General features: G+C 35.1%; 54 protein-coding genes, 1 rRNA gene and 1 other annotated feature (1 of these 56 running past the window's edge). Of the genes, 14 read left to right on the top strand and 41 right to left on the bottom strand.

The window, feature by feature from the left end:
* From JOC48_RS16580 to JOC48_RS16570, 3 genes are all read right to left on the bottom strand, one after another.
* Positions 1–428: the 5' portion of a DUF4247 domain-containing protein gene (locus JOC48_RS16580; protein ID WP_204501534.1), read on the bottom strand. 205 nt of this gene lie to the left of the window's left edge; the window shows 428 of its 633 coding nt (coding positions 1–428); it begins with the start codon at positions 426–428; its stop codon lies beyond the left edge, outside the window.
* Positions 429–591: 163 nt separating this feature from the next.
* Complete coding sequence (locus tag JOC48_RS16575) at positions 592–1,260, bottom strand: PspA/IM30 family protein (RefSeq protein WP_204501533.1); 669 nt, start codon at positions 1,258–1,260, stop codon at positions 592–594.
* A gap of 14 nt (positions 1,261–1,274) precedes the next feature.
* Complete coding sequence (locus JOC48_RS16570) at positions 1,275–1,787, bottom strand: DUF4178 domain-containing protein (protein ID WP_204501532.1); 513 nt, start codon at positions 1,785–1,787, stop codon at positions 1,275–1,277.
* Positions 1,788–2,017: 230 nt separating this feature from the next.
* Here JOC48_RS16570 and JOC48_RS16565 point away from each other — a divergent pair, with 230 nt between their 5' ends.
* Positions 2,018–3,112, top strand: coding sequence for a M24 family metallopeptidase (locus JOC48_RS16565; protein ID WP_204501557.1), 1,095 nt, complete (start codon positions 2,018–2,020; stop codon positions 3,110–3,112).
* Between the two features lie 41 nt (positions 3,113–3,153).
* Here JOC48_RS16565 and ald read toward each other — a convergent pair whose 3' ends face one another.
* From ald to JOC48_RS16530, 7 genes are all read right to left on the bottom strand, one after another.
* Positions 3,154–4,278 (bottom strand): alanine dehydrogenase, encoded by a 1,125-nt coding sequence (gene ald, locus JOC48_RS16560; RefSeq protein ID WP_204501531.1) that lies wholly within the window; start codon positions 4,276–4,278, stop codon positions 3,154–3,156.
* Positions 4,279–4,310: 32 nt separating this feature from the next.
* Positions 4,311–5,069: an SDR family oxidoreductase gene (locus JOC48_RS16555; RefSeq protein WP_204501530.1), complete on the bottom strand. Its 759-nt coding sequence runs from the start codon at positions 5,067–5,069 to the stop codon at positions 4,311–4,313.
* A gap of 238 nt (positions 5,070–5,307) precedes the next feature.
* Positions 5,308–6,135: an EcsC family protein gene (locus JOC48_RS16550; RefSeq protein ID WP_204501529.1), complete on the bottom strand. Its 828-nt coding sequence runs from the start codon at positions 6,133–6,135 to the stop codon at positions 5,308–5,310.
* 145 nt (positions 6,136–6,280) lie between these two features.
* Positions 6,281–7,483, bottom strand: a complete 1,203-nt coding sequence (locus JOC48_RS16545; protein WP_204501528.1) for an acetate/propionate family kinase — start codon at positions 7,481–7,483, stop codon at positions 6,281–6,283.
* A 186-nt stretch (positions 7,484–7,669) separates the two neighbouring features.
* On the bottom strand, positions 7,670–8,653 hold the full coding sequence (locus JOC48_RS16540) for a class I SAM-dependent methyltransferase (RefSeq protein WP_204501527.1): 984 nt from the start codon (positions 8,651–8,653) through the stop codon (positions 7,670–7,672).
* Between the two features lie 375 nt (positions 8,654–9,028).
* Positions 9,029–9,511 (bottom strand): GerW family sporulation protein, encoded by a 483-nt coding sequence (gene ytfJ / locus JOC48_RS16535; RefSeq protein WP_204501526.1) that lies wholly within the window; start codon positions 9,509–9,511, stop codon positions 9,029–9,031.
* A 20-nt stretch (positions 9,512–9,531) separates the two neighbouring features.
* On the bottom strand, positions 9,532–10,152 hold the full coding sequence (locus tag JOC48_RS16530) for a DUF2953 domain-containing protein (RefSeq protein WP_204501525.1): 621 nt from the start codon (positions 10,150–10,152) through the stop codon (positions 9,532–9,534).
* A 181-nt stretch (positions 10,153–10,333) separates the two neighbouring features.
* Here JOC48_RS16530 and JOC48_RS16525 point away from each other — a divergent pair, with 181 nt between their 5' ends.
* Positions 10,334–11,134 (top strand): NAD kinase, encoded by an 801-nt coding sequence (locus JOC48_RS16525; protein WP_204501524.1) that lies wholly within the window; start codon positions 10,334–10,336, stop codon positions 11,132–11,134.
* A gap of 92 nt (positions 11,135–11,226) precedes the next feature.
* Here the strand turns inward: JOC48_RS16525 and JOC48_RS16520 are convergent, their stop codons facing one another.
* The 6 genes from JOC48_RS16520 to refZ form a co-directional block, all read right to left on the bottom strand.
* Positions 11,227–12,816 carry an amidohydrolase gene (locus tag JOC48_RS16520; protein WP_204501523.1) on the bottom strand — a complete coding sequence of 530 codons (1,590 nt, stop codon included), beginning with the start codon at positions 12,814–12,816 and terminating at the stop codon, positions 11,227–11,229.
* 105 nt (positions 12,817–12,921) lie between these two features.
* Positions 12,922–13,131 carry an alpha/beta-type small acid-soluble spore protein gene (locus JOC48_RS16515; protein WP_204501522.1) on the bottom strand — a complete coding sequence of 70 codons (210 nt, stop codon included), beginning with the start codon at positions 13,129–13,131 and terminating at the stop codon, positions 12,922–12,924.
* 132 nt (positions 13,132–13,263) lie between these two features.
* Positions 13,264–14,466, bottom strand: coding sequence for a tRNA uracil 4-sulfurtransferase ThiI (gene thiI, locus JOC48_RS16510; protein WP_204501521.1), 1,203 nt, complete (start codon positions 14,464–14,466; stop codon positions 13,264–13,266).
* 5 nt (positions 14,467–14,471) lie between these two features.
* Complete coding sequence (locus tag JOC48_RS16505; RefSeq protein WP_204501520.1) at positions 14,472–15,611, bottom strand: cysteine desulfurase family protein; 1,140 nt, start codon at positions 15,609–15,611, stop codon at positions 14,472–14,474.
* A gap of 218 nt (positions 15,612–15,829) precedes the next feature.
* Entirely contained in the window at positions 15,830–17,521 is a 1,692-nt protein-coding gene (gene ezrA, locus JOC48_RS16500; protein ID WP_204501519.1) for a septation ring formation regulator EzrA, read from the bottom strand.
* Between the two features lie 292 nt (positions 17,522–17,813).
* Positions 17,814–18,464: a forespore capture DNA-binding protein RefZ gene (gene refZ, locus JOC48_RS16495; protein ID WP_204501518.1), complete on the bottom strand. Its 651-nt coding sequence runs from the start codon at positions 18,462–18,464 to the stop codon at positions 17,814–17,816.
* 204 nt (positions 18,465–18,668) lie between these two features.
* Here refZ and JOC48_RS16490 point away from each other — a divergent pair, with 204 nt between their 5' ends.
* On the top strand, positions 18,669–19,148 hold the full coding sequence (locus JOC48_RS16490; protein WP_204501517.1) for a GAF domain-containing protein: 480 nt from the start codon (positions 18,669–18,671) through the stop codon (positions 19,146–19,148).
* A 37-nt stretch (positions 19,149–19,185) separates the two neighbouring features.
* Here the strand turns inward: JOC48_RS16490 and JOC48_RS16485 are convergent, their stop codons facing one another.
* Positions 19,186–20,793: a sensor domain-containing diguanylate cyclase gene (locus tag JOC48_RS16485; protein WP_239584435.1), complete on the bottom strand. Its 1,608-nt coding sequence runs from the start codon at positions 20,791–20,793 to the stop codon at positions 19,186–19,188.
* Positions 20,794–21,142: 349 nt separating this feature from the next.
* On the opposite strand from JOC48_RS16485, the gene rpsD reads away from it, so the two are divergent.
* On the top strand, positions 21,143–21,745 hold the full coding sequence (gene rpsD, locus JOC48_RS16480; RefSeq protein WP_204501516.1) for a 30S ribosomal protein S4: 603 nt from the start codon (positions 21,143–21,145) through the stop codon (positions 21,743–21,745).
* A gap of 163 nt (positions 21,746–21,908) precedes the next feature.
* Here rpsD and tyrS read toward each other — a convergent pair whose 3' ends face one another.
* Positions 21,909–23,177, bottom strand: coding sequence for a tyrosine--tRNA ligase (gene tyrS / locus JOC48_RS16475; RefSeq protein WP_204501515.1), 1,269 nt, complete (start codon positions 23,175–23,177; stop codon positions 21,909–21,911).
* Positions 23,178–23,243: 66 nt separating this feature from the next.
* Positions 23,244–23,458 (bottom strand) — a binding site (T-box leader).
* A 170-nt stretch (positions 23,459–23,628) separates the two neighbouring features.
* On the opposite strand from tyrS, the gene JOC48_RS16470 reads away from it, so the two are divergent.
* The 4 genes from JOC48_RS16470 to JOC48_RS16455 all read left to right on the top strand — a co-directional run bounded on the left by JOC48_RS16470 (position 23,629) and on the right by JOC48_RS16455 (position 29,405).
* Positions 23,629–26,604 carry a transglycosylase domain-containing protein gene (locus JOC48_RS16470; protein ID WP_204501514.1) on the top strand — a complete coding sequence of 992 codons (2,976 nt, stop codon included), beginning with the start codon at positions 23,629–23,631 and terminating at the stop codon, positions 26,602–26,604.
* Positions 26,605–26,930: 326 nt separating this feature from the next.
* Positions 26,931–27,584 carry an N-acetyltransferase gene (locus JOC48_RS16465; protein ID WP_204501513.1) on the top strand — a complete coding sequence of 218 codons (654 nt, stop codon included), beginning with the start codon at positions 26,931–26,933 and terminating at the stop codon, positions 27,582–27,584.
* A 1-nt stretch (position 27,585) separates the two neighbouring features.
* Positions 27,586–28,230, top strand: a complete 645-nt coding sequence (locus JOC48_RS16460; protein ID WP_204501512.1) for an acetoin utilization AcuB family protein — start codon at positions 27,586–27,588, stop codon at positions 28,228–28,230.
* The gene (locus tag JOC48_RS16455) at positions 28,230–29,405 is read left to right on the top strand and encodes an acetoin utilization protein AcuC (RefSeq protein ID WP_204501511.1); all 1,176 of its coding nucleotides are present in this window, start codon (positions 28,230–28,232) and stop codon (positions 29,403–29,405) included. Before JOC48_RS16460 ends, JOC48_RS16455 begins: the two co-directional genes overlap by 1 nt.
* A gap of 77 nt (positions 29,406–29,482) precedes the next feature.
* Here JOC48_RS16455 and motS read toward each other — a convergent pair whose 3' ends face one another.
* The 12 genes from motS to JOC48_RS16395 form a co-directional block, all read right to left on the bottom strand.
* A complete protein-coding gene (motS, locus tag JOC48_RS16450) occupies positions 29,483–30,229 on the bottom strand; it encodes a flagellar motor protein MotS (protein WP_204501510.1) in 747 nt (248 codons plus the stop codon).
* Entirely contained in the window at positions 30,219–31,043 is an 825-nt protein-coding gene (gene motP, locus JOC48_RS16445) for a flagellar motor protein MotP (RefSeq protein WP_204501509.1), read from the bottom strand. Before motP ends, motS begins: the two co-directional genes overlap by 11 nt.
* A gap of 194 nt (positions 31,044–31,237) precedes the next feature.
* Entirely contained in the window at positions 31,238–32,239 is a 1,002-nt protein-coding gene (ccpA, locus tag JOC48_RS16440) for a catabolite control protein A (RefSeq protein WP_204501508.1), read from the bottom strand.
* 237 nt (positions 32,240–32,476) lie between these two features.
* Positions 32,477–33,544 (bottom strand): bifunctional 3-deoxy-7-phosphoheptulonate synthase/chorismate mutase, encoded by a 1,068-nt coding sequence (locus tag JOC48_RS16435; protein ID WP_204501507.1) that lies wholly within the window; start codon positions 33,542–33,544, stop codon positions 32,477–32,479.
* A 186-nt stretch (positions 33,545–33,730) separates the two neighbouring features.
* Positions 33,731–34,159, bottom strand: a complete 429-nt coding sequence (locus JOC48_RS16430) for a YtxH domain-containing protein (RefSeq protein ID WP_204501506.1) — start codon at positions 34,157–34,159, stop codon at positions 33,731–33,733.
* A gap of 17 nt (positions 34,160–34,176) precedes the next feature.
* Complete coding sequence (locus JOC48_RS16425) at positions 34,177–34,605, bottom strand: DUF948 domain-containing protein (RefSeq protein WP_204501505.1); 429 nt, start codon at positions 34,603–34,605, stop codon at positions 34,177–34,179.
* A 261-nt stretch (positions 34,606–34,866) separates the two neighbouring features.
* A complete protein-coding gene (gene murC / locus JOC48_RS16420; RefSeq protein WP_204501504.1) occupies positions 34,867–36,177 on the bottom strand; it encodes a UDP-N-acetylmuramate--L-alanine ligase in 1,311 nt (436 codons plus the stop codon).
* Between the two features lie 126 nt (positions 36,178–36,303).
* A complete protein-coding gene (locus JOC48_RS16415; protein WP_204501503.1) occupies positions 36,304–37,422 on the bottom strand; it encodes a nicotinate phosphoribosyltransferase in 1,119 nt (372 codons plus the stop codon).
* Between the two features lie 183 nt (positions 37,423–37,605).
* Positions 37,606–39,810, bottom strand: coding sequence for a DNA translocase FtsK (locus JOC48_RS16410; protein WP_204501502.1), 2,205 nt, complete (start codon positions 39,808–39,810; stop codon positions 37,606–37,608).
* 213 nt (positions 39,811–40,023) lie between these two features.
* On the bottom strand, positions 40,024–40,629 hold the full coding sequence (ytpR, locus tag JOC48_RS16405) for a YtpR family tRNA-binding protein (protein ID WP_204501501.1): 606 nt from the start codon (positions 40,627–40,629) through the stop codon (positions 40,024–40,026).
* A 2-nt stretch (positions 40,630–40,631) separates the two neighbouring features.
* On the bottom strand, positions 40,632–41,456 hold the full coding sequence (locus tag JOC48_RS16400; protein ID WP_204501500.1) for a DUF1444 domain-containing protein: 825 nt from the start codon (positions 41,454–41,456) through the stop codon (positions 40,632–40,634).
* 93 nt (positions 41,457–41,549) lie between these two features.
* Positions 41,550–42,578, bottom strand: a complete 1,029-nt coding sequence (locus tag JOC48_RS16395) for a PTS sugar transporter subunit IIC (protein ID WP_204501499.1) — start codon at positions 42,576–42,578, stop codon at positions 41,550–41,552.
* A 341-nt stretch (positions 42,579–42,919) separates the two neighbouring features.
* Between JOC48_RS16395 and JOC48_RS16390 the strand changes: the two genes are divergently transcribed.
* Positions 42,920–44,980 (top strand): methyl-accepting chemotaxis protein, encoded by a 2,061-nt coding sequence (locus JOC48_RS16390; RefSeq protein WP_204501498.1) that lies wholly within the window; start codon positions 42,920–42,922, stop codon positions 44,978–44,980.
* 119 nt (positions 44,981–45,099) lie between these two features.
* On the opposite strand, the gene JOC48_RS16385 is transcribed toward JOC48_RS16390, so the two are convergent.
* Positions 45,100–45,615, bottom strand: coding sequence for a hypothetical protein (locus JOC48_RS16385; protein WP_204501497.1), 516 nt, complete (start codon positions 45,613–45,615; stop codon positions 45,100–45,102).
* 188 nt (positions 45,616–45,803) lie between these two features.
* Between JOC48_RS16385 and JOC48_RS16380 the strand changes: the two genes are divergently transcribed.
* Entirely contained in the window at positions 45,804–46,244 is a 441-nt protein-coding gene (locus tag JOC48_RS16380; RefSeq protein ID WP_204501496.1) for a YtoQ family protein, read from the top strand.
* A 57-nt stretch (positions 46,245–46,301) separates the two neighbouring features.
* Here the strand turns inward: JOC48_RS16380 and JOC48_RS16375 are convergent, their stop codons facing one another.
* Both JOC48_RS16375 and JOC48_RS16370 read right to left on the bottom strand, forming a co-directional pair.
* The gene (locus JOC48_RS16375) at positions 46,302–46,811 is read right to left on the bottom strand and encodes a DUF84 family protein (protein ID WP_204501495.1); all 510 of its coding nucleotides are present in this window, start codon (positions 46,809–46,811) and stop codon (positions 46,302–46,304) included.
* Between the two features lie 68 nt (positions 46,812–46,879).
* Complete coding sequence (locus JOC48_RS16370; protein ID WP_204501494.1) at positions 46,880–47,947, bottom strand: M42 family metallopeptidase; 1,068 nt, start codon at positions 47,945–47,947, stop codon at positions 46,880–46,882.
* A 192-nt stretch (positions 47,948–48,139) separates the two neighbouring features.
* Here JOC48_RS16370 and JOC48_RS16365 point away from each other — a divergent pair, with 192 nt between their 5' ends.
* A complete protein-coding gene (locus JOC48_RS16365; protein WP_204501493.1) occupies positions 48,140–48,454 on the top strand; it encodes a PepSY domain-containing protein in 315 nt (104 codons plus the stop codon).
* 132 nt (positions 48,455–48,586) lie between these two features.
* On the opposite strand, the gene trmB is transcribed toward JOC48_RS16365, so the two are convergent.
* A complete protein-coding gene (gene trmB / locus JOC48_RS16360) occupies positions 48,587–49,225 on the bottom strand; it encodes a tRNA (guanosine(46)-N7)-methyltransferase TrmB (RefSeq protein ID WP_204501555.1) in 639 nt (212 codons plus the stop codon).
* 206 nt (positions 49,226–49,431) lie between these two features.
* Between trmB and JOC48_RS16355 the strand changes: the two genes are divergently transcribed.
* The gene (locus JOC48_RS16355; protein WP_204501492.1) at positions 49,432–49,713 is read left to right on the top strand and encodes a YtzH-like family protein; all 282 of its coding nucleotides are present in this window, start codon (positions 49,432–49,434) and stop codon (positions 49,711–49,713) included.
* Positions 49,714–49,718: 5 nt separating this feature from the next.
* On the opposite strand, the gene JOC48_RS16350 is transcribed toward JOC48_RS16355, so the two are convergent.
* The 4 genes from JOC48_RS16350 to JOC48_RS16335 all read right to left on the bottom strand — a co-directional run bounded on the left by JOC48_RS16350 (position 49,719) and on the right by JOC48_RS16335 (position 53,219).
* Positions 49,719–50,501: a phosphotransferase family protein gene (locus JOC48_RS16350; RefSeq protein WP_204501491.1), complete on the bottom strand. Its 783-nt coding sequence runs from the start codon at positions 50,499–50,501 to the stop codon at positions 49,719–49,721.
* Between the two features lie 151 nt (positions 50,502–50,652).
* The gene (locus JOC48_RS16345; protein WP_204501490.1) at positions 50,653–51,546 is read right to left on the bottom strand and encodes an NERD domain-containing protein; all 894 of its coding nucleotides are present in this window, start codon (positions 51,544–51,546) and stop codon (positions 50,653–50,655) included.
* 10 nt (positions 51,547–51,556) lie between these two features.
* Positions 51,557–52,123 carry an RNA 2',3'-cyclic phosphodiesterase gene (gene thpR, locus JOC48_RS16340; RefSeq protein WP_204501489.1) on the bottom strand — a complete coding sequence of 189 codons (567 nt, stop codon included), beginning with the start codon at positions 52,121–52,123 and terminating at the stop codon, positions 51,557–51,559.
* Positions 52,124–52,193: 70 nt separating this feature from the next.
* The gene (locus JOC48_RS16335) at positions 52,194–53,219 is read right to left on the bottom strand and encodes a potassium channel family protein (protein WP_204501488.1); all 1,026 of its coding nucleotides are present in this window, start codon (positions 53,217–53,219) and stop codon (positions 52,194–52,196) included.
* Positions 53,220–53,375: 156 nt separating this feature from the next.
* Here JOC48_RS16335 and JOC48_RS16330 point away from each other — a divergent pair, with 156 nt between their 5' ends.
* The gene (locus tag JOC48_RS16330; RefSeq protein ID WP_204501487.1) at positions 53,376–53,594 is read left to right on the top strand and encodes a DeoR family transcriptional regulator; all 219 of its coding nucleotides are present in this window, start codon (positions 53,376–53,378) and stop codon (positions 53,592–53,594) included.
* Between the two features lie 61 nt (positions 53,595–53,655).
* Here the strand turns inward: JOC48_RS16330 and JOC48_RS16325 are convergent, their stop codons facing one another.
* Both JOC48_RS16325 and JOC48_RS16320 read right to left on the bottom strand, forming a co-directional pair.
* Positions 53,656–54,375, bottom strand: coding sequence for a pseudouridine synthase (locus JOC48_RS16325; RefSeq protein WP_204501486.1), 720 nt, complete (start codon positions 54,373–54,375; stop codon positions 53,656–53,658).
* A gap of 17 nt (positions 54,376–54,392) precedes the next feature.
* Positions 54,393–56,024 (bottom strand): putative polysaccharide biosynthesis protein, encoded by a 1,632-nt coding sequence (locus JOC48_RS16320; RefSeq protein WP_204501485.1) that lies wholly within the window; start codon positions 56,022–56,024, stop codon positions 54,393–54,395.
* 200 nt (positions 56,025–56,224) lie between these two features.
* Here JOC48_RS16320 and JOC48_RS16315 point away from each other — a divergent pair, with 200 nt between their 5' ends.
* Positions 56,225–57,484, top strand: coding sequence for a BaiN/RdsA family NAD(P)/FAD-dependent oxidoreductase (locus JOC48_RS16315; protein WP_204501554.1), 1,260 nt, complete (start codon positions 56,225–56,227; stop codon positions 57,482–57,484).
* 96 nt (positions 57,485–57,580) lie between these two features.
* On the opposite strand, the gene rrf is transcribed toward JOC48_RS16315, so the two are convergent.
* A 5S ribosomal RNA gene (gene rrf / locus JOC48_RS16310) occupies positions 57,581–57,671 on the bottom strand; the annotation flags it as partial.

Genomic DNA, 57,671 nt, shown 5'->3' with positions numbered 1-57,671 from the left:
AATTGCTTACTTGCCACTTCCATTAACACAGCATTATTATCCTCTTCACTTTCCTTAATGGTGACAAAGTTATTTGGATAAATTAATATTTGTTGGTTATCTTTTAGGTCGCTAATTTCCTCAGGTTGGATTATATCTGATAGTACAGATACCAACTCTGAAATAGATAATCTATTTGTTGCATAAATATTTGCCTGTCCATTATCTCCCTCGACTACATCTAGTAAATAAAAATGGTTGGATATGACTGCCTCTATATCACTTGTTGATGATGCTTTAATCTCGTCTAATAATTGTTCCTTAGTTGGTTCATCAGGTATATCGCTAACAGATACAGTTGGTTCTTCAAAACCCGGTATGTTTGTATATCCACATGCAGTTAGAAAAATAGAAACAAATAAAAATACAACCAAGCAACTTTTTTTCATGGACACCCCCCTTTCTTATACTTTTTACAACCGCCTCATTTGTATAAAACTAAAAGTACAATAAAAACCCTTGCTGCTACTTAGGCATACAAGGGTTTCTGTCCTATTGACTTGAAATCTAAGCACTTATTGCGTAACTAGAAAGAAGCCACCTATAAACCCCTTATTCTTTCCCCATTTTCTTTTTAAGTGCTGCCAATTCATCATCTACACCATTTTTCTCTAGTTCTTCAAACTCATCATCTAAAGTACGACTTGCCGCTGAAAGATCTTCGCTCGTATCTGCCTCTGCTTCATAATGTAGAACCTTTTCTTCCATTCGGTCAAAACCTTGTTTGGATTCATCATTCCCAATCGAAGACATTGTACGATTAATCTTTGTTCTAGTTTTAGCCGATTCTGCGCGTGCTTTTAAAGAATCTTTCTTTAATTTCATATCTTGATATTCTTTTTTCATTTCATCGAGCTTCGTTCTTAGTGTATCTGAATCCGACTTTGCTCTTTCCCAAGATTCCTTTAAAGAATCTGCTTGCTGCGCTTGGTTTGCTTTATCTTCTAAAGCACGTCTTGCAAGATCTTCATTGCCAGCTTCAATTGCCTGTTCTGCTTGCTTTTGTCTTTTATCAACAAGTGCTTGAGCATCATCATATTTCCGCTTTAACATTTTTTCATTTGCAATTTGTTTTGCAACGGAGCTTTCTACCTCACGAATATCAGATTCCATATCTCTCATAAATTGATCAAGCATTTTCACCGGATCTTCTGCTTTATCTAACATGGCATTTAATTCAGAACTTACAACAGTTTTTACACGTTTAAACATTTTAAACATAAGTTTACCTCCTCTTAAGAATTAGATCCCGCTATAATTTTTAATTCATATTCTTCAATTGGATATCCTAAGCTTACCTCCATTTCACTACCCCAGTGTTCTAAGCTAATGAAATATGACTCCTCATCATCATAGTACTCTGCATATTTCACTATGCTACCATTTACATTTCTGCTTCTTCCTTCACCTACAACTCTTGCCTCACCTTCCTCATCAAGATAATAAGTTTTCTCCTGATAGGAAATTTGTTTTGGAAAAGGATACGATACTGGAAGTTTTATCGGTTTGTAAATACCTAGTTCCAGATCATCGTCCATTTCTGCTGCAAGCCAAATGGTGTCATTCCCCTCTAATAACTGATAACCAAACCATTCATAACTTCCTTGACGGTAATTAATTTTGCCTACCACCTCATAATCAGTCAAATCATAAACCACTATATCTCCTACTTCTAAAGAAAGCGGGGTTCTTTCTTTTATTTGTGGTCTATTATCTTTCTTTTTAAATAATTTTTGGAATAACCCCATTGGTGCACCTCTTTCTGCTTACTTATAATAAATTTACGATTATTCCACACAAAACGTTTCACATTTATTTGAATTTTATATAGAAATAAAAAATTTTTCGATATTAATTTATCATATCAATGGAATGAATAAAACTTTCCATTGTTCTTATTTAGTTTTTATTTTGCTATACTACTATTATTATGACTTTCCATTCAATGGAAAACAACAATGAGCTAGGAAGGTGATTGATTTTGACTAGGGTAAATAAATTATTAGATCGTTTACAAGAGTGGAACCAAGAAAGTATGTTCATTACATCTAAGGCAAATGTCTATTACATAAGTAACCATTACACAGATCCACATGAGCGACTAATTGGTATCTTTATTGACAAACTAGGCGAGCCTTTACTTATTCTACCAGCCATGGAAAAAGACACTGCAATAGCTTCTGGTTGGCAAGGAGATATTTTAAGCTATGCAGACCACGAAAACCCGTGGGAGCTGTTTTACCACTACTTAAACAAATCTAAGCGAATTCCGAACACAATCGGAATTGAGCACGACCATTTCACTATAGAAAGGTTCGAGCAAATTAAAGCCTTTTTTCCTGAAACAACAACAAATGATGTAAAAGAACATCTTGCTAACTTGAGAGTCATAAAAGACGAAAAGGAGTATCATTTACTCAAACAAGCCGCAAACCTAGCTGATTTAGGAGTTGAAATAGGAATAAAAGCTATAGAAGAAGGAAAAACAGAACTTGAAATACTTGCAACAATTGAATATGAGTTAAAGAAGCAGGGAATTCGCGAAATGTCATTTGCTACGATGGTACTTACTGGAAACAAAACAGCTATTCCACATGGTACCCCCGGGTTAGATACAATAAAACCTGGTGACTTAGTATTGTTTGATTTAGGAGTTGTTTTTGAGGGCTATTGTTCAGATATAACTAGAACTGTAGCATATAAACAGATTAATGACCAACAAAAAGACATTTATCAGACTGTCTTATCAGCTCAAAAAGCAGCGATTTCTCATGCGAAATTACAACAACCCATTGGTTCTTTAGATCAAGTTGCTCGTAAACATATTACTGATAAAGGCTATGGTGAGTATTTCACCCATCGACTAGGGCATGGTATCGGGATTGATGTTCATGAGTTCCCGTCCATGACTTCCACAAATAGTTTACCTCTTCTGCCCGGAATGAGCTTTACCATTGAACCCGGTATTTACATTCCTGAAATTGGTGGAGTTCGAATTGAAGATCAAGTATTGATGACAGATGGCGGCATTGAATTACTAACTAAATATCCAAAAGAACTGCAAATCCTTTAAACAGTATGCCTGACTTTTTTTAAGAAGTCAGGCATACATTTTTAAATGGATTCTTTTAATAATGTAGCCGCATCAGCATACTCTAATTGTTGCGCTTCTGCAACAGCTTGGTACGTAACATAACCGTTTAAAGTATTGATACCTTTTAACAACGAAGGATGTTCTAAGCAAGCTTTCTGATACCCTTTGTTTGCTAGCTGAAGTGCATAAGGAATGGTAACATTAGTTAAGCCCATCGTGGACGTTCTAGGTACTGCTCCCGGCATATTGGCTACTGCATAATGAAGTACTCCATGCTTCGTATAGGTCGGATTATCATGGGTAGTAATTCTGTCCGTTGTTTCAAATATACCACCTTGATCAATCGCCACATCAACAATAACGGAGCCTTCTGGCATTGCTTGAACCATTTGCTCTGTGATAAGTTTTGGTGCTTTTGCTCCTGGAATTAAAACAGCTCCTATGACAAGATCAGACTCGCTGATGGATTGTTCAATATTTAAAGGATTTGACATCAGTGTATTAATAGAAGAACCAAAGATGTCATCTAATTCTCTTAATCTGTCAGGGTTTAAGTCGATAATGGTAACATCCGCACCTAAACCGATGGCAATTTTTGCTGCATTTGTTCCGACAACTCCTCCGCCAATAACGGTAACCTTTCCCCTTTTAACTCCAGGGATGCCTGACAGTAATATTCCTCTTCCACCATTTGACTTTTCTAAAAATTGTGCACCAATCTGGGAAGCCATTCTTCCTGCTACTTCACTCATTGGTGTTAGCAATGGTAAAGATCCATCGGGTAATTGGACTGTTTCATAGGCAATGCCGACAACCTTACTCTGTATTAAAGCTTTTGTTAATTCAGGTTCAGGAGCAAGGTGTAAATATGTAAACAAAATGAGACCTTCGTAAAAATAATGGTACTCTTCCGGTAATGGTTCCTTCACTTTTAAAACAAGCTCTTGTTCCCAAGCTTCAGCAGCTGAATCAACAATTATTGCACCTGCTTCTCGATATTGATTATCCGTAAACCCTGAATCCAAACCTGCTTGTGTTTCAATTGATACCGTGTGCCCTGCATTCCCCAACGTCATTACACCAGCTGGAGTTATTGCCACGCGATTTTCATTATTTTTCATCTCTTTTGGAATGCCGATTTTCATTGTATGACCCCCATAATCTCTATTTTTTCTATTTAACGATATCTATTTATCACATCTAATCCGCCAGTTACTTCAAACACTGAGCCTGTTATCATATCTGAATTTTTTTCACAAAGAAAAAGGATGGCTCTTGCAATATCTTCACCTGTTCCTGATCTTCCTATTGGTGTATTCTCATCCAGTATTTCTCTACTTTCACTTATACTAGACTCTTTCATATCTCCGATAATGTTTCCAGGACATATCATATTGGAAGTAATCCCATGTTCAGCTTCCTCCAATGCGATTGTTTTTGTTAATGAAACAAGTCCTACTTTTGCTGCTGCAAATGCGGAACGGTTTAACCAACCGGATGCAGAGTTAGCACCTTGGAAACCATAATTCACAATCCGACCAAAGTCTTGATCCCTCATCATAGGAACCGTTAGTTTAAGCAAATGGAACACGGCATCTAAATTACCTCTGATCATCAAATCCCATTCATGGTTTGAGTAGTCCATTAATTTTTTTCTTTCAAAAACAAATGGCCCTGCATTGTTAATTAGATAATCAACGGTACCAAATCGAAGGGTAGCTTCGCTTACTAATTTTTCTATATCTTTTTTGCTTGTTACATCAGCTTGAACAATATGTAATTGGTTATCTGCATACCTCTTTTTAAGTTCTTTGGCCCTCATTTCATCTTTCCAATAAGTAACAGTTACTTGATGACCTTCGCGAACAAAGGATTCTGTTACTTTTAAGCCTAAACCTTTCGTTCCAGCAGTAATGATGGCATGTCCCACAGTCATCCTCCCTCCACTAAACTATTTTTGGTTAGTAGTTATAGTTAGAGATTTTACAAGTATATGGTACATGAACAATTGAATAAAAGCTATTAGAAAAACTCAAGTTCACCTCTTCTCAACAAGTGTCAAAAAATCAACATCGAACTTTAACACAGCAAAATAAAAAAGACTAGTAACAATGCAACAATGTGTCACTAGCCTTTTGAAGCAAGCAGGTCGAAGCGGCTTAGTAAAATACCACTCACTTCTCACTCAGAATTTGGTGCTCAACGAGATAACGTTTTTGGTAAAATCGTAAAGCAAAATTTGTTACTTTCCTGGTTAATTGATAATTTGTTAGAGCCCCTATTCCTATTCCGATTAATGGAAACCCCTGAACAACCTTTTTTCTTGTCATTAGAATCAATATATTTTTAGCTAATTGTTGTAATAGTTGGTTTGTTGAAGCTTTATTTGTGATCTCCTCTTTTCCTTCATATAAATAAGGAGTTGTGTTATTCATTTCATCATTTAGTTCATCCCAAGCCTTTTTTTGAAACCTTTTCGGTAAAGTGGCTGCATGGAAAACTTTTAATGATACCATCATTTCATATGGTTTATCTATTTTGTGCCCAAATGACAATCCAATCAATTGAACAGCTTTAAGGTTAATCATCGCTAGTACAGGTAAATCTATAGCTGAGAGCAGTATTCCTCCAGCTCCCGTACACGAGCCCTGAACGAAAGCGCTCATCCTCTCTTTTTCCATTTGTTTTTCTGCTATATAGGTAAGTTGAGTAAGAGGCATGGATTGCAAATCTTCAATTGTATGAACTTCAGGATCAAACACCTTTCCTAGCTTAATAATCGCTTCTCTAGCTTCCTGTTGGATAGATGATCCTTGTAAATAAGAATGGACATAGAATAACAGTTGGTCAGCATTGTTTTGCAATTTTTGTTTACTTGAGGAACGAAGATAAACCAATAATTGGTTCATTCCTTTTTCATAAAATTCCTCGTAAGGATTGGTCTGATAAGACTCTAACAACTTTTCCCATGTTATTATTTCCTGCACATAATCATTGTTCACCAACTCACCTCTGTATGTGTTTAATTATTACTAATTTACCATATGTCTTTTTAATACCACGTTATGCTAAAAAGCAACCCCTAATCGTTTAAAAGAGGTTGCTTCAAAATTTTCTTGATGCCAAATGAAAATAATTAAAAATACATTATTTTTGGGCAACTTTATCTGTAAGGCGGATGGTATCCCTTGCAATCATTACTTCTTCATTGGTTGGGATGACAATTACTTTTACTGGTGAATGCGGATAGTTGATAAAGGTTTCCTTTCCACGAATGTTATTCAATGAAGGATCCCAATATACTCCCATAAATTCAAGCCCTTTTAATACTCTTTCTCGTATGGTCGTACTGTTTTCACCAACACCAGCGGTAAATATAATCGCGTCTATTCCATGCATCCGTGCTGCATAAGATCCAATATATTTATGAATTCTATTCGCAAATACTTCAAGTGCTAGCTCTGCACGTTCATCCCCATTATTTGCCTTTTCTTCAATATCCCTTAAATCGCTAGAAAAACCAGAAAGCGCGAGCATCCCACTCTCTTTGTTAAGAACATTCATTACTTCATTCGCTGTTTTACCTGTCTTATCCATAATATATGGGATTAGGGCAGGATCAATATTACCCGAACGAGTCCCCATAGTAACACCAGCTAATGGGGTGAAACCCATGGATGTATCAATAGATTGGCCATTTTCAATCGCAGCAATACTAGCACCATTCCCTAAATGGCAGGATAATAGTCTTAATTGATTTGAAGGAATACCTAGCAGTTCAGAAGCTCTTTCCGATACATATTTGTGGGAAGTTCCATGAAATCCATATTTTCTAATACCGTATTTCTTATAATATTCATATGGTAAACTATATAAATAAGATTGCTCCGGCATGGACTGGTGAAAAGCTGTATCAAAGACAGCAACAGCTGGAATCTCAGGAAGGATTTCTCTAAATGCTCTAATTCCTGTTAAATTCGCAGGATTATGCAATGGAGCCAAATCCGAGACTTCCTCAATTTCTTTAATGACCTCATCCGTAATCCGAACGGAGTCACTGAATTTCTCTCCCCCGTGAACGACACGATGTCCTATCCCATCAATTTCATTTAATGATTGGATTACACCAGAGGATGTTAGTTTTTCTAGTAGTAATTTAACAGCTTCTTCATGATTAGGAATATCTGTTACGCTTTTATCCTTATTTTCCTGTACCTCTATCGTAAATACAGAATCATTGATACCAATACGTTCCACTAGCCCCTTTGCCAATACTATTTCTTCTGGCATTTCGATTAGTTGAAACTTCAAAGATGAACTACCGGCATTAATTGCTAAAATGTTGCTCACATGATTCAATCCTTTCGTATCAGTCCTTGTTTATAGTCCTAAAACTAAAAATACGTACTGAGTCTTAATCCAATTAAAAGCGATTCTTTCTTACCCTACACCATTTTAACCACCGGTTTCTCTCGATTGCAATATGAATCCATTTATGATAACGTTTGCGACAAAAATTTGTTATTTTCTCATAATTTAATACCTTTCATTTTTAAACCAAAGATTAATTTTCTCTAATATGTCATTCATAGCTTTTACATTTTTAAAGGAAGGTAACTGTGCAAGTAAGGCTTGTTTTGGTGCAGTTGTAGTTTGTCCCTTTTTCTGTAAAATAAAAATACTTTTTGCATTATTTTCGGACTTAAACATACTGAGTGGTAACTGCAATAAACCGATCACATGTGCATGATTATGGAGATATGATTGCAGCTTGTCCGCTTGATCACTCACAAACAAGTTATTAGGTATAACAAAGATTAGGAATCCTCCATCCTTCACGTAATTTAAACTTTGCTCGATGAACAAATGATGAGCATAGGAGTGACCCTCATTTGATTTAAGCTCATATTTACTTGCCTGAAAATCGTTTGGATAATAACCAACTGGCAAGTCAGAAATAACACAATCAACGGGTTCTAATAAAAATGGCTGTAAACTATCTTGATGAAAAAACTCTACTTCTGTTTCCTGTAAATTTGCATTCATTAAAGCCAATTGAATTAACGTTGGGTCAACTTCACTACCATATGCCTGTGTTTTTTGATGTAATTGATTAATAACGGCTGTTAATAAGTTTGCTGAACCACATGCAGGATCAAACAATCGAATTATCTCGTTTTTTTCTGTTAACTTTTGTACAAGGTACCCAATAAACATAGCTACAGTATCTGGTGTTACCAAATGCTGTTGTTGCGTTGCTCCCTGCATTCCTTTTAATATCGCTAATTGAATCGCTTTTCTTATTTCTTCCTTTTCATAACCTTTTAAATCAATTTCTTTAACCTTACTAATTAGTTGCGCTTTTAATGAATCGTTTATATTCTCTGTTGGCTCTTGTGTAAACAACAGTTCTAGTCCATAAGCAAGACCTTCAATATATGGGTGATCTAATTGTTGTTGTATTAACTCTGATACTTCATCTAGTGATGAAAATAATTTTTCAACGTTCGTTTGTTCCAAATTTGCTCCTCCATTCATCCCTTTAAAAATTTCATACATTTAATGGTGGGTGCCTTTATTTTAACAAGTTTCTATTTAATCGACCATTGTTACATGTTATCACTTATAAGGAAAACTTGACTATCGATAAATCCTAAATTTACTATGTTGGGAATTAATACGTAGCTAGGTTTTTATACTTCAACAAGCAATGGAAAACCCGGCAATGTTTGCCGGGCACATCCTTTAAACCTATCCAAATATAGGGAATTATGTATAAAGACTGCCATTATTAGCTTATATGGCAGCTTACTTTTATTCCTCGTTATACTTCTTTATACTTTCCAACCTGTATATGAAGCTTTTTTTAAGTTGTTGTTTTGCTATTTAATAATGTTATTCTTGTTGATCTTTCTTTTCTTTATCCATATCTTGGTCTTTCTTTTCTTTATCCCTATCTTTTTGGGCTTTTCCTAGCATCTCTTGGATTTTATCTACTGCCTGTGGCGCTAAATCAATTAGCTTCTCTGCTAAATGGGCATTTTTATCAATGTGAATCATCTGTGTACCTTTTGAAGACACCACCAAAAATCCTATGGGTGAAATCGATATACCTCCACCAGCACCACCGCCAAATGGGTATTCTTGATCTTTTGAATCTGTGCTTCCGTCTTGAGAGCCAGAATCCTGACTTCCGGAGTTTGGTTTGAATTCTGAACCACCAACTGCAAATCCATACCCAACTCTACTAATCGGTAATATAACTGTACCATCTGGTGATTCTACAGGGTCGCCCAAAATTATGTTGACATCAACCATATCCTTTAGATTAGACATTACAGTGTCTACCATTCCTTCAATTGGATGCTGTTCACTCATTTTATCAACCTCCTTAAATCTTATGCTGGTTCATTAGCCCAATTAGAATGATTGCTATTGACATATTTAATCAACTGAACAAACGTGTAAATAGTTTGTCCTAATCGTGCAGAAACCATACCACTACACTCACTATATAAGCGCTTTTCCTGAAAAGTTGGATTAACTTCAATCATCGGTTTTTGAAGTATGTTCATATAATTAGTAATTAAACCAACAATAGACCCTTTCATCCCCCATAAAGCCCCACAAAGAATACCTGTAGCACTAGCATCACCCGTACCTATGTAAGTTTTCCAATATAATCGATGAATATTAATCCTGGACAAGACCTTTAATACAAGTGGCTTTGCATCAATCAGCTGAAATAATAATTCCTTAAACTGTTGTAGCTTTGAAGAAAAATTGCTTGGCCGATACGCTTCTCGGTCTGAGTTTAACTCACCATTATTTGGATTGATTAAATCTTCTTCTGAAAATAGAATTTGTTTTTTCCAAATAACTATACCTAGCACCTTTACTTTTATATAAAAATAACTATTTTCACCGTCTAATAAGAACTCAAAGCTCGTATATAATCTTAAAAACATGCCTAGGATAAGAATGGCAAGTAAGATAATAGCTATCAACAACCAAATCAAAACAAGCACCTCCCATAACACTTATTATCTTCAAAATAAGAGTTACATAAACGTATCTTTTGACAATTTGATGACATGCTATGATTCTGTAACCAATGGTGATAACATAAAAACAAGTATGGAAATTTTAACAAGTAACCCTACATGACATACAAAACAGATGAAATTAGGAGGGGCAAGCATGGACAATCGGAGAAATCTATACTTTTATTATCCACGAAGTGAAGAACTAGAAAAAAAACTAAATCCATTAGTTGAACTCGCAAAAAGTAATGGATTTACAATTGTAGAAGATTATCAACGTGCAAATATTATTGTTAGTGTCGGAGGAGATGGTGCATTTCTACAAGCTGTTCGAAAAACTGGTTTTCGACAGGATTGTTTGTATGTAGGAATAGCTCAATCAAATGAAGCAGGCCTTTATTGTGATTTTAATTTAAATAATTATGATGAAATGGTAAATTCCATGATGTATGAAGAACTTGAGGTACGACGTTTTCCAGTCATTGATGTAGTTATAAATGGAGAAGCAAGGTTTCAATGCTTAAACGAGGCAAGTATTCGATCAACAGTCATAAAAACAATTGTTATGGATGTATTTATTGATGATAATCATTTTGAACGATTCAGAGGTGACGGATTAATTGTAGCCACACCAACCGGTAGTACAGGCTACAACAAATCAACTTTGGGAGCAGTTGTAGATCCAAAAACCCCTTGTTTTCAGGTTTCAGAATTGGCTTCATTAAACAACAATCGTTATCGGACATTAGGTTCACCATTTATCTTGAACAATGACAGAACCTTGAAACTAGAAATAATCCAAGATGGTAATGATTATCCAATTATTGGTTTAGACAATGAAGCTTATTCAATTCGCAACATTAAAGACTTAACCGTAACATTAAGTGAAGACCGAATCAAAACAGTAAAATTAAAAAATAATTCATTTTGGGATCGTGTAAAGAGAACCTTTTTATAATTTCGTATAACATGAAAAACTGGGCACCAACAGTTGGTGTCCAGTTTTTGTTATTAAATTTAAATAGTCAAGCTTTCAGTTTTGGATAAGTGTTATCTTTTGTAAACAATTTCCTCATCAATCACTGTCATTTCTACCCTAGATGAAGAAATTTCCTCAGGCTTAATCTTAAATAAATCCTTATCTAAAATAGTAAAATCTGCTACATATCCAGGAATTATTTGCCCTCTGTCATGTTCGTGACAGATTACATAAGCACTTCCTTTCGTGTACAAGGAAATTGCTTCATAAACTGATAGTTGTTCGCTCTCATTATATTTTTTACCATCTATATACGACTTTCTTAAAACTGCTGCTTCAATTCCAAGTAATGGATTAACATCCTCTATTGGTGCATCAGACCCTGCCGCACAAGCTATTCCCTTGTTTAAAAATGTTTTCCAAGGATACGACTGTTTGACACGTCTTTGACCTATCCTATCAATTATCCAAGGGAAATCAGAAGCGACAAAAGTTGGCTGAATATCTAACACAACGTCGAGTTCCTGTAATAAGGAAAGCACGTCTTCATTTACTACCTGAGCATGGATAATTCGATCCCGCCTACCATTTTTCAGTGGGTATTTTTTAATTGTCTTAGCAATTGCCCATACTGCTTTGTCGCCAATTGCATGCACAGCAACAGGCATTTCTCGATCACGTGCTTTTTTAACTAGGGTTTCTAATTCCTCCATACTATGAATCGCTATACCATAGTTGTCTGGGTCATCTTCATATGGTTCAGAAAGCCATGCAGTTCTTCCGCCTAAAGCCCCATCAGAAAAGATTTTTACTGCTCCGAGTTCAATAAAGTCTGCTCCATCGCCATACTGTAATCCTTCGTTTATCATGTCATCCAATACCTCATGATGAACAAGCAAGTGAGTCCTGAATTTTCTTTCTTTCCCATCAATTCCTTTTTTAAAGGCATTTAGTGTTTTCTTAAATCCTCCATAATAATTTAAGTCTTCACTATGCCCTCCTACTAAGCCTAGTTGTAATAAATCATCTACAGAAGCCTTAACTACTTTTTCTAAATGGGATTCTGTAACATCTGGTATTTTGTTTTTGATTAGTTCTTGAGCAGTATCAAGGAAATAACCAATCGCTTCTCCCTGCTCATCTCGAACAATCTTTCCTCCTTGAGGATCAATAGTATCCTGTTCGATATTAGCCAAACTCATCGCTGCTGAGTTAGCAAGAATCGCGTGTCTACAAACCCTTGTTAACATCATTGGGTTGTTAGGAGCTATCTCATCAAGTACACGTTTATGAATGATTTCTGGATTTTCCCACTGGTTTTCATTCCATCCCTCACCAATAAGCCATTCTCCTTGGTGCAAATCCTTAACTCGCTGCTGTAAAGCATGGATTATTTGCTCAGGTGATGACATTTTTGATAAATCCAAATGAAGTAATTTTTCACCGTGCCCAATTATATGTAAGTGACTATCAACAAACCCTGGATACATAACCTTACCATTTAAGTCATAACTAGTATCTATGTTTTTTTCATATTTCTTTTTTATAACTTCGAGTTCCCCTGTTTCAACTATTTGTCCATTATTTGTGAAGACAGCTTCTACCTGTTCACCTTCTGCATGCATTGTATAAATTGTGCCACCATACCATAGTACACCCATGCCGACTTCTCCTTCATCTTTTGTTGTTACAAGTACGATACCAAAACATAACCAAAAAGAAAAGGGTAGTGCTATAACACTACCCTTTTATGCCATACTATCTTGTTATTGTTGTCCACCATTTAATTGTTGTTGAGCCATAGATACTAGGCGCTTAGTGATTTCACCACCAACAGATCCGTTAGCTCTAGAAGTTGTATCAGCACCAAGATTCACACCAAACTCTTGCGCAATCTCAACTTTCATTTGGTCGATTGCTTGGCTTACACCAGGTACTAATAGTTGATTACTGTTATTGCTGTTGTTGTTTGCCATGATGTCTCACCTCCTCTTTACTACATTTCTATAATGTGTAGGGAGGGGTGAATTCATACACCAAAAGTACTGGTAGTTGTTGCAAACTCTGGCAAAAGATTGGTAGATTTTCTTACAATTATCACCGTATTATTAAAGCAAATCGAAAAGATCTTTTTTCTTTTGCTCTTCTTCTGAAACTTCAATTGTTTGTACATTAGCTATTGTTTCACTAAAATCATTGGTAAAATCAATTAATTCTTCTAAATATTTAACCTTGTCTGTTTTTGGTTTTGTTTTTGGAGCATTTGGAACAAACACTGTACAACAGTCCTCAAATGGCCGGATTGAAATCTCATATGTTTCAATATGCTCAGCAATTTTAATAATATCTTCTTTATCCATTGCTATTAATGGACGAATAATTGGAAAGTTTGTTACTTCATTAATCGCATTCATACTTTCCATGGTCTGACTAGCAACTTGACCTAAACTTTCTCCTGTAGTTAATGATAAGATACCTTCCTGCTTCGCAATATGCTCACTTATGCGCAACATCATCCGACGCATTACTGTCATTGAATAACCATGAGGGATTTCTCTGTAAATCTTTTGTTGAAGCTTTGTAAAAGGTACAACATGAACCTTAACTTTTCCTCCGAATTCTGTAAGTCGTTCCGCTAAATCTAACACCTTTTGTTTTGCTCGTTCACTCGTATATGGAGGAGAATGAAAATGGATGGCCTCCACCTGTACCCCGCGTTTCATTGTTAAATATCCTGCAACGGGGCTATCTATTCCACCAGACATAAGTAATAATGTTTTTCCTGATGATCCGACTGGAAGTCCACCAGCACCTAGAATTTTCTTTGATGTTATATAGGTTGCTTTTTTTCTAATATCCACACGTATCTCTATATCTGGCTGATGTACATCAACCTTATAGTCATTCGTATTCGATAACAAATGACCACCTAAAACATGGTTAAATTCCTGAGAACCAATTGGAAATTCTTTATTTGCCCGTTTTGTTGTTACCTTAAATGTTTTTACGTTTGGCTCCTTCGTCAAAACATTTAAAGCAGCTTCTTTTATATCAGTCACTTCATTGGTTGTTTTCACAGCTAGGCTCAAGCTTTGAATTCCAAATATGTTCTTACACTTTTCTATTATCTTCTTAGGATTTTCACCATTTAACACAATATACATTCGATCTCTATGCATACTTATTTTTATAGCAGAAAATTGCTTCAGCTTTTTCGCTATATTATCAGATAATTGATTAGTAAATACTTTTCTATTTTTTCCTTTTAAAGCAATTTCACCATAACGTATAATGATATGATCGTACTGCATGTTATCTACCCCATTACTTCACTCAATTGTTTAATTACATCAGAAAGTGTTTCAAAAAACGTGTCCATTTCTTTCTCATTATTTTCATAAGATAAACTAACTCTTAATGCAGATTCACTTATACTGTTCCCTAATCCACATGCTGCCAAAACTGCACTTTCATCCGGTTTTTTGGATGAACAGGCCGATTTCGTTGAAATATATACCCCTTTTTCTCCAAGAGCATGAATGACAACTTCTGGTTTGTAACCTGGTATAGAAAAGTTAAGGATATGTGGTGAATGGCCCTCAGGCGAATTGATGATTACGGAGTCCAGTGTTTTTAAATATTTACGTAATCTGCTTTGCAAGGATACTAAGTTATCTTTGTTTACTTTTTGTTCCTCCAATATTAACCTCATAGCTTTTACCAATGAAACAATACCTGCCAGATTTTCCGTCCCAGACCGGTAGTTTAATTCTTGTTCACCACCGTGAAGGAGTGGAAACAATGTTGTATTCTTTTTAATATATAACAAACCAGTTCCCTTTAACCCATGTATTTTATGTCCAGAAATGGTACATAAATCAACTCCACTACTTTTTAAATCCAATGAAACTTTTCCAAACCCTTGTACGTGATCAACATGGAAAAATAATTTAGGATATTGTTTCGCAATCATTCCTATTTCTTCAATCGGCTGAACAGACCCTATTTCGTTATTCACATGCATGATAGATATTAAAATGGTGTTTTCCGTTATATTAGATTTTACATCATCAACAGAAACTAAACCGTTTGTATCAACTGGCAAATAGGTAACAGAAAAACCTAAACTTTCAAGAGCTTGACATGCTTCTAATACCGAGGGATGCTCAATTTGAGAAGTAATGATATGCTTACCTCTATTTTGATGTGCTAGTGCAATTCCTTTAATCGCTGTATTATTACCCTCTGTTCCACCAGAATTAAAAACAACTTCATCCTCTGAAACACCAAGTAGGTGAGCAGCTTGTTGTTTTGCAGTTAACAACAAACGTTCCGCTTCCAGTCCAAATCGATGAACAGACGATGGGTTTCCAAAATAATTTTCTGATACTTTAAAAAAACTATCCAAAACATCAGGATGTGGTTTGGTGGTTGCACTATTATCTAAGTAAATCATAGGAGATTCCCTCCTTCTACACTTTTGCATTGAAATATATTAACACATATCCTGTCCAATTGGAAATCATCATGCACTTGCAAACCTGAAATTTATAAACTTTACAAGTACATAAAAGGTCTAATTTTAAGCTTTTTGCTTAAAATTAGACCTTTTTACTTACTCGATATTATAGTTAATACCTAATGCCACAGTCCGATTATTGATTGTACCAACACCTAACTTGGCACTTGGCTAAATGCCTCTAAGCGTTTTAAAGCCCCGGGTTCAACCTCTTCCAAAGCCGTTATAGCTTCCTCCAAAGCATTTTCATAATCATAATTACGGAACAAACTTTCCGCACGGTATAATTTTTCAGCTAACACTGAATCTTGACTACGATAACGGTTTGCATATTGAATCACTAATTCCACAAGTCTGGCTTGGTCCAATAATAATTCTGTTTGTTCAATCATTGTTAATACAGCCTTTTTTGCTTCTGATAAAGAGCTTTGTACTTCCCCCATATCAAGCGGTTGTTTGGCAAGATTTTTTACTACTAATTCACTTTTCTCTACTGCTTCATCTAAAAGATTCCAGATAAAGGATGGAACTCCTGGGATATTACTTTTTTGTAACTTTCGATTTGTTTCATAAAGCTGTTTACGCATTTCTAATACATTTTCTTTTGCTTCTATTTCATCTTTTCGAAGAGCTCTAATTTGTTCTTTAAATTCATCATGAGATTCCTGCAATTGTAACAGTTCTTTATAACTATCTTCTATAAGCTCTCTCAATTCAGCATGGGAAATGCTCTCTTCATTCATTTCTGTTTGGATAAGCTTAAATTGATGCTGAAGTTGTTTCATCCATTTTTCAAGGCTTAAATGTAATTCCATGTCCGTTTTTTCAATATAGTATGTTTCTTGCAGTTGCTCAACCTCTTGCAGCGTGGAGCCAAAATCGGAGTTAACTTCATCCATCAATTTTTGATAACTAGGAAACTGCTTTTGAACGAAAGACTTGGCCACGGCTTCTTTTTCCAGCAACTGATACATTTCCGGAATTCTTTCTTCAATTCTGCCTATAAATTCCTGTACTTCACTTGTTATTCCCTTCTCTAACTTTTCAATGTTTTCAATTAGTAGCTCTTGATCCTTATGTAGTTCCTTTTCAAAACCAAAGTGTTCAATTCGATATCCATCCTCTTTCATTTGCTTAATTCCGGCAAGTAAGTCATCCATTTGTGCAGGCAGTTCTTTTTTGCACTTTTTATATAAGGACGGAAAAGCCTGGATTTGTTCTTCAATTACAGCAACTCTACTTTTCAGATTATATACTAATTGTTGTCCTTCGAAATAATTCCCAGTCTCTGCTAGTTGAAAATATCTACCAACCTCTTCTTCTAGTTCATCTATTTCCACATCAAATCGATATTCTGCTTTTCCGAACAAATGACGATGTTGGATTATTTTTTTCCTAAGGCCTTTTATTTTAGGTTGCAAATATTCAATTTCTTTACGACTATGCTGTTCAGAATCTAATAAATGTTCCAGCTCCTTAAACATTTCGTCAATATCCGATTCAATTGATTCCAACGTATCCTCGACTGCTTTTAAGTTTTTTTTGGCAGTTGAAATACGAAATCGGTCAGCAGCTTCTTCTGCATCTAATAAATACTCTTCTATATCCGGTAACTCTCTCGTTAAAATGTGATCCCAACGATCTTTCCAAGATTCAAACTTGTCTTGAGTTTCTCCCATTAAATTTAAACTTTTAATCCGAGCTAGCTCTGAAGTCACATTTCGGTTCATTATATCCATTTTCCAACCTTCTAGCCGATCAACTTCATCATACACTTTTTTCCTCAAGATAAGACCTAATATAATCAATGCTATGATGATGAGAATAACCCCTATGACATAAGCCATAATAATCCTCCTAACCGTTTCCCATCGATATTTCTATCCGAATTGAATCCATTTGTCTCATTCCATGATAGGAAATAGTTCGACAAATAAACATCGAATTACCATTTTGTACTAACTGTGTATCATAATACTATTATGATACCATGTCAGACATATTTTTGGGCCAAATTTTTTCAAATTTATTTATAATTTGACATTTTTTTCAAGAGTGTTATAAGAAAAAACAACATGCTACTGGTGGAAAATAAGATGAGGTGAATTAGAGGCCATCAAGAGAAGAATATTTTACAGTTCAGGATCTGGATTTATTCATGGAACTGCTGTCTCTCTTTAGATGGCTATCCTCTGTCACGAAATCCAACCAATTGTTTATTGTTTTTGTGTACTTTTTTACAAAAAAATCATGGGATTGATCCCAAACAACTTTATTTCTCCATTCGTTCGGTGCTATGTAAGGAGTGCTTAATAGTCCTTTTAATTGCAGTAATAAAAATTCGCGATCTATATTGTTGTGAGATGTACCTTCTACGGCATCGTAGAAAACCTTACTAATATAATAATTCTCTTTGGCTAAGTAAGTTACCATCATTTCTCGAACAAAAACGGAATCAAGACTTAATTCTCGCTGTATAAAACAAGTAAATTGATGTTGATCCTGTTTATACTGTATAATAACTTCAACCATTTTCTTTAGTCTATCTCTTGGTTCTAATTGTTCGGTTTCATCAAGTACGTTGTCTATTTTTTTCAAATATTCTTCATAGTAATGAACAACAGCTTCTTCCAATAGACCTTGTTTACTTGTAAAATAATAATTAATTAACGAAACATTAACGGAGGCTTTTTTGGCGATATCTCTTACGGATGTGCCATGATAACCCTTTGCAAAAAACAATTTGCAAGCAGCATCCATCACTTTTTGTTTTGTTTCATTCTTTTTCATCAGATTCATCTCCTTACATTACTTTTTACGACATGAATGGAAGGAGTCCTGCATTTTTCTGTCGTCAAATATCGAGGGCTTTTGCAAAAATGGTTTGTGTGTCATGTTTTGGCAATTTTACATCTGTTTGTATTAACATAGTATACCAGATAGATATCCTTTGTAACACATTCACTTTGTAACAGCTAAAAGGAGGAAATACAATTGTTTCAAACACAACAATACAGCGGTTCAAAAGAAAAGGATTATGCATTACTTTTAAAGCAATTAGAAGCATTATTAGCGGATGAGCAGGATCAAGTCGCAAACTTATCCAATGCTTCTGCACTATTAAATCAGTTTCTCCCTGAAGTTAATTGGGTTGGTTTTTATATTTGGAAAAACGATGAGTTAGTATTAGGGCCTTTCCAAGGATTGCCTGCTTGTGTAAGAATTGGTTATGGAAAAGGGGTTTGTGGTACAGCAGTAAAAGAAGAAAAAACGCAAAGAATTGCTGATGTACACCAATTTCCTGGTCACATCGCGTGTGATGCAGCTAGTAGATCAGAAATCGTTGTCCCTATTTACAAAAATGGAGAAATTTTTGGCGTACTAGATATTGACAGTCCAATTACAGACAGATTTGATGAAATTGACGAGCAATATTTAGAAAACTTTGCAACGATTATTGAAAAAAATATTTAACAAATAATTTCCTGGACCACAAAGAGAGAGGATGACTTTAATAAGTCATCCTCTTTTCTGTTGCAACACAGTTTTTCCCTGATCGTTTTGCCTCATATAATGCTTCGTCAGCACATTCAAAAATTGTTTTTACCTTTTTAATTTTTCCAGCCTGCCAATAGGAAACACCGATAGAAACAGTAACTTTCGGAATTGTGTTAGTACGAACTTGATTTAGAATTTGATTAGCTGTCTCCACACCATCTGTAATCGTAACATGCGGTAAATATACAGCGAATTCTTCTCCGCCCCACCTAGCGGCAAAAGCTTTCTCTCCAACATTATTCTCTAATATGTTTGCCACCTGGATAATGACCTCATCTCCAGTATCATGTCCAAACGTATCGTTAAGCTGTTTAAAATCATCAATATCTATTAATAACAATGCTCCATGATTATCTACTTTCTGGTGTTCCTGAAGCTTTTCATCCAAATACTTTCGAGAATACAATTTTGTTAAATAATCAGTAATCACTAGTTTTTCTAACTGCTCTCTAAGTGATGAATTAACAAAAGCTAAGGTTGAATGATGAACCAATGATTTAAACAGCTTAAACGATTCAAAGCTAAAAAAGTATGGTGTTTGATGAAGTACGATAATTGCACCTTTCGTTTGATTAGATTGAACCATTGGGATCGCCATAATAGAACGATACGGTACACTAGGATGTTTTACTGAAAAATCACCGATAAACAAAGACTCTTTATCCCTTTCCAACAAAGGTAATATACTAGTTAAAATGGAAGCAGCTCCATCCTCAGAGAAGTAGCGAGTACTGCCATCTAGTAATTCATAACCATGTTCTTTAAAAAGAAAAAATCCAACTTCTTCTGCACCAAAGGACTCTTTTATCTGGTTATACATAAAGTTGGTTGTTTCCGATAGCCTTAGATTCGAGTTTAACTTATGAGAAGTTTCATTTATTAACTGTAAATCAGCAATTACTTGCTTTGATTGTTGGTACAGCCTGGCATTTTCTAATGCATTTCCAGCCGTATTTGCTAATAATGTGATAAATTCTACATCACTTGCAGGAACAGTTAATGTATTCGGGGCAGTTACGTGTAAAACACCATAAATTCCCTGTCGTCCTTTTAGCGGAGCGAAGAGTCTAGACTTGTTCTTTTTATTATTTCTTTCAAATTTAACCTCTCCAGTCAGAAAAGCCTGTACACTTGATTTATTTACAAATTCATCATTATAGATTAACTCTTGTATCGGTAACTCACTTTCATCCTTGTAATCTTGCGATAAAAGTAACTTGCATTTAAACTCCGGATAAACCTCAGATAATGTTTTAATAATCTCTATTAAGACATCTCGAGTATTGATAGAAGAGTGAAACTTTCTAGTCACTCGATATAACAACTCATATTTGTTTGCTTTTTCCTTCGTTTTAGAAAAGCTACCAAGCTCCTTTAAGACATTGTTAACCTCAACAGCAAGACTCTCTAATTGCCGTAATTCATAACTACAATCACTGTTCATTTGCTTTGAAGCTTCTGTAACAACCCTGTCCTTATATCCATCGTGCACATCATGGATGAGTTTTTCTTTTAAATATGTTCGTAGTTCATACAACGATAAGTTTTTATCAATTTGCATTGGAATCCACCTATCATAGGATAATAATGGGAAAAATGACTATTCTATAATTATATACGAAATAGTAAAACTTTCCCACTCGAAAATGAAAACTTTTCATTAGAGTATCTAGGTCTGATTTGTTCGCAAGTGTTGACTTATGGTTATAAAAATCTTATAATGGTCTTTGTGTAAAAAAGGTAGCCTCCGTGGACCACCGACTGTTTCATTTTGTTCCTTGTTTATAACAAGGTGTATCGTGTAACTCTCTGCTGCTGGAGCGATGGTACATGAAAATGAAATGAGCAGCGGCTAAGGGACACACTGTCTTATTTTATGCAAATCTAATATATAAAGGAGAAGATGTACAATGGCTCGCTATACAGGATCTGTATGGAAAAAGTCTCGTCGTCTTGGTATTTCATTAACTGGTACTGGTAAGGAGTTAGAAAAGCGCCCTTACGCACCTGGACAACACGGTCCAAATCAACGTAAAAAGCTTTCAGAATTTGGATTACAGCTTCAGGAAAAGCAAAAGCTACGTTTCATGTACGGAATTAACGAACGTCAATTCCGTAACCTATTTGATCAAGCTGGTAAAACCAAAGGTATTCATGGTGAAAACTTTATGATTCTTTTAGAATCTCGTTTAGATAACCTAGTATACCGTCTTGGTCTTGCTCGTACTCGTAGACAAGCTCGTCAACTTGTAAACCATGGTCATATCACAGTAGATGGAAGTCGTGTTGACATCCCATCTTACCAAGTAAAACCAGGTCAAGTTATTGGCGTTCGTGAAAAGTCACAAAACTTAGACATTATTAAAGAATCTATTGAGGTTAACAACTTTGTTCCTGACTATGTATCATTTGATGAAAATAGTCTTCAAGGAACTTACACTCGCTTTCCTGAGCGTTCTGAATTACCAGCAGAAATTAACGAAGCATTAATCGTTGAGTTCTACTCTCGTTAATATGCTTTCAATAAAGCACCAAATTCTATTAAGAATTTGGTGCTTTTTTGTATTTTTAGTTGTATTACCAAACTGGGGATAGGCTCAAGAATATTATATACTTTCTTAATCTTATAAGAAAAACTACCTAACCAGCATACCAGTTAGGTAGTCCCTCTCTAAGTTATTCAAAACGAATTAAGAAATACTTCTTCTTCCCACGACGAATAATGGTAAACTTATCATCAATGCGGTCATCACTATTAATTACATGCCTTAAATCTTGATTCCGTTCACCATTGATGTACACTGCTCCATTTTGAATATCTTCACGAGCTTGTCGCTTAGACTGAGAGATTTTTGCTTCTACTAATAATTCAACTAAACCAATTTCTACCTTTCCCAGTGTAATTGAAGGTACATCTTTAAATCCCTGTTCAATTTCTGCTCCATTCAACGATTTTATATCTCCACTAAATAATGCTGCAGTAATTTTCTGTGCTTGTTGCAAGGACTCTTCTCCATGTACTAAGTTCGTCATCTCTTCTGCAAGACGAGTATGTGGCACACGTTTCTCTGGAGCCTCTTCTAATTCCCTTTCCAATGCACTTATTTCATCCATTTCAAGGAACGTAAAGAATTTCAAAAATTTAATCACATCTCGATCATCTGTATTAATCCAAAATTGGTAAAACTCATATGGAGATGTTTTTTCTGGGTCAAGCCAAACCGCTCCACCAGCAGTCTTACCAAATTTAGATCCATCTGCTTTGGTAATTAAAGGAACCGTTAAACCAAATGCTTTCGCCTCTTGCTCTCCACTCTTTGTTCTTCGGATTAATTCCATACCTGCAGTAATGTTACCCCACTGGTCACTACCACCAATTTGTAACGTACAGTTTTCTTTTTCATATAAGTTCATAAAGTCAACTGATTGCAAAATCATGTAGCTGAATTCCGTAAAAGAAATCCCAGCTTCTAAGCGTGACTCTACAGAATCTTTGGCAAGCATATAATTAATTCCAAAATGCTTTCCAACATCTCTTAAGAAATCAATAATTGTCATTTTAGATAACCATTCATAGTTATCCCTTGCTACTGCTGAATTTTCCCCTTCGTCAAAATTTAAAATACCTGCTAATTGCTCCTTTATTTTGCTAGCAAAGTTTTGTACTGTATCAAAATCATTTAATTGCCTTTCAGTTGAACGACCGCTTGGATCCCCAATCATTCCAGTACCTCCACCGATTAAAGCAATCGGTCTATGACCCGCTAGTTGAAAACGTTTGAGCATTAAAATAGGTAGTAAATGCCCAATATGCAAACTATCCGCAGTCGGATCAAATCCACAATACAAAGTAACAACATTTTCATCTAAATGCTTCTGTAAGCCCTCATCATCTGTCGTTTGGTTAACTAATCCTCTAGCTCTTAAATCTTCCAAAATATCCATTTAACTACACTCCTCTATTACTCGTTGATAGTAAAAAAAATGCAAAAATAAAAAACCCCGCCCCCTAAAAGGGACGAGGTTTATACTCGCGGTACCACCCTTGTTGCAATACATATGTATTGCCACTTAAGAAAAACATAACGATGAGATTCACCGTCTTCTGACTACCAGAAGAAGCTCCAGAATGTAATTCATCAAGTAGCTATATACTGACTTGCACCAGCCGTCAGCTCTCTGAAAAAGGGAGCTACTTCATTACTTTGTTCCTTCAACGCCATTTCCTATTCAAATAATTATTATCCATTAATAGCATATCTTTTTGAAAAATGCAATAGATGTTATCGGTAATAGCTAACATTGAGTTGATATTTAGTAACAACTTCACCTTTCACTTACTGCTGAATATGGATAGTTTGTGCTATAATATAGATTGAAATTAGGAGGTAGTATCGTGGATAACAAAAAAATTACTCATAATCTTTTAACGAAATTGAAAGATTGGTGGAAAAAGGGATCTATTTTTAAAGGCTTTAGAATTACATATGATGTTATTTGGAATGTCATTCTATTTTTCATCATTGCAGGTGTGGTTGGGTTATTTTTTGCTGGTGGAGTTGGTGCAGGTTATTTCGCTTCCTTGGTAAAGGATGAGGAAATACGCCCACGCGAAAATATGGAAAGAGATATTTACAATTATGAAGAGACATCGGAATTATTTTTTACTAATAATGTTTATCTTGGTGAACTAAATTCAGATTTATTTCGAGAAGAAATTACGTTAGACGAAGTTTCTAAATACGCTAAAGATGCAATCATCGCTACGGAAGATGAATATTTTAATTCACATAACGGTGTTGTTCCAAAGGCGATATTACGGGCTGTCGTTCAAGAAGCCACTAATGCATCTGTTAAAACTGGTGGAAGTACGCTAACACAACAATTAATCAAAAATCAGATACTAACCAACGAAGTTTCATTTGAGAGAAAGGCCAAAGAAATTTTATTGGCATTAAGACTTGAACGTTTCTTCGATAAAGATGAGATTTTAGAGGCGTATTTAAATATCGTTCCATTTGGTAGAAATGCTAACGGAAGAAATATAGCAGGTATTCAAACAGCTGCTCAAGGTATATTTGGCGTTGATGCGAAGGAGTTAAATTTGCCACAAGCAGCGTTTATTGCGGGTCTTCCACAAAGCCCGTCTTATTACACACCATTTCGTAATAACGGACAACAAAAGGGTACAGATGGATTAGAGCCAGGTCTAAATCGGATGAAATCTGTCCTGAACAGAATGCTTGAAAGTGAAGTAATTAACGAGGAGGAATATCAAGAAGCGATTCATTACGATATTGTCGCTGATTTTACCGAACCTGAGCCCTCAACACTTGACAAATACCCGTATCTGACGAATGAAATAAAAGAAAGAGCAACAGATATACTTACTCAAATATTAGCTGAAGAAGATGGCTATACGAAAGAAGATATTGACAATAACGAAATATTAGAAGAAGAATATACGATACTTGCCAAACGAGAGCTAACACAAAGAGGTTACCGAATTCATACTACTATCGACAAACAAATTTATGACAAGTTTCAAGGGATAGCAGCCAATTATGATAATTATGGCCGGGATAAACCAGTTATTGATCATGAGACAGGTGATCCTGTATTAGTAGAGAATCCAGAGACTGGTGAAAACGAGGTATTAATGGAGCCTGTTCAGGTAGGAAGTATATTAATGGAGAACTCTACAGGGAAAATTATTAGTTTTGTTGGCGGAAGAGATTTTGAAATCGAAGAATTAAACCATGCAACAGATGCTAGGAGACCAAATGGAAGTACAATGAAACCTTTACTCGTTTATGGACCGGCCTTTGAAGAAGGAGTTATGCAACCTGGTTCTATTATTGCAGATACAGACACTGAATTCCAATATCCTGGTATGCCTGAGCCTTGGAATCCTGGTAACTATACAGGCCGAAATTATGGTCTGGTTTCCGTACGAGAAGCCCTTTATAAGTCTCATAATGTCCCTGCGGCAAAAACTTATATGCAAATTATAAATGAGGATCCTGTTTCTAAGTATTTACTGAAAATGGGGTTCACCTCATTAACAGAAGGGGATCATTCAAACCCATCAATGGCACTTGGTGGAGTGACAAACGGGGTAACCATAGAGGAAAATACAAATGCTTATGCAACATTTGGTAATGGTGGTAATTTTGTTGATGCTTACATGATTGAAAAAATAGAAACACTTGATGGAGAGCTTATATACGAGCATGAGACCAAAACAGAAGAAGTGTTCACTCCTCAGACAAATTATTTAATGATTGATATGATGCGTGACGTACTAAAAAGAGGGACAGCAACTGCAGCAAGAGCTAATTTAACCAACCCCAATGTTGATTGGTCTGGTAAAACAGGAACTTCTAATGACTGGTATGACACATGGTTTGTTGCAACAAATCCAAACGTCACCATGGGGATTTGGATGGGATACGATACACCTAAGGTGCTAGATAGTGGATACAGCAATCGTAATGTTACATTATGGGCACAGTTAGTTAATGCAGCAACAGAAATAAATCCAGAATTATTAGCACCAAGTCAACAATTTGAAAGACCCGGTGGCATTGTTTCAAGATCTTATTGCGTAACCTCTGGAATGCTTCCTTCTGATTTATGTAATGAATTAGGACTAGTCAAAACAGACTTGTATAATGTTGACTCAGTACCAAATGAGCGTGATAATAGCCTAATTAAGGGAAGGTATGTGACAATAGATGAGGAAGCTTATATTGCTGGAGAAAATACACCAGAAGAGTTCGTTAAAGAAGATGGTATTGCATTTAATCCAGAGTGGTTAAAAGAGAATGAGTATGACCAGCTCGATGATATAAGTGAGTTAATTCCTGCTAACACTGGAGTCTGGAGTGATATCGAAATTCCTAGTACGGAGGAAGTAGCTAATGATGAAAAGGATCCTGAACCCCCATCATCTGTTACTCATACTGGTGATTCACTACAATGGGAGGAATCAACCAGTAAAGATGTAGTAGGCTATCGAATATTTGAAGCAGATGACCCAGATTCGTCCTTTACTTTAATGGGTAGCACTACTGAACTGGAGTTTACTATTTCTAATAGTAGGGCTGTTTACCAAATAAAAGCAATAGATTACTTTGGGCACGAATCAATAGCTTCCGAACAAGTTGTTGTTGGTGATTTCTCTGAAGATTCTGGTGATGAAACCGAATCAGATGAAGGAAATGAATCAGATAAATCAAATGATTCGATTCCTGATATTCCGGGAATCGGAGGTAATGAAAACGATAATGAATCAGGTAATGAAAATCAGGATGATAGTGATGAAAATAATGGGAGCAATAACTCAGATGAAAGTAATCTAGAAGAGTAACAACACTTAAAGTTTTCAAAATGAAGGTGAATCTTTAACAAAACAAAAGAATTAGCTCCGTTCTTCTGAAGAAATAGCAGACCAAATTGCTTAGGGATTTGGTTTGCTATTTTAATGTTAGGGGATTTTTACATGAAATCTTATAGCAAATCGAACCTTACAAGAATAGAAGTAACTGGTGCGGACTTCCGTTTGCCTTAACTTTCTTCCACAGCATAGGAACTACTTACAAAAGGGAGTCTTTTCCTTTTTCTGACACACATTCTAAAGACTTTTCCTGTATAATAGAAACTGTTAATGAACCTGTGTATCTAGGTGGTGTAACGTTGAAACATATAAAAACATACCATTCTTTGTCATTAAATACTTCTTACGGGGATGTAATGATTGAAGGACCCATTACTGCAGACGAGTTAAAGGAATATCAATTTCATGAAAATCTGCATGCGTTTCGTCCATCCTCTAAGCAGTTTGCCGCATTAATTAACATTGCAAAATTAGAAGAAGGGCGCATTATCATTAGTAGAATCAATAATGTGATCGTTGGGTATGTTACTTTTCTTTATCCTGATCCAATGGAACGTTGGTCTCTTTACAAAATGGAAGACTTATTAGAGCTTGGTGCGATAGAAGTAGCATATCCTTATCGAGGAATAAAACTCGGATCATACATGTTAAAACTATCAATGATGGATAGTATGATGGAAAACTACATTATTATTTCGACAGAATATTATTGGCACTGGGATTTAAACGAAACAAAGCTTAGTGTGTGGAACTATCGAAAAATTATGGAAAAGATGATGAGCGCAGGGGGGTTGAAACCAGCGCCTACAGATGATCCAGAAATTATATCCCATCCTGCTAATTGCCTGATGGTTAGAATAGGAAAAAATGTCCCGACATCATCTATAGAAAGATTTGATCGTTTACGATTTTTAGAAAAAGAGAAATATCGCTCTTTTAGAAAGGGGTTATAATATGCTAGTCAAACAAATAATGAAGACTGACGTCATAACCTTACCTCCGAATGCGTTAATAGCTGAAGCTCTAACACTTTTAAATAACCATCATATTCGTCATATTCCCATTGTTAATAATCAAAAAGAAGTAATAGGAATTGTATCAGACCGAGACGTACGTGATGCGAGTCCATCCATATTCGATAAAAATGAAAATCACCTTGAATTACAAAATGAAATTCATACTATAATGAGTACACCTGTAGTTACCATTCATCCGCTTGATTTTGTAGAAGAAATTGCTTCTATTTTCTATGAGGAGGAGTTTGCATGTTTGCCTGTCATCCAAGAAAAAAAATTAGTTGGAATTGTTACAGAAAAAGACATGCTTTATACATTAATCCAGTTAACGGGAACAAACGTACAAGGTTCACAAATCGAAGTGAAAGTACGAGATAAGATCGGGGTATTACCAGAGGTTACTTCGATAATAGGTAAAAGAAAAATGAATATTAGCTCTATACTCGTTTATCCGTTTAACGATGATCCGAACTATAAAGTAATTGTTTTTCGAATTCAAACCATGAATCCTTTATCAATTATTAAAGACCTGGTCGAGGAAAATTATGAAGTGTTATGGCCGAATACGAATGGAGAACAATAATGAATTGTCAAGCTGTATTTATATACTCTGACCAATTTACAAAATATACATTTCATTCGGATCATCCATTTAATCAAGTACGAGTAAGGATGACTAAAGAGTTATTGGAAGCTACGGGAAAACTTCACTCGTCTCATTTGGTAGAACCTCGAATTGCAACAGATGCTGAAATAGAGTTAGTTCATGATAAACAATATATAGAAGCAGTAAAAAAAGCTAGTATCGGATTACTTGCTGAAGATGAAGGTCTTGAATTTGGTTTAGGTACTGAGGATACCCCAATATTTCAAGACATGCATCGTGCTTCTTCCTTACTTGTTGGAGCAACACTGACTGCAGTTGATCATGTCCTAACAGGTAATATACAGCACGCACTAAATTTGGGTGGAGGACTACATCACGGTTTTCGGGATAAAGCATCTGGATTTTGTATCTATAATGATGGTGCAATAGCAATTAAATATATTAGGAAAAAATATAACTTACGTGTTTTATATGTAGATACCGATGCACATCACGGTGATGGTGTTCAATCCGTATTTTATGATGATCCAAATGTATGTACTCTGTCTATTCACGAAACAGGGCGGTATCTATTTCCGGGGACAGGCAACAGCAACGAACGAGGGATTAAAGAAGGATATGGTTATTCCTTTAATGTTCCAATTGATGCTTTCACGGAGGATGAGTCCTTTTTACACGTATATGAAATCGCCTTCAAAGAAGTAATAGAATACTTTCAACCAGACATCATCATAACACAAAATGGAGTAGATGCTCACAGTTATGATCCTTTAACCCATTTGAACACTACGATGAACGTTTTTGAAAAGATCCCTTTATTAGCACACAAGCTTGCGCATCAATACTGTAAAGGCAAATGGATTGCACTTGGTGGTGGCGGCTATGATATTTGGCGTGTGGTGCCTAGAGCTTGGGGGCAGTTATGGGCTGTCATGACAGGATCTACACCATTTAAAGATCAATTACCAAAATCTTGGCTTACAAAATGGCAAAAAGTAGCTCCTATTCAGATTCCACATAGCTGGCAGGATCCTACTGGAATTTACCATCCAATCCCAAGAAAACTAGAAATAACTGAGAAGAATGCACTAAATCTAGAAAAAACATTACAAATTATAAAAAATCAACGTAAATTTGGAACTGATTATTGATTACTAAAATTATATAATTTCCTACAAAACGATAAAAGGTTTGATCTTAATGACAGATCAAACCTTCCCTGTTTTTTTTAGTTTGTTTTATCTAACTCTAAAATCACTATTTCTACTCGTCGATTTTTACTCCAATTTTCCGGTGAATTATTTTCAGCAATAGGTCTAGTATCACCGTAACCAACAGCAATAAACCGTCTTTTGTCGATTCCGTTATTGTCAATAATAAACCGAATAACACTACTGGCTCTAGCACCTGATAATTCCCAGTTTGATGGAAAACGAAAGTTAGAAATAGGTCTGCTATCTGTATGTCCCTCAACTCTTACATGGTTAGGGATATTACTTAAAAGTGTACCAACCTTGTCAAGAAATGGCATTCCAGAACTTAAGATAGCTGCTTCTCCCGATTCAAATAATAATTTTTCCTGTAAGGTCAATACAACCCCTTGCTCTGTTCGATTTGCAGCAATAACATTATTTAAATTATTTTGATCAAGAAAAGCTTCTACTTCCTGTAATAAATTATCTAAGGAATCCTGTTCATTTTCTCGTTCACCGTTATCAAAGTCAATAGATCCTTCATTCTCTTGTTTTATTTCAGAATTCTCTGTTGGGTTTTCGTTTGGTACTGAAGAAGGATAATAATCGAAAATCATACGATTACGAAACGACTCTGAGATAGCTTGAAATTTCACCAAATCAATTTGAGACATTGAAAATAGTAATATAAAAAAAACTAAAACTAGTGTTACCATATCTGCATATGTAACCATCCACTTTGGGGTTCCTTTATCCAATCGCTTTTTCTTCCTAAGCTTCATTGACGCTTTCCCCCATATACTCAGCGTCTAGTTCATCTTCATTTTTCCGTTTCATATCTCCAGATAAAAAAGCACTTAACTTTTCATTTAAAATTCTAGGATTTTGTCCGGATTGTACGCCAATTACACCCTCGATTGCAATTTGCTTAAGAAAAACTTCTTCATTAGATTTCATCTCAAGCTTTGCTGCCATTGGAATAAATACTAAGTTTGATAAAACAGTTCCGTATAAAGTTGTTAAAAGAGCAACAGCCATATTCGGACCAAGAGTGGATGGATCCGTTAAGTTATTCAGCATTAGTACTAATCCAATTAGAGTACCAATCATTCCCCATGCAGGTGCATATTCTCCTGCTTTTTCAAGAATTGCTCTACCAGTCTGATGCCTTTCTTCCATTGCGATGATCTCTGCGGTCATAATATCATTAATAACTTCTGGCTCAACACCGTCTATTGCTAGTAACACACCTTTTCGAATAAAAGGATCCTCTACATTATCTAACTCGTTCTCTAATGCTAATAAGCCTTCTCTCCTCGCTCGTTCAGATAATCGAACAAACAAGTCAATCAAGATAGGTAAGCTTTGTTCATTCCTGGTAAAAGCTTGTGCAAGAACAAAGCGCGTTGCTTTGATATGATCCAAATTAAAATTAATTAGGATTCCTGAAATAATGCCTCCAAGAACGATTAAAACGGACGTTAACTGGACAAAAGATACGGCTTCACTAGTCCCACCGCTTGTTAAAATTCCAAACATTAGCATGAGAAATCCAAAGGTAATACCGATTGGAGTTAACAGATCTCTTTTTTTCATACTCTCTCTCCCTAACTGTTGGACAAACTTGATGAAAGATAGTTTATTCGGAACATAGAACATTAGAAAAATCTGGGCTTTTCTCCAACTCCTAATGTCGAAAGCCTTCTTTTTTTGCTCCGTCAAAATGATTTATTTGCTGATATTTAAAACCTTACTGGCCTACAAAAGTCTGTTTACTATTAATATCGACATTATCTGGCTTTTGTTGAGCTTCTTTCAATCATTCGGTGAGGTAAAATAACATTTTGATCCGTAACCTCTTCTTTGTTCATATATTTTGTCAATAATCTCATGGCTACTGCTCCAATATCATACATTGGCTGGACAATCGTTGATAAGGTTGGACGAACCATTGTTGCAAGCCTTGTATTATCAAAACCAAAAACTTCAATATCCTCTGGCACTCGTAAACCTTTGTCTTGAATTCCATGGATTACACCTAATGCCATCTCATCAGATGCAACAAAGATAGCCGTTGGTTTATTGTCCATTTCTAAATATTGATGCGCCGCTTCAATCCCGGAATCATAAGTATAATCTCCTTTAACGATCAGATCGGGATTTACTTCTTGGTTGGCTTCTTTTAAAGCACGAGCATACCCTTCATACTTTTGATTGTTTATTTCCGTCTCTTCTTGAGCAGAAACAAATGCTGGATTTGTCGTACCATTTTCAATAAGTAATTTTGTTGCTTCATATGCTGCCTCTTGATAGTCAATATTCACGGAAGGAATTTCTTGTGAAGGATCAATGGTTGCAGCTAATGCCACTGGTACTGGTGAGGATTTTAACTGATGTACATGCTCATCACTTATATTACCACCCATAAACACGATACCATCCACTTGTTTTTCTAACATCGTATTAATAAGCTGTAATTCCTTGTCCTTATTTTGATCAGAATTACTTAAAATAATGTTGTATTTATACATTGTAGCTATATCATCAATCCCTCTTGCTAACTCTGAAAAGAAGATGCTTGAAATATCAGGAATAATTACACCTACAGTAGTGGTTTTTTTACTTGCTAGCCCTCTTGCAACTGCATTTGGTCGATATCCTAATCTCTCAATTGTATGAAGTACTTTTTTTCTAGTAGCTGGTTTTACATTGGGATTACCATTCACTACCCTTGAGACTGTTGCCATTGATACGTTTGCTTCTCTTGCTACATCATATATTGTAACGTTCATAAAGATACTACCTCCTATTTATCGCTTCTATTTCGATATACTTTTCATTAATTTTACGATACTATCGCTTGTTCCGCAATGGTTCGACAAATATTGCGAGGATATACGTAATATTTTTCCAATATCTAAGCATTATTATAACAAAATCCACGTATTAATGCTCAAACCTTTTCTTATCATGCAATAACAAATTAGCACCCTTGCCTAAGTGGAAGGCAAGGGTGCTAACATAGATCCCTACTTTTTGCTTTTTAATAGCTCAGTCACGAAAGATTCAAATGTTGGAATATCCATTTGTTGTGCAGAATCAGATAAAGCTACTGCTGGGTCAGGATGAACCTCTGCCATTACTCCATCTGCACCGATAGCTAGAGCAGCCTTTGCAGCTGGCAATAATAAATCTCTTCTTCCTGTAGAGTGAGTTACATCGACCATTACAGGTAAATGCGTTTCCTGCTTCAGAATCGGTACTGCAGTTATGTCTAGTGTATTTCTAGTTGCTTTTTCATAGGTGCGAATACCTCTTTCACATAAGATAATGTTCCCATTACCTCGTGAAATAATATATTCAGCTGCATTGATAAAATCAGATATAGTTGCTGACATGCCTCGCTTCAATAGCACTGGTTTATCAACGTCACCTGCAGCTTTTAATAGCTCAAAGTTTTGCATGTTACGAGCACCAATTTGAATAACATCAATATAGTCAATAGCTTTTTCGATATCTGCAGGACTAACAATTTCACTAACAACAGCTAAGCCATATTCATCTGAGACTCTTTTCAATATCTTTAATCCTTCAAACCCAAGTCCTTGGAAATCATAAGGAGAAGTTCTTGGTTTAAATGCGCCACCACGTATTAATTTCATCCCTTGCTTTTTAATAGCAGCAGCGACCTCCGCCACTTGCTCATAGCTTTCCACTGCACAAGGGCCAAAAATGAAGTGTTGGTTACCATCTCCGAATTTTTCACCATTGATTTCAATTACTGTATCTTCTGGTTTCTTCTTTCTTGACACTAGTAATGCTTTACTATGGTCATCCTCTTGAAGCTCTAATCCTGCTTTGAAAATTTCTTTAAATAGATGTTCAATGGTAGAGTTTTCAAATGGACCATTGTTGTTATCCGTAATAAGATTCAACATTTTTCTTTCACGAACAGGATCAAATCGATTAACACCCTGCTTTTCTTTTATTTGTCCTATTTCTTGTACTAATTCTGCTCGCTTGTTTATTAAATCTAAGATTTCTAGATTCACTTGATCAAGCTTATCTCGTAGTTGTTCTAATTGTTCGTTACCCAATGTGAAAAACCCCCTATTTCTTATTTCTATTTAAAGTTCTTTGGAAATGTGTTAATTTTTTTAATAATTAGAGACAATTATAGCTAAAATTATAACACTTGTCTGCCTGAAATTATACTACAACGGTTAAAAAAAATAAAAGGTTGCTGAACATAATTGTTCTCACAACCTTTTTAGATACTTACATTAATTATCCTTGTTATTGTTGTTTTCAATTTGTTGGGAAACTTCCTCAATTGCCTGCGCAACTTCTTCTGCAGTTTCTTCAGGATCATCTTCTTTATTAAATTTATCCTGAATGGACTTCGATGTTTCCTTCACTTTATCTCCCAATTCCTGTGACTTTTCTGAAACATTTTGAGAGAGTTGGGAGTAATTATCTCTAGCATAATCTTTCCATTCTGATCCTTTTTCATATGCTATATCCTTCCATTCATATGCACGGTCCTTTACATAATTTGCGCCTTGGTTCAGATCATTTCTAAACTCTTTCCCAGTTTTAGGAGCAAATAGTAATGCCATAGAAGCACCAACTATTCCTCCAATTAAAGAACCAATCATAAAATCTTTACTGTTAATCCCTTGATCTTTCCCTTGGTCTTGTTGATTACTCATATTATCCCCTCCAAAATTTATTTTTTTATTTGTTCTTCTTGATCGTTTTTTCGTTTTTTCCAAAGTTGCATAACTACCGTTCCCCATTTCATTGCTTGTGCGGTAGCTTCTTTATTTTCCTCTGTAACAGATGAAATACTTTTTGTCACAGATCGAATGGAAGTATTGAATTCGTTTACTGTATCTCCCAATCCTTTAATACCATCAACCAATGTGTTTAATCTCACTGACTTATCATTGACATCCTCAGCCAGTTTATTTGTTTTATTTAACAAGGATGTCGTTTCAATTGTAATACCTTCCATTTGCTTCTCTAGTCCCTCTAAAGTATCTGCAACATGAGTCATTGTCCTTTGTAATACCTTTAGCACCTTAGCTAAATAGATGACAAGTACGGCAAATGCAATTGCTATTATAAGTGCTGCAATATAGAGTAAACTTATCATTCTACTAGACCAACTCCTTCGTTATGTACCAGATCCAAATGGTTTGCTGTACTCTTTATTAACTCTTACCCTCATACAGTTTTTTTAAACCATCTATTCTCTTTCTTTAAAATCAACATTTTTGGCTCACTTTATACAGATTTTACCCATTTTCTTATTCTTAAATATAAAATAAGAATAGGAAGGGTTTAACCCCCTCCTTGTTATTTATTCGATATGAAGTTCAAAAATCCTTTAATTTGATACTAGATAATCGATATTCTAAACTTCTTCTTTATCAGTCAGTACATTTTCATACGCATGTTGAAATTTTTGGATGTCTCCTGCTCCCATAAATATAAGGACACTATCCTTATATTCCATTAACACGGAAGTTGCTTCCAATTCTAAAATTTTACTACCTTCCACTAAAAAACGTAAATCATTAATCGTTAAATTTCCATCACCTTCACGTGCTGATCCAAAAATATCACATAAAAAAACGTGATCAGCAAGGTTCAGGCTTTTAGCAAACTCTTTTAAGAACGTTTTCGTTCTTGAATACGTATGTGGTTGGAAAATGGCAGTGATTGATTTATATGGGTATTTTTTTCTAGCAGCTTCGATCGTTGCTTCAATTTCTTTAGGATGGTGTGCGTAATCATCTATCAGAACTTGATTACCAACTACCTTTTCAGTAAAGCGGCGTTTTACCCCTTTAAATGAATGTAGTTTTTTAATATCACTTGCCTGCATCCCTTCATAATGACAAATAGCTATTACTGCTAAGGCATTCAGAACATTATGGTTACCATAGGATGGAATGATAAAAGATTCATAAAAATTATTTCTTACAAACACATCAAAGGTGGTTCCATCTTCGTCCTCGAATACATTTTTAGCTTGAAAGTCATTCGTGTCTGCAAACCCATAATATAGTACTGGCACTTTCGCTTGAATACGCTGCAAATATTCATCATCCCCACATGCCACAATACCCTTCTTGACGTTTTCAGACATTTCTTGAAATGATTGAAATACATCATCAATACTACTAAAATAATCTGGATGATCAAAATCAATATTCGTCATGATAGCGTAATCAGGCTCGTATTGTAAAAAGTGTCTCCGATATTCACATGCCTCAAAAACAAAATATTTACTGTCTTTATGTCCTTTGCCAGAACCATCGCCAATTAAATAAGAAATAGGATATGTTTGATTTAAAACATGCGCTAATAAACCAGTAGTGGATGTTTTACCATGTGCACCGGTTATGGCTATACTTGTGTATTGCTTTAACCATTTCCCCAAAAATTCATGATAACGATAAAACGGTAACCCTAACTTCTTTGCCTCCCGAATTTCTTCATGATCATCGTTAAAAGCATTACCTGCGATAATCGTCAATCCTGGTCGAATATTATTTTTTGTAAAAGGCATTACCGGAATGTTTTTTTCTTCTAATGCTACTTGTGTAAAGAATTCCTTTTCTACATCTGAACCTTGAACATTTTCACCAGAATCATGAAGAATTTGTGCTAATGCACTCATCCCAGTTCCCTTAATACCAATAAAATGGTAAATTGTCATAAACAAGAACCCCCAAAACGAGTGATTTCTTACAAATGGAACATTATCTCATCGTATCACTCTAGTTTAACTAGATCTATAATCATATTGAGGTGAAAAATACAAATATCAAACTGTAATTTTCACTTAGCTGTTATCTTCTTTTCTGTATTCCACTTTTTCTAAACGTGAATTAGGTCTGTACTGTCTACCTTCTTTTGCTTGCTCAGAACCATTAAGAAGAACGTTATCTCCAGTAAAGCCAATATTAATAGTTAGAAGATTTCTACCCACACCATACATATCAACCGGGACATTGTTTTCCTCGAACTCTTTTATTTTTTGCTCATTAAAACCACCACTTACAATTATTTTTACGTGGGTGAATCCCTCTTCATCAAGCGCGTTTCTTAGAGCAAAAATCAATTGTGGATTAACTCCTCTTGGATCAAATGTGCCCATTAGATGTTGATTTCTGAAAAAATATTTATCAACCATGTTTTTAGATGTATCAATCCGAACCCCTTTCAATTCATCACCAAACTCGCGGGCAACTTTAAGAGAATCATTTATTACATCATTGTTATAATCAACTAATACCATCAAGTCATCATTGGGATATATTTCGTGGTAGGCCTTTGCTGTCGCAACCACATCTCCTTTAAACATTTGAATCAAGGCATGCGGCATCGTACCCATTCCCTGTTTCCCCCACCATTCATTCATTGCATGGGTTGCTTGGGCAGTAGAACCACCAATGAATGAAGCATATCCGTCACCAGCCTGTTGGGTATAATGGTCATCTCTATCGCCCATGAAAATAATTGGCTTTTGTTTTCCAGATGTTCTGGCCGCTTTTACCACATTATATACATTTGTCGCGACAGATGTTCTTCTTGCTAGGATACCGTCGATAATCCCTTCTAAGTAACCAAAAGATTGATAGGGTCCTGTGATGGTTAGAACTGTTTCAAAAGGACTAATCTTATCTCCATCCTTTAATGAGTAAATTTCTAAATTCTCTGGCTCATCTGCAAAAGTATGTATTAACGCAATAGCCTCATCTGTACCACAAAGAACTGCATTACTTTTTTGAAAAAACTGCATCGTTATCTTGTTATCTGGAATCAACTTTTCCGCAATTTCTTTCGTCTTCAGAAAATAAACAGCGGAGAACCAACCCTCTTTTATTCTTTTGTCAAATTTAAAAGTTTTGTTCGTTAATCGTTCAATTTCTCCATTTAGTTTTTTTGTGATTTCCTTCATTGAAAATTACTCCTTAACTATGTTAGTTAGACATATCAAAGTATATCATATAGGAATAGAACTATCTCGACAAGTTATAATCAATTTTTAATAGCAGATCTTCGTGAATAAATACCTTCCTTTAAAAATTCCTTGTCACTCATGGATGACAAGGAATTTCTTCTTATAGTTTATACGAAATCTTTACTTATTACTATGGCCAATTTGAAAATGGGATGCTAATTCTGAACGTGTTATTAATACATCACGTGGTTTACTCCCTTTTTGCTCAGATATAATACCATTTGCTTCCATATGATCGATTAATCTAGCTGCACGATTATAACCCACTTTAAATCTTCTCTGGAGTAGGGAGGCACTTGCACCATTTTGCTCAACAACAAACTCTACAGCTTGTTGATACAATTCATCCTCCTGTTCCTCTGTTGTTATTTGTTGTAATAATTGCTCTTGTTCAAACATGTAATTAGGAGGAGCAATGTTTTTCACATAATTCGTAACCCTTTCTATCTCATCGTCAGAAACGAAAGCTCCTTGTATTCTAACTAATTTACCTGCTCCATTCTCATGAAATAGCATGTCCCCTCTTCCAAGTAACTTTTCTGCACCATTTGTATCAATAATTGTTCGTGAGTCGACCTGTGAAGATACACTAAAAGCAATTCTAGTAGGAATGTTAGCTTTTATTAGTCCAGTAATTACATCAACGGAAGGTCGCTGTGTAGCTACTAATAAGTGAATACCACATGCTCTTGCTTTTTGAGCAATTCTACAAATAGCATCTTCTACATCCTGTGGTGAAACCATCATTAAATCGGCTAATTCATCAATTACAATAACTAAATAAGGCATTTTTTCATTAGCACGATTTTGGCTTAACATTTTTTGATTATAACGCTCAATATCACGAGCACCTTCATGAACAAATTTCTCATAACGCTCTTCCATTTCAGTTACAGCCCATTTTAATGCTGATGTTGCAGCTTTCACGTCCGTAATAACAGGTGATACTAAATGAGGCAACTGATTATATGGAGCTAATTCTACCATCTTAGGATCAATGAGTAAAAAGCGAACATCCTTATGGCTTGCCTTATATAACAAGCTAATAAGTATTGTATTAATACAAACACTCTTTCCAGATCCAGTTGCACCAGCAATTAAACCGTGCGGCATTTTTTTTAAATCCGTAATAATTGGTCTTCCTGCAATATCAAGGCCCAATGCTACACTTAGGGGTGATTTATTTTGTTTAAATATGGTTGAATTAAAAATATCTTGTAACATGACCGGCTGTGACTTTGGATTAGGAACTTCGATACCAATCGTATTTTTTCCAGGTATTGGAGCTTCCATACGAATATCCTTTGCTGCCAGGTTTAATTTAATATCATCACTTAAATTTTTTATTTTACTTACCTTCACACCAGGTTCGGGTTGAATTTCAAATCGAGTAACGGTTGGTCCACACATTGCATTGACAACTTTTGCCCTCACATGAAAATGCTTTAGTGTAGTCGTAAGTAACTGTTTTTGTTGATTTACCCAATCACTGTCTTCCGTTGAATCTTCTAATGAATCATTTAGCAAGTGTGTTGGTGGAAAAGTTGGCTCTTTGCTAGTAATTACATTTGCTTCCATCTTAGCCTTTTTGTCGCTCGGTGTCATAATGACATTAAATGGAAAATCACGTTTTGATTTTTGGTTGCTATTTTCATCAATAGATTTCTTTGGACTAATACTATGCGGTTCATGATTATCCGTTATTTGATCAATATTCTCTTTTTCTTTACGTTCATTTTCGCTAGTATTATTAGGAGATTCTTCTTCTATTTCCCGAACCTTCTGTTTACTTTCCTGGTTTCGTTCCTTCCAATTGATTATTGGTTCCTCTTCATGATGTTCCTCAATATGTATTGTATGGTCCTCATTAGCCTCTAATTCTGTACGTTCAATAGCTATATGATTGTCTTGTTCTTCCAACCTTGGATGCTCTTTTCTAATAAATGCTGGTACATCTAACTCTTCATGATTTGAACGGCTTCTAAATCCATAAACAGGAGAAGGAACGTCGGCTGCTTTAAACGGTTTTCTTTCCTTATTCTCATTCGTAGGCGTTGGTCTTCTCTCTTCCACTTCTTGCTTCTCTAAAGAGCGTCTTTTCAGCCTACGCTTATATGCTGTGTCGTCAGTTGAATCATTGAAAGTAGGACGATCCGGTATAATTGGAAACTTGAATGATTCATTATTCGGGTATTGATAGGATATTTTCGTATAAACCTTTTGCTGATTACTTTTTTCTTCTTGCTTTTGTTGAACATCAATATTTTCTTTATCGATAGTAGATTTAAACAGATTAAACAATTTTTTCTTCCATTGTTTCCACATATCTTTCACTCTTTCTATTTATGCAATTTTAGGATAATGAATATTTTGTAATTGGACTAGCTTGATTTTTATTCTATCACGGTTAATAATCTAACGTAAAATTAGCATCGCTGTGATAAAGGCTGTGTTAACTGTGTAATAAAAAATAAGCAAGAATACGATAAGAGCCTATTAAAAAAACCTTTGCCCATAAAAACAGACAAAGGTTTACAGTTAAAATTCAAAAGCTTGTCCAGGCTTATATTGATTATCTAATACATAAATACCCTTTTCCTTTGGTGCGTTCGGTAGGCCCAATTCTTTTTGGGAACAAATCATACCGTTCGAATCAACCCCTCTTAGGCTTGTAGGCTTAATTTCTAAACCACTAGGCATAATAGCACCAACTTTTGCTACCACAACATGTTGACCTTGATCAACATTTGGTGCACCACAAACAATTTGCAAGGTTTCCTTCCCTACATCTACTTGACATACCTTCAATTTATCTGCGTTCTCATGCTGACTAATATCTGATACATACCCAACGACAAATTTAGGAGTTAAATCAACGTCTAAATCATCATCTACATTACTTTGACGGAATAGTGACTTTATTTGATCTAACAGGTCTTCTGTAAGGGGGATTTTACCATTTTCACTTAATTGAAAATACTTAGAAGCCTTAAAGATATTGTAGCCAACTACTTCTTTCGTCTCAGTAGTAAAAATTTTCACTACATCCCCAAATGTTTCATAAGTTATGTCCGTTCTTTCTGCTTGCTTTAGTGGTATGATCAATACATCTCCTATACCTGTTTTATTATAAAAAACATCCATTACTAATCATCCTTTTTTGAATTATTATTTGTCGGTTTATTTTTAGCTAAAATGAAAATTGGTTCTAACTTTTTGTCTTCATATAAAAAGGGTAAAGAAGTAATAGGTACTCTTCCTTCAGCAAAAAATTTCATCGTCATCTGTGCCAATATATCGTACCCCGATTCATTTTGAACATCAGCAAAAACTAAAACGTCCTGATGTGGGACTGCAATAGCTAATTCTCCTTTACTATTCGCTTTCATTTCCTCTAATAATGATTCATTTAGAATCCTGCTTGCATCATAGCCATCCTTACTAGCCATAAAATAAAAATCATTTTCAGCAACTTTATCTTGTTTCAAGTTTGTTGATAATGATCGAACATTGAAAGTCCCAACTTCTCTGATTCGTTCTACCGTCCAATTTTCTTTCTCTAACATTTCATTATCAATTAACTTGTAAGTCTTTCCTAAATCAAGTGCATAATAAATACGTGTTTCAGCAGTATGGTCCGTATAAACTAGCTCTTTACCGGCTTTTGTTTTTGTAGGAAAAGAGGTTGCACGAATGACAGGAAAAATATTTTTTTCTTGACCTGTTAACTCATGTGATTGATTCATTACATGAAGTGCTTCTTTTATATGATATTCCAAATCCTCAATTGCTTCTTCTCCTCGTTGTTCATACTTTGCAATGACATTAGGAATTGTAATAGAAATACCTTGGCGTGAGTCCTTCCATTCTACTCTAAAAATATCTTTATCTCGGTTAAACGACGTATTCCACTGTGGATGGTGAAGTCTTTCTTCCAACAATCGTTTCATTTTTATACTTGTCATTTTCATTTGAAAAAGCCCCCTTTCTAAAAATCACCTTGTAAAACAAGCCATGATATCTTTTTCCAAAAACGATATCATTTCTTCCATTATCTTCCTAGCTTATTCATAATGAATTTTCATATCTCCAGTTTTAATCCAACCTATTCTCCTAAAAATTTCAGAAATGATCAAACTAATGAATGCAGGACCAACTATATGGACAAGCAGAATCATCCAAAAAACCTCCATCGTAAAGCCCATAGATTCAAAGGTCATTATTTGCCCTACTAAACCAGCTGTTCCCATTCCTGCACCAGAAGCGTTATTAGTCATCGTAAACCAGACGCTTGCAAAGGGAGCCATAATTATACCAGCAATCGTTGGAGGAACAATAATAATTGGCTTTTTTATAATGTTTGCAACCTGAAGCATAGAAGTTCCAATACCTTGGGCAATAAATCCACCCATGCCATTATCACGATAGCTCGAGACAGCAAAACCAATCATTTGTGCTGCACATCCAACAGTAGCAGCTCCAGCAGCAATCCCATCTAATGATAACATTAAAGAGATAGCCAAACTAGAAATAGGTGCTGTTAAAGCCCAGCCCATTAATACAGCCACAATAATTCCCATTAGAAAAGGCTGTTGCTCTGTAGACCAATTTATTATACCTCCAAACCATGTCATAAACCCATTTACTGGAGGTCCAATAATTTTTCCAGCTAGGAAACCAGCTCCTATTGTTACAAATGGTGTTAGCAAAATATCTAGTCTAGTTTCTTTATAGATTAATTTTCCAATTTCTACTGCTAGTAAAGCAGCCACATAGCTACCAGCCGGTCCTGCTCCGCCTCCGTCCACATCATAACCAAACGCCCCAGCAAATAATGCAGAAAACATAACAAGTGGTGGAGCTTTTAACCCATAGGCGATGGCTACACCAATAGCCCCACCAACTATTTTTCCATCCATCGCAAAACTGCCCATCTCTTGTAATACGCTGATACCGAGTTGATCACCAATTGTCTTTATAATTAGACCAATAATTAGAGATGAAAATAGTCCTAAAGCCATGTAACTTAATGCTGTAACAAAATACGTTTTTGGTGATAATGAAACACCTTTCTTTTTCAGAAAATTTACCATATGTATTATCTCCTTTATCTTTCCTCTCAGTGATTAATATACACAATGCTTAAAATGAACTCAATAAAACGTACAAAAATTCAATCAAATAAAAAAACACAATTGTATTCCACTCGAACTAAATCTATAATTGTATATAATTGGAGAAAAATGGAGCTAATTGTTGAACATAATAGGGTTAAAGGCATTGAGTAATACCTCTTGTTATCATAAGCTGAAAAGGATTTGTACATACATTCAACATACGTTATTAACGAACAACAAAAAACATATCTGCTCAGCTAATCGCAAGGATGTTGGTCATACTGAAGGTGAAATACAAAATCTGAGGGGGAGTTGCTTTGCTTTCGATTCGTAATCGATTATGGTACATATTAATTTTAACAACGATAAGTTTACTCTTGCTAAGCGGTTTTACTATGTACTTTTTTAATCAACAAACAAAATGGACAAATGAGAGAGAGACTGTCCAAAGAGCGCTTAAACATAGCGAGCAAACTATCAATTTAATGACCAAAACAAGACAGGTTGAAAACCAATTCTACTATAATCCTTCTGAAACAAACGCGGAAGAAATGAAACAGTCCATTACCGAGTTACAAACAACTGCAGAAGAATATGCTGCTCATTATGCGGATTACCCGCAAATCTCCAATGACTTTGCTGCTATTGTTAAAAGCTCCAGTAAATACGTCGATCAGCTTGAACCGATGGTAAATATGTATCGAATGGTTGGCTTTTCAGAACAAGAAGGGTTACACAAAATCATTAATGATTACTATAATGAATTTTATCAATTTGTTAACGATTCAGATGAATTATCCTTTAAGAACGCACTTCTTGAAATCAAAATTCTTGAACAAGCGTATATACAAAATAACGGTGGAGAAGAGTTGGATTTAGCTATTAAAGAAATGAATACACTAATAAATCAATCATCCTTATCTCAAGAAGAAAAAAGCCAATTTAACCGAAACTTATTAAAATATCAGCAATCACTTCACACCATTTCAAATACATTGGCGCAAGCAGAATCAAACAAAAATTCATTTGAAAACATAACAAAAGAAGTGAATGAAAATGTAAACCACCTTAATAACAATGCAGAAAACATTCAAAACGACATCACAACCACGCAAAATGAAAGCATCAAAAAGCTTTCATTTATATTTGTTACGATTGGAAGCCTTGCATTAGTAACGGTTATTGGCTTAGGAATCGTTTTAATTCGTTCCATTGCTAAATCGATAAAAAGATTAAAACAAGGTGCAGAAATTATTGGTAATGGCAATTTGTCTTATCGAGTTCCAATAAAAACAAAAGACGAAATGGCTGATTTAGGTACTACTTTTAATCAAATGGCAGATAAAATGGAGATTTCAATGCTAAAGGTACAAAAAGCATCAGAAGTATTGAATGATTCTTCTGCAAATTTAGCTGTTGTATCTGAACAATCCACTGCACAAGCTGAAGAGGTAAATGATTCTATTAACCATGTTGCAGCTGGTTCACAACAACAAGCGACTCAAATCGAAGAAAGCACATCATTAATTGAGCAGGTATCAAAGGCGATTTCTAATACTAGAGTAGCTACAGATGATATTTCAACCTCACTAGAAGTAGCAGAAAAAGAAAGTAATAATGGATTGAGTACAGTGGAAGAATTAGATAAAACTTCTTCATCCTTTATTGCTTTAGCTTCACACCTTACAAAAGAAGTGAAAAACACAGCGAATCAAACAGAAAAAATCACTAAAATAGTTTCTGCTATTGAAGAAATAGCAGATAGCACTAACTTGTTAGCGTTAAATGCGGCAATTGAATCAGCTAGAGCGGGGGAAAGTGGTCGTGGATTTGCTGTTGTAGCAGATGAAGTAAGAAAGCTGGCAGAACGTTCTAAAAATGAAGCAAAAGAAATCTATCAACTAGTAAAATCCATTCATTCTCAAATGGATAATCTATCAAAACAAGCAGGTAAATTTGATACATATCAAGACACCCAAAAGGAATCAGTAAACCGAACCAAAACTGCATTTGATCGAATTGCAAAACAGATAAATGAGATGAACGAAAAAATCAAGAATGTAAATACATCTATTCATGATGTAAGTGGAGCTAATCACACACTACAAGAAAAGCTTCATGAAATTAGCTTGATATCCGAAGAAGCGGTTGCAAGTACTGAAGAAGTAACAGCTTCCAGTGAGACTCAAGCACAATCCATTGAACATGTAAATGAAGCTGCATTAAAATTGCAAGCTTTATCACAAGAGCTATCTGAAGAGGTTAGTCAATTTACGTTAAACGAAGAACGTGGCATAGAAAAATCAGAAGATATTGATGAAGAAGATAGCAAATATACCGAAGATGAGTTCACACCAATTCAATCAAAAATCAGTTAGAAGTAAAATTAACAATATTTTTTTGCAAATGAATAGAGGATTTCTGCCTATGTCTTATTTAAATAAATACAGCCATATAGCGGTAATCCTCTATTAAAATTTGATTAAGATTCTCACTACTAGTTATCATCAATTGAGCTAACAATTTCCATCATGTTCTCTGCATCATTTTCAAGATTCCCCATGGAAGTCCTTGTTGTAATCTTAACTCCCCCTATTCCCAATTGAAGCTCATATCTGTCATCCTTTAACTCAAGTACAGAAATATACCCAAATCGGTCATCATCTTCTAACGACTCTAATAAAACGATATTATCAGCAGCTGATGCAGCCTCATAATTAAGTTCACTCTTGCTATCTTCTAAGGGATTATAAAAAAGAATAAAGGTTTGATCTCCCTTTTCTAAAATTACGTTACTTGTAGATTCTTCTGTAACTGTAAAATCTACTGGTAAATAAACAGATATACTTTTTAATTCCTTATTTGGGGATATACTTTTTTCTTGCTTGAATATTTTTTCTGCAGCAATCTCTACATCCTCCAACACTTTTTCCTCTGCCTTTAATGTACAACCCGATGCAACAAGGACAATGATAGATAGAACAACGTAAAGGTTTATTTTTTTCGTAATCATGACTTCCTCCTACACACTAATCTTCTTGCCAATACATCTATTTTTCCACAAGTTTGACTCATTGATATTCATTTCTTATTCTATCATACTATGAAATCTATTTTTGACAAGAAACCTTTCCTTTTGAATTATGTTTGTTGTTCGATTTATAATAGATGAAGTGGATTTAATAGAAGGGAGAACTGATCATGGAACTAACCGTTTATCTAGCAGGTCAAATTCATGATGATTGGCGAGAACAAGTAAAAAACATAGCAAAAGAAAAAAATTTACCTATTCAATTTGTTGGGCCTCAAGAAAACCATTCGCTTTCTGATGACATTGGAGAGCGTGTAATTGGTGAACAACCAAGCAATTTATACAAGGATGATGCTGCATCAGCGATTAATAACCTTCGTACAGAAGTGTTACTAAAAAAATCTGATGTTGTGATTGCATTATTTGGTGAAAAATATAAACAATGGAATACTGCTATGGATGCAGCTACGGCACTAGCTTTAAACAAGCCGACTATTCTAATCCGACCTGAGTCCTTAATCCATCCATTGAAAGAACTATCTAATAAGGCCAATGTAACAGTTGAAACCATTGATCAAGCAATAGAAGTGTTAGAATACATCTATACTTGAACTACCCACAACATCACCTAGGGTGTCTAATTCATAAAATAAAAAATACAGCGCTGATTAGCGCTGTATCTTTTTATAGTCTGATTGACCTTTTAATAACTTAATTACATGGGTAAACATCTCTTCTCTTTTCACTAATTCATTCGTAAAGATACCGATAGCTCCCTCTTTTTTTCTAACATTTTGTTTTTTCGTGTAATCGTCCATTACTTGCCCTAATTCCACACCTTTTTTTAGTTCCTCTGTAATTTCATCAGGTAAAAGAATCCGCGCTCCACTTGCAACAAAAAGGTTACCATTCCCATCGACTAACGCTCCCCAGTTACAGAGAAACAGACCCATGTCCATTTCAGCAACTCCACCTTCAAGTCCTATACCAATCGTATTTTTTTCCATTGAAGCACATGCTTTTGCCCGATTTATTGCTCCTTCTAACGTTTCTTTATCCGAAAAAGGCTGTGAAGATACATTAGATGGTACATCAGCATCTTCTATTTGATATTTTGGAAATACATTAGCAACTGCTTGAATTTTTGTTGGATTTTTGGAGCCAATGAATATTTTCAACCGATTTCACCTAATTTCTCCATATGTCTTTATGCTTGCATCATACAATTACGTTAAAATGATGAAAGTTATCCGTTTATCTGTATTTGTTCTAATGTATTATGATCTGTTGTTTTTACCAGCTTAACTAGTAATTCTTTTGCAGCAGCGTAATCATCAACATGAATAATAGAAGCATGAGTATGGATATACCTTGAACAAATACCTATAACAGCAGAAGGAACCCCCTCATTTGTTAAGTGTACTCTACCTGCATCAGTTCCACCTTGAGAAATAAAATACTGGTACGGAATTTTATTAGATTCAGCCGTATCTAAGATAAAGTCCCGTATTCCACGATGAGTAATCATGGAGCGGTCAAAAATACGTAAAAGTGCTCCTTTGCCTAATTGCCCGAATTCTTTATCATCTCCTGACATATCGTTTGCTGGAGATGCATCCAATGCATAGAAGATATCTGGTTTAACCATGTTTGCAGCAACTTGCGCTCCACGCAAACCAACTTCTTCCTGGACAGTTGCACCTGAATACAATTGGTTTGGAAGGTTAACACCTTGTAATTCTTTTAGTAATTCAACGGAAAGGCCACAGCCATATCGATTATCCCAAGCCTTCGCCATAATCTTTTTCTCGTTCGCCATTGGAGTAAAAGGTGTGATAGGAACAATTTGTTGACCAGGCTTAACACCTATTCGTTTAACATCTTCTTCATCGTCAGCCCCAATATCAATTAGCATATTTTTTTGGTCCATTGGCTTTTTTCTTTGTTCAGGAGTTAGGTTATGAGGAGGGATAGAACCAATCACCCCAATGACTGGACCATGATCAGTCATAATTTGTACTTGTTGAGCTAATAATACCTGTGACCACCAACCACCTAAAGGCTGAAAACGCAGCATACCATTTTTAGTAATTTGAGTTACCATAAATCCAACTTCGTCCATATGGCCTGCTACCATTACTTTAGGTCCATCCCCATTTTTCACACCAAAAACTCCGCCAAGACGATCCTGAATCACTTCATCAGCGTATTTTTCTAGCTCATTTCTCATAAATTCACGAACAAGATGCTCATTTCCAGGCGCACCCTGTAGCTCTGTTAACGTACGGAACAATTCAAGTGTTTCTTGATTCATATGTATACCTCCAACTATAATAAACTTACTTAATTGTATCGAATTCAATCCAAAGTTTCCACTTTTTAGTGATTGAATTACTTAGCCAACATATTTTCTTAATAATGTACAACCATTTTCTATTTTTTATAAAATCAGGTATACTAACACTAAAAGTACGAATTAAATAATTGAAATCTGAGGTGACATCAAATGAACTGGAGAAAGTTACTATTTGCTGCAAGTTTAGGTGCAGTAGTAGGTTATTTACTAAAAGATCAATTAGAAAACCAACAAACAATTTCACCAGAGAAGGCATTAAAATCTGCAAAAGAGGCATTTAAACAACAAGGTTCTGTCAGTGGCTCTTGGATTTACATGAAACCAGAGGAAATTTCAAGAAATGGTTTATCTTATACGGTTTATCGTGGTGGAGTAACAAGAACAATTGATGGAGAAAATACACAGTTTGAGTTTTTTGTTGATGCGAATACTGGAGCTGTTATTGATGTTGCAAAATCTGCTTAATCAACTTGGATAGCCTCAAAAATGTAGGGTTATAGTCCTACGACGTGGTGAAATCCTTCATAACTGTTTTACTTATAATTTTATTCTGAAAACATAAAAACACAGACTAAGCTGTTAGCTTAGTCTGTGTTTTTATGCAAAATGTGCTTTGCATCGATAGATTGGCTGTCCTTTATTGGAAAACTTTTCTTCGTATTCTGTCATGATATTGGTTGGATCTTCTTGTGCATGTAAATCTAAAGTGACTTCATCTAAAATAATACCATATTGTGAAAAGCTAGCTAACGAATACTCAAAAAATCCTTGATTATCTGTCTTCAATATAATTTCACCATTCTCTTTTAAGATGTGTTTGTATTGTTCAAGAAACTTTTTGTACGTTAATCTTCGTTTTTCATGTTTATTTTTTGGCCAAGGATCAGAAAAGTTCAAATATATTGTATCCACTTCATTCTGTTGAAAAATTTCTCTAAGATCTTTAGCATCTTCATTAATTAATCGAACATTGGACTGGTCGGTATCAGCAACATTTTGTACAGCACTAACAATAATACTTTTAACAACCTCTATACCGATAAAATTAATCGCTGGATATTGTTTAGCCATACCAGTTATAAATTGACCCTTTCCAGTGCCTATTTCTAAATGTATGGGATGTTCATTTCCAAATAATGAACTCCAATCCCCTTTGTATTTGAACGGATCTAATTCAACGATATGATTATTATCCTGAATAAAATCATCTGCCCATGGTTTATTTCTTGCTCGCATCATTTAAGCTCCTTCTTCATTATATAGAACATTTATTATTGTGTAGTAGGGAATGCTTTATTATTATCGTTTATCAAATTTCTTGTTAAATTCTTGTTAAATAAAAAATGAAATGATTAGTTAGAAAAGAGGACATAGTAAATATCTTATATTTGTGCATATATTTTTACTTTTTGCAAAACCTAAAATGCAAAGGTGGGGTTTAAATGTCATTAAATGTAAATGATCAATTACATGTATTGTATGATTTGCTCAGTGAACATTCAGAAGAATGTTGTGGAAGTGTGTCCGAATGTCAACAAATTAAACGTATCGTTCATTCCATTATGGCTAATCATTCCATCGACAATGAACAGTTGTTACAGTTACTTCCTGAAATTTATAACTATGGTAGACAAGGTGAGCTTGTTCAAAACCTAGATGAACATATCACCTTGAACCAACAAAATATTAAAAATTGGGTAAATGTAATCCATACAACAACATAACCTGCTTAAAGGTTCTTTGAAAGAAGCCGTCTCAGTTCATGTACACGCTGTTCGGCTTCTTTACATTCTTCTCTCTCTCTATGCCAAACATAATAACGAGCAATTTCCAATATTAAATACCAATACATCCGGGTTAATAGGTTCCCGTTTTGGGATATTCCATAACATTCCAGCCACTCGTCCCATTCATTTTCGGGTATGTACCAGTATAATATCATCCCGATGTCTATGGCAGGGTCACCTACTTTGGCACTATCCCAGTCAATTAAATATAATTGTCCACTATTCGATAGTAACCAATTATTATGATTCATATCACAATGACAAACTACTTTCGTATTAATGTCAATAAACGGTAATTGTCGTTCAAGGTATTTAAGCGACTGGTGGAGTTCAATCGGATAAAAATCAGTTCTTAATCTATTTTTTAGATTTGAATATAGTTGGTCAGGTTGTAATGGCTTCTTATCAATTCTTAGTAGCATATCCAATAGTTCTGAAGAATGGTGAATCTTGCTTAATAACTTGGCAACTTTAGGATGCTTCATTTCTTCCGGTGTTAGTTCTCTACCTTCTAGCCATTGTTGTGCTGTGATAACATCTCCATTTTCCAATCGTTTAGTCCAGACTAATTTTGGAACGATACCCTGGGCAGATAGCACCGCTATAAATGGAGAAGAATTTCGTTTTAAAAACAAACGTTTTTTTTCTCTTTGGGCATAATATGCTTCCCCTGTAGAGCCACCTGCAGATGCAATTGTCCATTCTTTTCCTAGTATATGTTCCAAACTCTCACCTTCAATTCTTCAAATTCAATTTATTTATAGAAACCATTTTATTTTCGTGGTTATTTTTTATAATCTATGAAAAAGCGACAAATATAGATTAACGTATGTTAGGTGATAATTTCAAGCGAGATTATCAAAAACGCAAAAGATTTTAATATAGTTGATCCCCATTTACCTCCTGATCCCACTCAGGCCTTCTAACAGCGTTTGTTTGACAATGTTTTAATAGAAATTCGCAAACCTTCAACTGCGCATGCTTTAAGGGAGATACAAAGCTTCTTTTTTCATGCAACCACTTTTCATGTTGGTCTTTGCCAATAAATCTAGTATTATAAGGTTCATTATGCACTAAAATACTGTTTGTGCGAGAAAGTACAATTTTCTTAATGGGAAAATCTAACTTATATTTTTTTAAAATACTTCGGACAATCTGTTCCGTCCTATTTAATGAAATCATAGGACTTAGCATTGTACTTTGCACAGAATCTTTTTCAAGACGCCATGTACGATCTTCACTAGGGTAAATCATCATTGTTGAATCCATTTCTACAAATTTAATGATTTCAATTTCGACTGGACTTACAAGTAATATCTCACCATCTAACGAAGTCTGTTTTAGTTGAAAAACCGGATAGTAAAATAATAAATAGATATCGGGAATACGTTGTAGAAAATACTTTAGTTTAAAATCTTCATAATAATATCGGTCAATGAATGACATTTCTCCAATTGTGGTAGATGCCCATTTCAATTGGAAAGGCATTAAATGATCTAAAAAGGATTGTTTTAACTCTTTTACAGATGTAGTTTTAGAAGTATCATCAGATAAATCATCTTCCGTCTGAGTTTTATCATTGGCGCTAAATATATGTTTTATTTTTTGTTTAGCACTAAACACCTCTGACTTATTATTCGCTTGGTTTTCCCAGGCTTGTTCAAATTTTGAATAATTAACTTTTTTTAACCGCATAAATTGTCCGGGATAATGAAAAATATCTTTTTCATACCTTGAAATATAATTTTCTATTTTTATTAACTGAGCCATCCATTACCCCTCACTTCAAATCAACTTGTTTAATAATTTCATACTTTGGTGTTTTTTTAGGATGAATTTGATAAACAACAAAATGATTAACTACTGATTCTTTCCTATCACGAAAAGATGATATAATATCCCCTAATGTTTCAGGCTGTACCTGTTTACCATCCCACTTTTTTGCAAGTGTAATATGGGGGCGGTAAGGTCTGTTTTCTTTTTTAAAACCATACTTCATACATGTTGATTCTACGAACGTATATAAGTGCTCCAACTCACGACTTCTTTCTATTGCTGCCCAAAGAACTCGAGGCTGTCTAGGACTGCCAAATGTATCAACCCCTCCAACTGTGATAGAAAACGAGGGAACATTACAAAGTGTGTCTAAAGCTTCATTTAACTGGATCATTTTTTCCCTGTCAACCGCTCCTAAAAACTTCAATGTGATATGTAAATCATCAGGGTGAGTCCAATTTTTATAGTTCAAACTATTAGAATGTTGTAGCTTTGTTTGCCAGTCTGCTAACATTGCTTTTATAGATGAGCTCAGTGGTACTGCAACGAAAAAATGTTCATGTTGCGTCATAACATAAACCTCCAACCCATATATCTTCGATTATATCCTCAACCATATATTTTCTCCTATTTTATCATTCTTATGATTGATTACTATCTGCAATAATTGTTTGATACGTCTGCTTGTCACAAATGACGTATAATTCTGAATTGTTTGGTAATGGCTGATCAAGCATTCGGTTGATACTTAAATTGTTACCATCAGCAACTAAAGTCGCTCCTTCATTTAGTAAATCATTGAAAGCATCTCGATACGTTTTCCATGCTTTACGGTTGGGTATATGGAATAGATCATCACCATGAGCACGTCTTAGAAGCTGACGATAAAAACCTGAAATTCCTTTTCTAAATGCTGAACGTACAAACATCGTAGAAATCGTTTCATTGGAAACAATAAACTCGTCCACTTTCATGTATTCAAAGTTTTTTATATGGCTTTCTTCCATTACTTCAACAATTGTATGTACATTGGGGGCTACAGACTCAATCGCTGATGCAATTAGTAAAGTTTTTCCATCAGTTAGTTGATCATCTTGAATCTTGTCATCTGCAAATACTAGCACAGCTTTCGCATGTTCGATATTTGCTTTACGCAATGTTGTAACCTCTGAAGCATTTCCTTGGATATAATGAATACGCTCATCTAAAACAGGAGCTTTACTTAATACATCTATGATGACAATTTCAATCTTTTTATTAGTTTCTTGCATTTCCTTAATTGCAAATTTTGCTTTTTGAGACCAACCAATGATGACATAGTGCATTTTATCATTGTACACAATGTCTCCCTCCTCTCTTCTCTTGCGAAAACTAGATAGGCCGTCAACTACTTTTCCAATAACTACCCCAATAATACCAATACCAAAAATATAAAGAAAAAGTGCGATCATCCTACCAGCAAACGAAATCGGTGAATAGTCCCCATAACCAACCGTTGTAACGGTTGTCATCACCCACCAAAACCCATCAAAATAATTTGGGAAGGTTTCTCTTTCCACTTCAACAATTAAAAATGAGCTAAGTAATATAAGTAAAAAACTCGTAATAAACAAAATACTATTTTGAATTTTTACTACTTTTCTCATTAATTTTTTTACAATGTACATACTACTCCCTCTTTTACAATAGTATTAAATTATATGAATTATCAGTAAAATTTGATTGTAAATCTAGCGTTTCTAAACAAAAAAGTGTAAAATTAGAATAACTTCTAGATTCACGATCACCACGGATCTATTGAATGAACAATAAGGAGTGGTTTTTTGAATCAATCAACTTCCCGCATGCTTACTCGTGTCAAGGCTGTTTATCTTTACATTAGAGAAAACGGCCCAGTCTCTACAACCGAAATAGCTGAAGAATTTGGTATTACAGATCGTACGGTTCAGAGAGATCTTAATGTATTAGAGCATAATGGTCTAGTAATGAGTCCAAATCGGGGCAGATGGAAAATCACCAGAAAAAAAGTAAAGATTTCATAAAAATATATGGGGAAGAAAGGCTGACTAAAGATCGTCAGCCAAATTTTTTGGGACTTGTGGTTTATTTAGTCATTATTGATTTAAGATAATTGTATTCATCCTCTGTTAATTCGCGATACTCACCGACTTTTAAGTCAGGATCCAATCGTAAATTTCCCATAGATAAACGCTTTAAGTAAATGACTTTTTTGCTAACAGCTTCAAACATCCTTTTAACTTGGTGAAATTTTCCTTCTGTAATCGAAACTTCTATCTCTGAAATTGTTCCTTGATTTAAAATCGTTAACTTGGCAGGCTTTGTTTGATAACCATCATCAAGTACAACACCATGATTAAATCTTACCACATCGTCATCCGTAACTCGACCTTCAATTGTAGCATAATAAGTTTTCTCAACATTCTTTTTAGGCGATAATAATTGATGAGCTAATTTTCCATCATTGGTTATTAATAATAACCCTTCTGTATCTTTGTCTAATCTTCCTACCGGGAAAGGATCAAAGACAGTATCCTCCGGTTCCAGAAGATCTATTACGGTTAATTCCCGATTATCCTCAGTTGCTGAAATATATCCTGGTGGCTTATTCATCATTAAATAGATAAATGTTTTGTATTCAATTTCTTGCTCAAACACTTTAATTATATCTCGATTAGGATCTACATGCATACTGCTATTCTTGATTACTTCACCATTACTAACTACGACTCCTTTTTTTAGCAGTGATTTAACCTCTTTACGACTTCCAAATCCCATATTTGCTAGTAACTTATCAATTCTCATAAAAAGCTCCTAACTTTTCAATTTCTTCTAAATATCTTATCAATAATTCGGATTCTACTTCCAATAACTCTCTCTAACAAAGTTGACTCATAACACAGCCAAAGATATACTGTTGCACCAATAAATACACAAATACTTAGAATGACTATAGAAATAAGTCGACCATCATCATAAGAAATAAAAAAGCTTAACGTCCATTTACATAACCATACTATAATACCCATGGTTGTTGAAAAAATTCCAATTAAAATGGATCGTTTTATCAGTTGTTTGTATGGAAATTGAATGGCTATACCTATTCTTGCTAAATTCAATAACACAACGGTTAAAACGGATAACATAGTTGCTAATATCGCTCCCTTTGCACCAAAAAGATAAATGAAAGGAACGTTTAATGTACCTTTTATGACCAAGCCAGCTGTTAAACTTATAACAGCAAACTGCTGCTGATTAATTCCTTGCAGAATAGCCGAAGACACCGTAAATAACCCAAAAAATAAAGCAACAGGGGCATACCATCTTAACAATGATCCATTCAAACTGATTGTTTCTGCATTAATTCCGTAAAAGGTTCCCCAAGATTCATAGGAAAGAATAGCCATCCCAATAACTGCAGGTACAATAAGTAACATGATAATTTGCAAGGATTGATTTATTTGATTGAACAATAGTGCTTTATTTCTTTCAACATAAGATTTCGTCATTGCTGGTAAAATAGCTAAAGATAGACCTGTTGCAAGTGTAACTGGAATAATCACCAGCTTATGACCATAGAGATTTATATTTGAAAAAGCTTCTGAGATAATTTCCTTTTGTCCAATAGCAGTCATCGCCCTAGCGAAGGTTAATGCGTCAATTTGTTGGTAAAGCGGAGTTGCAATCCCAACAAGTACAAATGGACCGGCATAGCGAAAAAGCTCTTGAAATAATTCAACCGTTGGCACATCATAATATCGTTCTTGTTTTTCCATTTGTTTGTCTAAATATGGTTTTCTTTTTTTCCAATAATAATAAAGTACAAAACATGATGCAATCGCTCCAACAAAAGCAGCAAGCGTAGCAAAACCTACAGCAGTCGTAATCGTTCCATTAAGAATGTCAACGGTAATATAAGCAGCAACTAACAAAAAAATGATTCGAACGATTTGTTCGATTACTTGAGATACAGCGGTTGGACCCATAGATTGGTGACCTTGAAAGAAGCCGCGTACAATACTCATAGCTGGAATAATAATAAGTGCAAAGCTGACCATTCGAATGACTAGTGTGACATCTTCAACTGTAATTCCATCAGCACCTTCAGGAATGTACACTTGAGCTAAAAGACCTGCCCCCAAAAATAAAAGCAAAAAAGCAACGAACCCTGTCACCATCATCAAGATCATACCAGCTTTAAACATTCTTCTTCCAGTATGATAATCTTCTAACGAGTTATATTTGGACACAAATTTAGATACAGCCAATGGTACTCCAATCGTAGATAAACTTAACAATATGTTATAAGGACCATAAGCGAAACTATATAGCGTTCCACCTGTTGCTCCAACTAACCCATTAAATGGGATAACGTAAATCATTCCTAAAAACTTAGATAAAAAAGTGGCTGCTGTTAAAATAAAGGTGCCACGAAGGATAGTTGATGTTGACATTTTTTCACCTGCATCTATTTATATAATCATATCCACTTATTCTATCACATGTTTGTTCCTTTCAACCACTCAAGTTATACAGATGGCGAAGTAGAAAAAACTTCTCATTAAAAGTAGAATGAGAAAGTAGGGATTTATCAAATAATAACAGTTACAGAAGACCGGTTACCTAACTAATATCTAAGAAAGGGATGAATGATTTGTCTTACCAAGTCACTGTCATCGGTGGAGGACCATCGGGCTTAATGGCAGCTATAGCTGCAGCAGAAAATGGTGCAACTACTTTACTTATAGATAAAGGAAACAAACTAGGTAAAAAACTAGCTATTTCTGGTGGAGGCCGTTGTAATGTTACGAATCGACTTCCTCAAGATGAAGTAATTAAACATATACCAGGAAATGGACGCTTTTTATATAGTGCTTTCTCCGTATTTAATAATTATGATATTATTGATTTTTTTGAAGAACTTGGTGTTAAATTAAAAGAAGAAGATCATGGAAGAATGTTTCCAGTTAGTAATTCTGCAAAAAGTGTTGTTGATTCACTAATTCGCCGCTTGAATGAATTAGGAGTTACGATTAGGACAAATACACCTGTTAAAGCGGTTCATTATGATGAGATAAAACACACGATTATTCTTAACACACAAGAAAAAATTAAAACAAATGCAATTGTAATAGCTGTTGGTGGTAAAGCTGTTCCACATACAGGAAGCACTGGTGATGGTTACGCTTGGGCCAAAAAGGCTGGCCATACGGTAACAGATTTATACCCAACAGAGGTACCTCTGCTATCAAATGAACCTTTTATCCAAGAAAAACGCCTTCAAGGATTAGCTTTAAGGGATGTTGCCTTATCTGTCCTGAATGAAAAGATGAAGCCTATAATTACTCATCAAATGGACATGCTTTTTACGCATTTCGGTATATCCGGTCCAGCAGTTCTCAGATGTTCTCAGTTCGTTGTGAAGGAACTAAGGAAAGGGAAAAAATCCGTAACAATACAAATAGATGTATTGCCTTCCGAAAACGGAGAAGAGTTGCTTAAAAGGTACACAGAACGAATAGAAGCTAATCCTAAAAAAACCATAAAGAACCTCTTTAAAGGAATTGTTCCGGAAAGATATTTAGACTTTCTGTTGGCAAAAAATGAAATCATTAGCGACGAAAAGACTGCGAATATTTCCCGGGAAAAAGTAAGAATGCTAATCCAAGATTTTAAACAATTTCGATTTAATGTTCACGGTAGTCAAGGAATTGAAAAAGCCTTTGTTACCGGAGGAGGCGTTTCCACTAAGGAAATTGTCCCTAATACAATGCAATCAAAACTAATGCACGGTTTGTATTTTTGTGGAGAGATATTAGATATTCACGGATATACTGGCGGCTATAATATAACCTCAGCCATGGTCACTGGTCGAGTGGCCGGTATGAATGCTGCTTGGGAATCGTTATCGTAAGATATAAATTTTTAGAAATGCAATGTGGATATCTAATTGTTGCTTAAATAAAAATAACCCAGAAAAGCAAATTGCTTTCTGGGTTTCTTTCATATTGCCTGGCGACGTCCTACTCTCGCAGGGGCAAAGCCCCAACTACCATTGGCGCTGGAGAGCTTAACTACTGTGTTCGGCATGGGAACAGGTG

Source organism: Aquibacillus albus (genome assembly GCF_016908325.1).
Taxonomy (GTDB): Bacteria; Bacillota; Bacilli; order Bacillales; family Amphibacillaceae; genus Aquibacillus_A; species Aquibacillus_A albus.
The sequence above is the reverse complement of the archived record's forward strand: the minus strand, read 5'-3'. Positions and strand labels throughout refer to the sequence as shown.

Excerpts from the sequence above, each read along its gene's own strand:
- JOC48_RS16575 (WP_204501533.1), bottom strand. The coding sequence starts at position 1,260 with ATGTTTAAAATGTTTAAACGTGTAAAAACTGTTGTAAGTTCTGAATTA.
- ald (WP_204501531.1), bottom strand. The coding sequence starts at position 4,278 with ATGAAAATCGGCATTCCAAAAGAGATGAAAAATAATGAAAATCGCGTG.
- JOC48_RS16380 (WP_204501496.1), top strand. The coding sequence starts at position 45,804 with ATGGAACTAACCGTTTATCTAGCAGGTCAAATTCATGATGATTGGCGA.
- tyrS (WP_204501515.1), bottom strand. The coding sequence starts at position 23,177 with ATGGATATTTTGGAAGATTTAAGAGCTAGAGGATTAGTTAACCAAACG.
- JOC48_RS16520 (WP_204501523.1), bottom strand. The coding sequence starts at position 12,816 with ATGGGTGTACTATGGTATGGTGGCACAATTTATACAATGCATGCAGAA.
- refZ (WP_204501518.1), bottom strand. The coding sequence starts at position 18,464 with ATGAAAAAGAATGAAACAAAACAAAAAGTGATGGATGCTGCTTGCAAA.
- JOC48_RS16525 (WP_204501524.1), top strand. The coding sequence starts at position 10,334 with ATGGACAATCGGAGAAATCTATACTTTTATTATCCACGAAGTGAAGAA.
- JOC48_RS16345 (WP_204501490.1), bottom strand. The coding sequence starts at position 51,546 with ATGGCTCAGTTAATAAAAATAGAAAATTATATTTCAAGGTATGAAAAA.
- JOC48_RS16455 (WP_204501511.1), top strand. The coding sequence starts at position 28,230 with ATGAATTGTCAAGCTGTATTTATATACTCTGACCAATTTACAAAATAT.
- thpR (WP_204501489.1), bottom strand. The coding sequence starts at position 52,123 with ATGACGCAACATGAACATTTTTTCGTTGCAGTACCACTGAGCTCATCT.
- murC (WP_204501504.1), bottom strand. The coding sequence starts at position 36,177 with ATGACAATTTACCATTTTATTGGTATTAAGGGAACTGGGATGAGTGCA.
- JOC48_RS16515 (WP_204501522.1), bottom strand. The coding sequence starts at position 13,131 with ATGGCAAACAACAACAGCAATAACAGTAATCAACTATTAGTACCTGGT.
- JOC48_RS16400 (WP_204501500.1), bottom strand. The coding sequence starts at position 41,456 with ATGAAAATGACAAGTATAAAAATGAAACGATTGTTGGAAGAAAGACTT.
- JOC48_RS16570 (WP_204501532.1), bottom strand. The coding sequence starts at position 1,787 with ATGGGGTTATTCCAAAAATTATTTAAAAAGAAAGATAATAGACCACAA.
- JOC48_RS16425 (WP_204501505.1), bottom strand. The coding sequence starts at position 34,605 with ATGATAAGTTTACTCTATATTGCAGCACTTATAATAGCAATTGCATTT.
- ytfJ (WP_204501526.1), bottom strand. The coding sequence starts at position 9,511 with ATGAGTGAACAGCATCCAATTGAAGGAATGGTAGACACTGTAATGTCT.
- JOC48_RS16325 (WP_204501486.1), bottom strand. The coding sequence starts at position 54,375 with ATGAGAATTGATAAGTTACTAGCAAATATGGGATTTGGAAGTCGTAAA.
- ezrA (WP_204501519.1), bottom strand. The coding sequence starts at position 17,521 with ATGGCTTATGTCATAGGGGTTATTCTCATCATCATAGCATTGATTATA.
- JOC48_RS16485 (WP_239584435.1), bottom strand. The coding sequence starts at position 20,793 with ATGCAAATTGATAAAAACTTATCGTTGTATGAACTACGAACATATTTA.
- thiI (WP_204501521.1), bottom strand. The coding sequence starts at position 14,466 with ATGCAGTACGATCATATCATTATACGTTATGGTGAAATTGCTTTAAAA.
- JOC48_RS16355 (WP_204501492.1), top strand. The coding sequence starts at position 49,432 with ATGTCATTAAATGTAAATGATCAATTACATGTATTGTATGATTTGCTC.
- rpsD (WP_204501516.1), top strand. The coding sequence starts at position 21,143 with ATGGCTCGCTATACAGGATCTGTATGGAAAAAGTCTCGTCGTCTTGGT.
- JOC48_RS16370 (WP_204501494.1), bottom strand. The coding sequence starts at position 47,947 with ATGAATCAAGAAACACTTGAATTGTTCCGTACGTTAACAGAGCTACAG.
- JOC48_RS16410 (WP_204501502.1), bottom strand. The coding sequence starts at position 39,810 with ATGTGGAAACAATGGAAGAAAAAATTGTTTAATCTGTTTAAATCTACT.
- JOC48_RS16505 (WP_204501520.1), bottom strand. The coding sequence starts at position 15,611 with ATGATTTACTTAGATAATAGTGCAACCACCAAACCACATCCTGATGTT.
- JOC48_RS16395 (WP_204501499.1), bottom strand. The coding sequence starts at position 42,578 with ATGGTAAATTTTCTGAAAAAGAAAGGTGTTTCATTATCACCAAAAACG.
- motP (WP_204501509.1), bottom strand. The coding sequence starts at position 31,043 with ATGAAAAAAAGAGATCTGTTAACTCCAATCGGTATTACCTTTGGATTT.
- JOC48_RS16460 (WP_204501512.1), top strand. The coding sequence starts at position 27,586 with ATGCTAGTCAAACAAATAATGAAGACTGACGTCATAACCTTACCTCCG.
- trmB (WP_204501555.1), bottom strand. The coding sequence starts at position 49,225 with ATGCGAGCAAGAAATAAACCATGGGCAGATGATTTTATTCAGGATAAT.
- JOC48_RS16385 (WP_204501497.1), bottom strand. The coding sequence starts at position 45,615 with ATGATTACGAAAAAAATAAACCTTTACGTTGTTCTATCTATCATTGTC.
- ccpA (WP_204501508.1), bottom strand. The coding sequence starts at position 32,239 with ATGAACGTTACAATATATGATGTAGCAAGAGAAGCAAACGTATCAATG.
- JOC48_RS16335 (WP_204501488.1), bottom strand. The coding sequence starts at position 53,219 with ATGTACATTGTAAAAAAATTAATGAGAAAAGTAGTAAAAATTCAAAAT.
- JOC48_RS16555 (WP_204501530.1), bottom strand. The coding sequence starts at position 5,069 with ATGACTGTGGGACATGCCATCATTACTGCTGGAACGAAAGGTTTAGGC.
- JOC48_RS16430 (WP_204501506.1), bottom strand. The coding sequence starts at position 34,159 with ATGAGTAATCAACAAGACCAAGGGAAAGATCAAGGGATTAACAGTAAA.
- JOC48_RS16320 (WP_204501485.1), bottom strand. The coding sequence starts at position 56,024 with ATGTCAACATCAACTATCCTTCGTGGCACCTTTATTTTAACAGCAGCC.
- ytpR (WP_204501501.1), bottom strand. The coding sequence starts at position 40,629 with ATGGATGTTTTTTATAATAAAACAGGTATAGGAGATGTATTGATCATA.
- motS (WP_204501510.1), bottom strand. The coding sequence starts at position 30,229 with ATGAAGCTTAGGAAGAAAAAGCGATTGGATAAAGGAACCCCAAAGTGG.
- JOC48_RS16415 (WP_204501503.1), bottom strand. The coding sequence starts at position 37,422 with ATGAAGGAAATCACAAAAAAACTAAATGGAGAAATTGAACGATTAACG.
- JOC48_RS16365 (WP_204501493.1), top strand. The coding sequence starts at position 48,140 with ATGAACTGGAGAAAGTTACTATTTGCTGCAAGTTTAGGTGCAGTAGTA.